General features: G+C 67.3%; 59 protein-coding genes and 1 tRNA gene (1 of these 60 only partly in view). 19 read left to right on the top strand and 41 right to left on the bottom strand.

All coding sequences use genetic code 11. The features are described from left to right. The 18 genes from der to RMN86_RS14155 all read right to left on the bottom strand — a co-directional run. On the bottom strand, positions 1-371 hold the 5' end (the start) of the coding sequence (gene der / locus RMN86_RS14240; RefSeq protein WP_309606516.1) for a ribosome biogenesis GTPase Der. 1,237 nt of this gene lie to the left of the window's left edge; 371 of the gene's 1,608 nt are visible here — the first part of the coding sequence; it begins with the start codon at positions 369-371; its stop codon lies off the left edge, out of view. A gap of 25 nt (positions 372-396) precedes the next feature. Then, the gene (locus tag RMN86_RS14235) at positions 397-1,785 is read right to left on the bottom strand and encodes a PQQ-binding-like beta-propeller repeat protein (protein ID WP_309606515.1); all 1,389 of its coding nucleotides are present in this window, start codon (positions 1,783-1,785) and stop codon (positions 397-399) included. Beyond that, positions 1,782-2,546 (bottom strand): tetratricopeptide repeat protein, encoded by a 765-nt coding sequence (locus RMN86_RS14230; RefSeq protein WP_309606514.1) that lies wholly within the window; start codon positions 2,544-2,546, stop codon positions 1,782-1,784. Before RMN86_RS14230 ends, RMN86_RS14235 begins: the two co-directional genes overlap by 4 nt. Before the next feature lie 110 nt (positions 2,547-2,656). Next, positions 2,657-3,034 carry a hypothetical protein gene (locus RMN86_RS14225; RefSeq protein ID WP_309606513.1) on the bottom strand — a complete coding sequence of 126 codons (378 nt, stop codon included), beginning with the start codon at positions 3,032-3,034 and terminating at the stop codon, positions 2,657-2,659. Further along, complete coding sequence (locus RMN86_RS14220) at positions 3,027-3,611, bottom strand: sigma-70 family RNA polymerase sigma factor (protein ID WP_309606512.1); 585 nt, start codon at positions 3,609-3,611, stop codon at positions 3,027-3,029. The genes RMN86_RS14225 and RMN86_RS14220 overlap by 8 nt, the downstream gene beginning before the upstream one ends. A gap of 25 nt (positions 3,612-3,636) precedes the next feature. Continuing rightward, positions 3,637-4,029: a DUF6249 domain-containing protein gene (locus tag RMN86_RS14215; protein WP_309606511.1), complete on the bottom strand. Its 393-nt coding sequence runs from the start codon at positions 4,027-4,029 to the stop codon at positions 3,637-3,639. 106 nt (positions 4,030-4,135) lie between these two features. Continuing rightward, positions 4,136-4,444, bottom strand: a complete 309-nt coding sequence (locus tag RMN86_RS14210; protein ID WP_309606510.1) for a hypothetical protein — start codon at positions 4,442-4,444, stop codon at positions 4,136-4,138. Beyond that, positions 4,431-4,970 carry an RNA polymerase sigma factor gene (locus RMN86_RS14205; protein ID WP_309606509.1) on the bottom strand — a complete coding sequence of 180 codons (540 nt, stop codon included), beginning with the start codon at positions 4,968-4,970 and terminating at the stop codon, positions 4,431-4,433. The genes RMN86_RS14210 and RMN86_RS14205 overlap by 14 nt, the downstream gene beginning before the upstream one ends. Continuing rightward, entirely contained in the window at positions 4,967-5,452 is a 486-nt protein-coding gene (locus tag RMN86_RS14200) for a hypothetical protein (RefSeq protein WP_309606508.1), read from the bottom strand. The genes RMN86_RS14205 and RMN86_RS14200 overlap by 4 nt, the downstream gene beginning before the upstream one ends. A 101-nt stretch (positions 5,453-5,553) precedes the next feature. Beyond that, positions 5,554-5,919 carry a VOC family protein gene (locus RMN86_RS14195; protein ID WP_309606507.1) on the bottom strand — a complete coding sequence of 122 codons (366 nt, stop codon included), beginning with the start codon at positions 5,917-5,919 and terminating at the stop codon, positions 5,554-5,556. A gap of 2 nt (positions 5,920-5,921) precedes the next feature. Further along, positions 5,922-6,269, bottom strand: a complete 348-nt coding sequence (locus tag RMN86_RS14190) for an ArsC family reductase (protein ID WP_309606506.1) — start codon at positions 6,267-6,269, stop codon at positions 5,922-5,924. Between the two features lie 142 nt (positions 6,270-6,411). Beyond that, positions 6,412-6,795, bottom strand: coding sequence for a hypothetical protein (locus tag RMN86_RS14185; protein ID WP_309606505.1), 384 nt, complete (start codon positions 6,793-6,795; stop codon positions 6,412-6,414). 137 nt (positions 6,796-6,932) lie between these two features. Further along, complete coding sequence (gene guaA, locus RMN86_RS14180) at positions 6,933-8,507, bottom strand: glutamine-hydrolyzing GMP synthase (protein WP_309606504.1); 1,575 nt, start codon at positions 8,505-8,507, stop codon at positions 6,933-6,935. Between the two features lie 9 nt (positions 8,508-8,516). Further along, positions 8,517-9,794, bottom strand: coding sequence for an RsmB/NOP family class I SAM-dependent RNA methyltransferase (locus RMN86_RS14175; protein WP_309606503.1), 1,278 nt, complete (start codon positions 9,792-9,794; stop codon positions 8,517-8,519). A gap of 6 nt (positions 9,795-9,800) precedes the next feature. After that, complete coding sequence (locus RMN86_RS14170; RefSeq protein ID WP_309606502.1) at positions 9,801-10,202, bottom strand: MAPEG family protein; 402 nt, start codon at positions 10,200-10,202, stop codon at positions 9,801-9,803. 66 nt (positions 10,203-10,268) lie between these two features. After that, positions 10,269-11,732: an IMP dehydrogenase gene (guaB, locus tag RMN86_RS14165; protein WP_309606501.1), complete on the bottom strand. Its 1,464-nt coding sequence runs from the start codon at positions 11,730-11,732 to the stop codon at positions 10,269-10,271. Between the two features lie 49 nt (positions 11,733-11,781). Then, the gene (locus RMN86_RS14160) at positions 11,782-12,504 is read right to left on the bottom strand and encodes an RlmE family RNA methyltransferase (RefSeq protein ID WP_309606500.1); all 723 of its coding nucleotides are present in this window, start codon (positions 12,502-12,504) and stop codon (positions 11,782-11,784) included. Further along, complete coding sequence (locus RMN86_RS14155) at positions 12,501-13,586, bottom strand: Ppx/GppA phosphatase family protein (protein ID WP_309606499.1); 1,086 nt, start codon at positions 13,584-13,586, stop codon at positions 12,501-12,503. Before RMN86_RS14155 ends, RMN86_RS14160 begins: the two co-directional genes overlap by 4 nt. A gap of 160 nt (positions 13,587-13,746) precedes the next feature. Between RMN86_RS14155 and hspQ the strand changes: the two genes are divergently transcribed. Then, positions 13,747-14,076: a heat shock protein HspQ gene (gene hspQ, locus RMN86_RS14150; RefSeq protein WP_309606498.1), complete on the top strand. Its 330-nt coding sequence runs from the start codon at positions 13,747-13,749 to the stop codon at positions 14,074-14,076. An 81-nt stretch (positions 14,077-14,157) separates the two neighbouring features. Further along, positions 14,158-15,027 (top strand): phenylalanine 4-monooxygenase, encoded by an 870-nt coding sequence (phhA, locus tag RMN86_RS14145; RefSeq protein WP_309606497.1) that lies wholly within the window; start codon positions 14,158-14,160, stop codon positions 15,025-15,027. On the opposite strand, the gene RMN86_RS14140 is transcribed toward phhA, so the two are convergent. Beyond that, entirely contained in the window at positions 15,021-19,172 is a 4,152-nt protein-coding gene (locus RMN86_RS14140) for a translocation/assembly module TamB domain-containing protein (protein WP_309606496.1), read from the bottom strand. The genes phhA and RMN86_RS14140 overlap by 7 nt on opposite strands. Further along, a complete protein-coding gene (locus tag RMN86_RS14135) occupies positions 19,169-20,971 on the bottom strand; it encodes an autotransporter assembly complex family protein (protein ID WP_309606495.1) in 1,803 nt (600 codons plus the stop codon). The genes RMN86_RS14140 and RMN86_RS14135 overlap by 4 nt, the downstream gene beginning before the upstream one ends. Positions 20,972-21,233: 262 nt before the next feature. Between RMN86_RS14135 and RMN86_RS14130 the strand changes: the two genes are divergently transcribed. The 4 genes from RMN86_RS14130 to RMN86_RS14115 are packed head-to-tail and all read left to right on the top strand — an operon-like array spanning position 21,234 to position 24,588. After that, positions 21,234-22,643, top strand: a complete 1,410-nt coding sequence (locus RMN86_RS14130; protein ID WP_309606520.1) for a circularly permuted type 2 ATP-grasp protein — start codon at positions 21,234-21,236, stop codon at positions 22,641-22,643. A 10-nt stretch (positions 22,644-22,653) separates the two neighbouring features. Beyond that, positions 22,654-23,601: an alpha-E domain-containing protein gene (locus RMN86_RS14125; protein ID WP_309606494.1), complete on the top strand. Its 948-nt coding sequence runs from the start codon at positions 22,654-22,656 to the stop codon at positions 23,599-23,601. A 14-nt stretch (positions 23,602-23,615) separates the two neighbouring features. Then, positions 23,616-24,020, top strand: a complete 405-nt coding sequence (locus RMN86_RS14120; protein ID WP_309606493.1) for a transglutaminase N-terminal domain-containing protein — start codon at positions 23,616-23,618, stop codon at positions 24,018-24,020. Then, positions 23,926-24,588, top strand: a complete 663-nt coding sequence (locus RMN86_RS14115; protein WP_309606492.1) for a transglutaminase family protein — start codon at positions 23,926-23,928, stop codon at positions 24,586-24,588. The genes RMN86_RS14120 and RMN86_RS14115 overlap by 95 nt, the downstream gene beginning before the upstream one ends. A 5-nt stretch (positions 24,589-24,593) precedes the next feature. Here the strand turns inward: RMN86_RS14115 and RMN86_RS14110 are convergent, their stop codons facing one another. Beyond that, positions 24,594-25,211, bottom strand: a complete 618-nt coding sequence (locus RMN86_RS14110; protein ID WP_309606491.1) for a YiiX/YebB-like N1pC/P60 family cysteine hydrolase — start codon at positions 25,209-25,211, stop codon at positions 24,594-24,596. Between the two features lie 123 nt (positions 25,212-25,334). Here RMN86_RS14110 and RMN86_RS14105 point away from each other — a divergent pair, with 123 nt between their 5' ends. The 4 genes from RMN86_RS14105 to RMN86_RS14090 are packed head-to-tail and all read left to right on the top strand — an operon-like array spanning position 25,335 to position 28,299. Further along, positions 25,335-25,541 carry a hypothetical protein gene (locus RMN86_RS14105; protein WP_309606490.1) on the top strand — a complete coding sequence of 69 codons (207 nt, stop codon included), beginning with the start codon at positions 25,335-25,337 and terminating at the stop codon, positions 25,539-25,541. Continuing rightward, positions 25,538-25,765, top strand: coding sequence for a hypothetical protein (locus RMN86_RS14100; RefSeq protein WP_309606489.1), 228 nt, complete (start codon positions 25,538-25,540; stop codon positions 25,763-25,765). Before RMN86_RS14105 ends, RMN86_RS14100 begins: the two co-directional genes overlap by 4 nt. 2 nt (positions 25,766-25,767) lie before the next feature. Next, positions 25,768-27,426 (top strand): amidohydrolase family protein, encoded by a 1,659-nt coding sequence (locus RMN86_RS14095; RefSeq protein ID WP_309606488.1) that lies wholly within the window; start codon positions 25,768-25,770, stop codon positions 27,424-27,426. 18 nt (positions 27,427-27,444) lie between these two features. Then, positions 27,445-28,299: an enoyl-CoA hydratase-related protein gene (locus tag RMN86_RS14090; protein ID WP_309606487.1), complete on the top strand. Its 855-nt coding sequence runs from the start codon at positions 27,445-27,447 to the stop codon at positions 28,297-28,299. 46 nt (positions 28,300-28,345) lie between these two features. On the opposite strand, the gene RMN86_RS14085 is transcribed toward RMN86_RS14090, so the two are convergent. Continuing rightward, positions 28,346-28,420, bottom strand: a tRNA-Lys gene (locus RMN86_RS14085). Positions 28,421-28,549: 129 nt separating this feature from the next. On the opposite strand from RMN86_RS14085, the gene RMN86_RS14080 reads away from it, so the two are divergent. After that, positions 28,550-29,161, top strand: a complete 612-nt coding sequence (locus tag RMN86_RS14080) for a hypothetical protein (protein ID WP_309606486.1) — start codon at positions 28,550-28,552, stop codon at positions 29,159-29,161. On the opposite strand, the gene tgt is transcribed toward RMN86_RS14080, so the two are convergent. From tgt to gyrA, 6 genes are all read right to left on the bottom strand, one after another. Further along, a complete protein-coding gene (gene tgt / locus RMN86_RS14075) occupies positions 29,118-30,251 on the bottom strand; it encodes a tRNA guanosine(34) transglycosylase Tgt (RefSeq protein ID WP_309606485.1) in 1,134 nt (377 codons plus the stop codon). The genes RMN86_RS14080 and tgt overlap by 44 nt on opposite strands. After that, positions 30,251-31,327, bottom strand: a complete 1,077-nt coding sequence (gene queA / locus RMN86_RS14070) for a tRNA preQ1(34) S-adenosylmethionine ribosyltransferase-isomerase QueA (protein ID WP_309606484.1) — start codon at positions 31,325-31,327, stop codon at positions 30,251-30,253. The genes tgt and queA overlap by 1 nt, the downstream gene beginning before the upstream one ends. Positions 31,328-31,388: 61 nt before the next feature. Beyond that, on the bottom strand, positions 31,389-31,853 hold the full coding sequence (locus tag RMN86_RS14065) for a peptidylprolyl isomerase (RefSeq protein WP_309606483.1): 465 nt from the start codon (positions 31,851-31,853) through the stop codon (positions 31,389-31,391). Beyond that, positions 31,850-32,731, bottom strand: coding sequence for a peptidylprolyl isomerase (locus RMN86_RS14060; RefSeq protein WP_309606482.1), 882 nt, complete (start codon positions 32,729-32,731; stop codon positions 31,850-31,852). Before RMN86_RS14060 ends, RMN86_RS14065 begins: the two co-directional genes overlap by 4 nt. A 45-nt stretch (positions 32,732-32,776) precedes the next feature. Continuing rightward, a complete protein-coding gene (gene coaD / locus RMN86_RS14055; protein ID WP_309606481.1) occupies positions 32,777-33,268 on the bottom strand; it encodes a pantetheine-phosphate adenylyltransferase in 492 nt (163 codons plus the stop codon). A gap of 141 nt (positions 33,269-33,409) precedes the next feature. Next, positions 33,410-36,184 (bottom strand): DNA gyrase subunit A, encoded by a 2,775-nt coding sequence (gene gyrA, locus RMN86_RS14050; RefSeq protein ID WP_309606480.1) that lies wholly within the window; start codon positions 36,182-36,184, stop codon positions 33,410-33,412. A 199-nt stretch (positions 36,185-36,383) separates the two neighbouring features. Here gyrA and RMN86_RS14045 point away from each other — a divergent pair, with 199 nt between their 5' ends. The 3 genes from RMN86_RS14045 (at position 36,384) to RMN86_RS14035 (ending at position 39,004) form a co-directional block, all read left to right on the top strand. Continuing rightward, a complete protein-coding gene (locus RMN86_RS14045; RefSeq protein WP_309606479.1) occupies positions 36,384-37,445 on the top strand; it encodes a 2OG-Fe(II) oxygenase in 1,062 nt (353 codons plus the stop codon). After that, complete coding sequence (locus RMN86_RS14040) at positions 37,445-38,503, top strand: 2OG-Fe(II) oxygenase (RefSeq protein WP_309606478.1); 1,059 nt, start codon at positions 37,445-37,447, stop codon at positions 38,501-38,503. Before RMN86_RS14045 ends, RMN86_RS14040 begins: the two co-directional genes overlap by 1 nt. A gap of 69 nt (positions 38,504-38,572) precedes the next feature. Then, the gene (locus RMN86_RS14035) at positions 38,573-39,004 is read left to right on the top strand and encodes a DUF3617 family protein (protein ID WP_309606477.1); all 432 of its coding nucleotides are present in this window, start codon (positions 38,573-38,575) and stop codon (positions 39,002-39,004) included. Between the two features lie 7 nt (positions 39,005-39,011). On the opposite strand, the gene ssb is transcribed toward RMN86_RS14035, so the two are convergent. The 9 genes from ssb to flbT form a co-directional block, all read right to left on the bottom strand. Beyond that, the gene (ssb, locus tag RMN86_RS14030; RefSeq protein ID WP_309606476.1) at positions 39,012-39,488 is read right to left on the bottom strand and encodes a single-stranded DNA-binding protein; all 477 of its coding nucleotides are present in this window, start codon (positions 39,486-39,488) and stop codon (positions 39,012-39,014) included. Between the two features lie 135 nt (positions 39,489-39,623). After that, on the bottom strand, positions 39,624-40,007 hold the full coding sequence (locus tag RMN86_RS14025) for a hypothetical protein (RefSeq protein ID WP_309606475.1): 384 nt from the start codon (positions 40,005-40,007) through the stop codon (positions 39,624-39,626). A gap of 24 nt (positions 40,008-40,031) precedes the next feature. Then, a complete protein-coding gene (locus RMN86_RS14020) occupies positions 40,032-40,706 on the bottom strand; it encodes a hypothetical protein (RefSeq protein ID WP_309606474.1) in 675 nt (224 codons plus the stop codon). Positions 40,707-40,737: 31 nt separating this feature from the next. After that, the gene (locus RMN86_RS14015; protein WP_309606473.1) at positions 40,738-43,524 is read right to left on the bottom strand and encodes a hypothetical protein; all 2,787 of its coding nucleotides are present in this window, start codon (positions 43,522-43,524) and stop codon (positions 40,738-40,740) included. Between the two features lie 176 nt (positions 43,525-43,700). Beyond that, positions 43,701-44,528, bottom strand: a complete 828-nt coding sequence (locus RMN86_RS14010) for a flagellin (protein WP_309606472.1) — start codon at positions 44,526-44,528, stop codon at positions 43,701-43,703. 174 nt (positions 44,529-44,702) lie between these two features. Further along, positions 44,703-44,996: a hypothetical protein gene (locus tag RMN86_RS14005; RefSeq protein ID WP_309606471.1), complete on the bottom strand. Its 294-nt coding sequence runs from the start codon at positions 44,994-44,996 to the stop codon at positions 44,703-44,705. A 90-nt stretch (positions 44,997-45,086) separates the two neighbouring features. Then, positions 45,087-45,920 (bottom strand): flagellin, encoded by an 834-nt coding sequence (locus tag RMN86_RS14000; protein WP_309606470.1) that lies wholly within the window; start codon positions 45,918-45,920, stop codon positions 45,087-45,089. Between the two features lie 454 nt (positions 45,921-46,374). Next, positions 46,375-46,743: a flagellar biosynthesis regulator FlaF gene (gene flaF / locus RMN86_RS13995; RefSeq protein WP_309606469.1), complete on the bottom strand. Its 369-nt coding sequence runs from the start codon at positions 46,741-46,743 to the stop codon at positions 46,375-46,377. Continuing rightward, complete coding sequence (gene flbT / locus RMN86_RS13990; protein ID WP_309606468.1) at positions 46,703-47,128, bottom strand: flagellar biosynthesis repressor FlbT; 426 nt, start codon at positions 47,126-47,128, stop codon at positions 46,703-46,705. The genes flaF and flbT overlap by 41 nt, the downstream gene beginning before the upstream one ends. Positions 47,129-47,360: 232 nt before the next feature. On the opposite strand from flbT, the gene RMN86_RS13985 reads away from it, so the two are divergent. Next, positions 47,361-49,157 carry a tetratricopeptide repeat protein gene (locus tag RMN86_RS13985; protein ID WP_309606467.1) on the top strand — a complete coding sequence of 599 codons (1,797 nt, stop codon included), beginning with the start codon at positions 47,361-47,363 and terminating at the stop codon, positions 49,155-49,157. Here RMN86_RS13985 and pseH read toward each other — a convergent pair. Together pseH and RMN86_RS13975 are read right to left on the bottom strand one after the other, a co-directional pair. Continuing rightward, positions 49,154-49,726 (bottom strand): UDP-4-amino-4,6-dideoxy-N-acetyl-beta-L-altrosamine N-acetyltransferase, encoded by a 573-nt coding sequence (pseH, locus tag RMN86_RS13980; RefSeq protein WP_309606466.1) that lies wholly within the window; start codon positions 49,724-49,726, stop codon positions 49,154-49,156. The genes RMN86_RS13985 and pseH overlap by 4 nt on opposite strands. Further along, positions 49,723-50,421 (bottom strand): glycosyltransferase family protein, encoded by a 699-nt coding sequence (locus tag RMN86_RS13975; RefSeq protein WP_309606465.1) that lies wholly within the window; start codon positions 50,419-50,421, stop codon positions 49,723-49,725. The genes pseH and RMN86_RS13975 overlap by 4 nt, the downstream gene beginning before the upstream one ends. Positions 50,422-50,556: 135 nt before the next feature. Between RMN86_RS13975 and RMN86_RS13970 the strand changes: the two genes are divergently transcribed. Both RMN86_RS13970 and RMN86_RS13965 read left to right on the top strand, forming a co-directional pair. After that, the gene (locus RMN86_RS13970; RefSeq protein WP_309606464.1) at positions 50,557-51,426 is read left to right on the top strand and encodes a MoxR family ATPase; all 870 of its coding nucleotides are present in this window, start codon (positions 50,557-50,559) and stop codon (positions 51,424-51,426) included. A gap of 110 nt (positions 51,427-51,536) precedes the next feature. Beyond that, positions 51,537-52,364 (top strand): hypothetical protein, encoded by an 828-nt coding sequence (locus tag RMN86_RS13965; protein WP_309606463.1) that lies wholly within the window; start codon positions 51,537-51,539, stop codon positions 52,362-52,364. Here RMN86_RS13965 and RMN86_RS13960 read toward each other — a convergent pair. Next, the gene (locus RMN86_RS13960; RefSeq protein ID WP_309606462.1) at positions 52,361-52,732 is read right to left on the bottom strand and encodes a hypothetical protein; all 372 of its coding nucleotides are present in this window, start codon (positions 52,730-52,732) and stop codon (positions 52,361-52,363) included. The two genes, RMN86_RS13965 and RMN86_RS13960, sit on opposite strands and share 4 nt — an antisense overlap. An 18-nt stretch (positions 52,733-52,750) precedes the next feature. Continuing rightward, complete coding sequence (locus RMN86_RS13955) at positions 52,751-53,563, bottom strand: universal stress protein (protein WP_309606461.1); 813 nt, start codon at positions 53,561-53,563, stop codon at positions 52,751-52,753. Positions 53,564-53,673: 110 nt separating this feature from the next. Here RMN86_RS13955 and RMN86_RS13950 point away from each other — a divergent pair, with 110 nt between their 5' ends. Next, entirely contained in the window at positions 53,674-54,318 is a 645-nt protein-coding gene (locus RMN86_RS13950; RefSeq protein ID WP_405041351.1) for an HD family hydrolase, read from the top strand. Further along, positions 54,315-55,298, top strand: a complete 984-nt coding sequence (locus tag RMN86_RS13945; RefSeq protein ID WP_309606460.1) for an NrtR DNA-binding winged helix domain-containing protein — start codon at positions 54,315-54,317, stop codon at positions 55,296-55,298. The genes RMN86_RS13950 and RMN86_RS13945 overlap by 4 nt, the downstream gene beginning before the upstream one ends. Positions 55,299-55,392 lie beyond the last annotated feature (94 nt).

The following is a 55,392-nucleotide window of genomic DNA, read 5'->3' as shown; positions in this document are numbered from 1 at the left end:
CGACCCTCGGCCTTGTTGGCCACCACGACCACCGGCATGTCGCGCCGCCGCAGAATCTCGGCGAACACCTCGTCCATGGGCGTGACGCCCTCGCGGCTGTCGATCACGAACAGGGCGATGTCGGCATCGTCGATGGCCAGCTCGGTCTGGATGCGCATCCGCGCCTCCAGGCTGTCATCGGTGACGTCCTCGAAGCCGGCGGTGTCGATCAGTTCCAGGTCGAGGTCGCCGATGCGGCCTGTGCCGAAGCGCCGGTCGCGGGTCACCCCTGGCTGATCATCGACAATCGCCAGTTTGCGGCCAGCCAGCCGGTTGAACAGCGTGGACTTGCCCACGTTGGGTCGCCCGACGATCGCGAGTTTCAGCGCCATGGGGTCAGCATAGACCGAAAAGCGTTCAGCGCAGCGCGATCAGCTGGGCGTCATCGGTCACCACATAGATCATGCCGCCCACTGCGATTGGCCCGATCAGGGCCGGCGCCCCAAGCTCGACCCGTCGATCGACGACGCCGGTCTTTGCATTGACGTCCACGAGCTGGCCGCTGGATCCCACGATGATCAGCCGATTGTTGACCAGGATCGGGGTCGACCACAGGGGCTTGCCGATCTTGCGCCCGCCGATACCCCACAACCCGCCCTCGCGCTTGGCCACATAGCCGGCGTTGAGGTCGCGGATCCAGTAGATCTGGCCACTCTCGCGCGACGCGCAGATCACCTGGCCATCCTTGGCCACCACATAGACCACGTCCCCGGCCGGTAGCGGCGAGGTGATGCCCACCACGGGCAGGCTCCAGCGCGCCTGGCCCGTGCGCAGGTCGGTGGCGGCGAACACGCCGGAATGACTCACAGCGAACACATCGCCCTGATAGATCGCCGGACGTCCGGCGATATCGCGGATCTCGGAGAGCGCACTGTTGCGGCTCGCCCGCGAGAGGGCCTCGTTCCAAAGGTCGTTGCCGTTGGCCGCGCGCAGCGCCACCAATTCGCCGGACCCGAATGGGGCCACCACCGTATCGCCGGACACCGCGGGGCTGGAAGAAGACAGGATGCGCGCCGATTCCGACAGCCCCTGGTAGGTCCAGCCCGGCGCGCCGGTGGCCGCATCGAAGGTCATCAGCGTGTTGTCGATCGCCACCGCCATGACCCGGCCGCCAACGACTGTCGGCGCTCCATGGATCGGCTGCTCTGTCCGCGTCCGCCAACCCACCCGACCGGTTGCCGCGTCAAGCTCGGCGACCATCCGATAGCCGGAGGTCATGTAGAGTTTTCCGCCGGCCAGTGCGAGCCCGCCCCCGAAGGCTTCCCTGTCGCGCTTGTTGTCCGTTGGCCGCATGTTCACGCGCCAGACCTCCGCCCCGGTCTGGGCGTCGCGGGCCGAGATCGTCGCCTCGGCATCCATCACATATATCCGGCCGCCGGCGGCCACCGGCGGCGCCGTGACATTTGCTCCGCCCTTGGAGCCCTTGCCGAAGCTGCGGCGCCAGACGATGCTGAGATTTGGCGCCGCGTCTGCGTTGCCGACCACCTGCTCCGCGGTTCCGCCGGGCAGCGGCCAGTCGGCCACGACGCCCACGGGCGGCAGAGCGAAATCCACGCCCTTCAGAGCCTCAGCCGGCTCCAGTTTCTGGTCAGCGGCGACAATGGAAATCCGCTCGCCCTCGGCGGCGATCTCCTTGGGTCCGCCCTTTCCCTGGAACGGGTTGAGCCTGCTGATCATCGAACAACCGCTGGCGCTCAGCGCAGCGATCATCAGGACGGCGAGGACGCTTCGGCGGCGCGGCGTCATTGGGTGACAGGCGCCTGTTCTTGAGCCAGCGGCAGTCCGCCCGGCGCGACGAGCATCGGCGGCGGCAGGGTGGCCGCTGCCTTGACCGCGGCGGGAACGGCCTTGGCCGAGCCGGTATCGATCAGCTCTATGGCCGCCTTGGCCCGCTGGCGGGCGCCTTCCGGGGAGTCCAGCGAATTGGCGATCACCACGAAGTCGCGCCGTGCGCCGGCGCTGTCGCCCTTCATCAGCTTGGCGAACGCCAACGCTTCGCGCGCCTGCACCCGATAGGGCCGGCCCTCTTTCATCAGCGGCGACAAACGCCCCTCCAACTCTGCATAGGGAGCCGTGTCGAGGATCGCGAAGGCGGATTTGAGGCGCGCGGCGTCGCCCAGCACATCGTCAGGCGCGGCAGCCGCAGCCTGATCGAACAGGGCCACGGCGGCCTTGACCTCGTCCGGCTGGGCGGAGGCGATCTTCAGGCCGCCGAGCTGCATCAACGCCAGGGACGCATAGGCCTTTGCGGGCGATTTCGAGACCGCCGTAAACAGCTCAATGGCCTTGCCTGTGTCGCCCTGGGCCCGCGCCGACATGGCGAGCCCATACTGCACGGACGCCTTGTCTGTGGTCTGCTGACGATACTGCTGCCAACCCCAGGTCCCAAGCGCGATGAGCAGCGCCCCGGCCGCCAGAGCCAGGACCCACGGCGCAGCCTTGCGGGCGAGCGCCCGATAGCGGTCGGAGCGCAGCTGCTCCTCGACCTCTTCAAACAGATCGGTCAATCGGGGACTCCGGACAGAATTTGGCGCCGCGTTTCAGAGGCCGGGAACCTATAGCGCGCCGTCTCGCGCCGCAACCGATCCTCCCGTCCGCAAAATGCCGGGAAGCTGTGTCAGATCTCGCCGATAACCCGGGACAGCACGAAGCCCATCATCACCACGGCCGCAGCCGCGGCGACCCACACCACGCCGCCGCCGCTCGAAGCTGCGGCGACCCAGTCGGTCCCACTCGACAGATGGTTCAAGCTGGTCGAGATCAGGCGGGCGGAATCGCCCACCGCTTCGGCCCGCTGGAACAGGTTGGACACCATCAGCTGGCTGGCTCCGATCACGCCGCCGACCACGCCCGCGGCCCCGATCAGCCAGCGACGCGCTGTCCAGCCCGCATCAAGCCGCCGCGCTACGCGATCAGCGAACGCGCCGGCGTCCGACAACTCCGGGGTCGCTGCGAAGAGTCGCTCGAGCCTACGCTCGAATTCGATCTCAGCCATTGCCGCGCCTCCCCTCAAGATCTGCGTCGTCAGCCGGCGCCAGTCGCGTTCTGAGTTTATCCAGACCACGTTTGACATGCGATTTGACCGTTCCGAGGGGCAGGTTCAAGGCTTCAGCCACCTCACTGTGAGAATGTCCCGCGCCGAAGCATAGGGTCACGCAGAGCCGTTCGGCGGGACCCAGCGTCTTCAACGCCTCGTCAAGATCAATGGCTGCATCGGCGTCGCCGCCGCCGACTTCGGGCTCGTCCTCGATCGCATCGGTCGCAAACACCCCCAGTCGACGGTCACGCTGCAGGCGGCGAAGATAGAGCCTGGCGGCGATCTTGCGGACCCAGCCGGCGAAGGTTCCCTCGCCGCGAAACTCCGCGATCCGCTCGAAGGCGGTAAGAAAGGCGTCCTGCGCCACATCGTCAGCCTCGGCCGCCTGCGCCCCCATCCGACGCAGCAAGCCGCGGACGGCCGAGCTGTGCCGGCGCACCAGTTCCCCAAAGGCGCGCCGTTCCCCGGTCGCCGCTTGAGTGCACAGCTCCACATCGTGCAGGCTGGCGAACTTGGAATGTGATGCGCCCAGCATGGGCTGTTCCCCCAGCGAGACCCGCTTACTTTCGCTCGCGCGCGATCGCCCACATGATGATGAAGGCCACGCCGATGAAGCCTGGGAAGGCTGCGATGCCGATCATCGGGTAGAGGGTATCGGGATCCTCAAAGCTGAGGGCCAAGCCCATCGCGGCCAGGCCCACGGCGACGCCCATCCAGACCAGGCCGGTTCGAAGATCTCGGGATGGGGACGGTGGCGCGGCGGGCGTTCGCACATTGCTGGACATGGCGTCGATCACTTCTGTCGGCATGGGCTGGCCCTTTTCGATGGCCGCCCGCAGCGTCTCGGCCATCTTCTGCCGCTCCATGCTCCGGAAATATCTGGGTACGATCACGATGGCCGCGATCATTGCCATGAACCCGAACGGGATCAGGACTGCGATTGTGCCTTCCATGGCTCAACTCCTATCTAGAAATTTGGCGGGTCATTCGGGTCCGTCTTCGATGAGGAAGAGGCTGGAAGCGCTGCCGTTGGATGCAGGTTTGTCGGTGAATTCTTGGTCATGATTCCAGGCCGGTCGCCGAAACCGGACGGCCGTTCAGAATAATCTGGATGCAAAGCACGACGGCCAGCGCGCTCACGAGCGGCGCAAAGCCTTGGGACAGAGACACCAGCACGGGTTGCAGTACGGGCCACAGCACCCACAGGGCGCCCGCGCCCAGGACGCTCGCACCACTGAGCAACGCCACATCTTCCTGGAAACGCCGCCGCATGACCCTTTCCATCACCGCCGTTGAAAAGGTCAGGTCTCGTGCATCCGGCGCGTCCGAGGCGAACAACCCCCGGAGGTGATCGTCAGCTTGCGTCATCGCTTACTCCCAAGGCTAGCAGCAGCCGCGCGCGACCCCGCGCGACATGGCTCTTCACGGTCCCGAGCGGCAGGCAGAGCGCCTCGGCTGCCTCGGCATGGCTGAAGTCGGCCGCCAGACAGAGCGCCACGCAGGCGCGCTGATCCGTCGGCAGGTCCGCCATCGCCCGGTCAAGGGCCACCCGGTCCTCCGCCGACGCCCGCGATCCGGCGGGTCGCTCGGCCTCATAGATCGCCTCGCGAGTCCGGGCGCGGGCCCGGGACCGCAGGGTGGTGAGGTGTTTGTTGTAGCCGATCCCGCACAGCCAGGCCCGCACGCTCGCGCCGGCTTTCAGGCGTCCGATCCGCGACCACGCCGCCAGAAAGGTCTCCTGCGCCAGGTCGTCGGCCAGAGCCCAGTCCCCGCAGGCGCGGCGCAGAAACGCGCGCAACGCCTGCTGATGCCGTTCCACAAGCCGCGAGAAGGCTTCCGTCGACCCGCCCTGGGCGGCGGCGACCAGCGCCTCGTCGAGGCTCGCCGGGCTCATTTGTCCCGGAAGGTGCTCGAGAAGACCGCGCCGAGCATGTTCCCCACGGCCACGATTGTCATGATGATCGCCACCAGGCGGAAGGGTTCATAGGTCCCCGGCCAGTCGGACCATTCCGACGCGGCCCAAAAGCCAGCGGCCACGGCGCCTGTCATGAAGGCGCTGCGCCACTGCCAGTACGGCCCCCAGCGGTAGTAGCGGCGCCAGGCCCGGTTGCCGGACCAGTAGTAGGGATGCGGAAATGGCGGCGGCGCATTGCCGTAGCCCGGCGGATAGGCGCCGCGCGCCTCGCCGCCCGGCATTTCGCCGCTGACCGCGCGCACCAGCTCGGGCGGCGGTTCCTTGCCCTGCTCGGCATAGTGTCTCAATAGGTCGAGGTGATCGCGGCTGCGCTTGTAGGCGAGCCAGCGGTCCCAGGCCCCGAACACGAAGAACCCGATGGGAAAGAGCAACCACCAGTAACTGCTGAAAAAATAAACCATGAGCTTGAGCTCCCTCGATCCCGGCGGGCGGCATCGCGCCAATCGCCTTTGACCCTAGTCGCCACCGCCCCGCCGATCGGATGCAACGAAGGCGCGCGCGCTCACCGCGCCTCGAACAGCTCCACCCTATTGCCCGCCGCGTCTTCGCAAAGGATCTGCCGGCCGCCGGGCCCCTCGACGATCTGGTTGCGGAACCGCACCCCCTCCCCGCGCAGGCGTTCGACCAAGTCGGGCAGATCCTCGACACTAAGCACGAAACGCCCCCAGCCGCCCGGCGCCGGTTGCGCGCCATCCGGCATTGGCCGCGACGCCGAGGCCAGCGGCCCAGCCACCCACAGGCGCAGGTCGTCGCGCCGCAGGATCGCCATCGCCGGCCCGAATTGCTGCTCAAGGGCGAACCCGAGCTTGCCCGTGTAGAACGCGACCGCCGCGTCCACGTCGTCGACGATGTAGCGCACCTGGGCCATGGTTAGCCGAACATCGCGGCATAGATGTCAGGCTTGAAGCCCACCATCAGAACACCGCCCGCGTCGAGCACCGGGCGCTTGACCATCGAGGGCTGGGCCAGCATCAGGTCGATGGCTTTGCCTGCGTCGAGGCCGCTCTTTTCGGCGTCGGGCAGCTTGCGGAACGTCGTGCCGGCCCGGTTGAGCAGGATCTCCCAGCCTACCCGCCGCACCCAGTCCTCCAGCACGCCACGATCCAGGCCCAGGGTCTTGTAGTCATGGAACCGGTAGCCGACGCCGCGCCCGTCCAGCCAGGCGCGAGCCTTCTGCATCGTATCGCAGGCCTTGATCCCGTAGAGCGTCACCGTCATGCGGCCATCAAGGCGCGGTTTGGACCGATGTTCAAGCTCCGGGCGTCTCTGGCGGGTGGCCGGCCGCGCGTCGCATGGTTCTACCTATGGTTTCCACTCGAGTTCCACTTGCGGGCGAAGCAACCCGGCAGACCAGCGTTGGTCACAGCGGCCAAAGCAGCCCTTCGCTCTTGATCAGGCTCAAGGCCTCATCAAGCGTAACCGAGGCATGGAGGCGGAACCATTGACCGGTATGACGATGCCACATGACGTGGAAACGGACATCGCCCACGTGTTCCTCCACGTGGTCGAGGCGGGTGTAGGCGGTGTCGAATTCCTCGCCGGCGTTCTCTGGAAACCCCGAGCGATAGCGTGTGATAAAGCTGAATTTGTTCCCGCGCCACTTGCCAAAGATGTCGATCGGATAGTTGAACGAAGTCGGCCGGATTTCAGGAAGGAATTGGGGTTTCAAGGTCTCGGCGATGAAGCGCTCGCAGACGGCTCCGACGCCGGCACGCTCCTGAGCCGTGAGCGCCTTGACCCGCACCCATCTGCCTCTGGACCCAGCCATTCGCCTCCTCCTGACGCCGGTGGTTAGCTCGCGGCCGGAGCACGACCTTCGGCCGGACATCCTCATTCGCTATCGAAAGCGCGCGCCATCGACGGCAACGCTACCCCCGGCCCTCACTCCCACTCAATCGTCCCCGGCGGCTTGGACGTTACGTCATAGACCACCCGGTTGACGCCGCGGACCTCATTGATGATCCGGGTGGCGCAGCGGCCGAGGACCTCCCAGGGGAATTCGAAGAAGTCGGCGGTCATGCCGTCGGTGGAGGTGACGGCGCGCAGGGCCAGCACGTCTTCGTAGGTGCGGGCGTCCCCCATCACTCCGACCGTTTTCACGGGAAGGAGTACGGCGAAGGCCTGCCAGATCGAGTCGTAGAGGCCGGCCTTGCGGATCTCGTCCAGGTAGATGGCGTCGGCCTGTTGCAGCACGGCGACCTTTTCCCGGGTGATTTCGCCCGGGATGCGGATGGCAAGGCCCGGGCCGGGAAACGGATGGCGGCCGACAAAGGCGGGGGCGAGGCCCAGTTCCACACCCAACGCCCGAACCTCATCCTTGAAGAGTTCACGCAACGGCTCGACCAGCTTGAGCTTCATATAGTCCGGCAGGCCGCCGACATTGTGGTGGCTCTTGATCACCGCCGAGGGGCCGCCGCTGGCCGACACACTCTCGATCACGTCGGGATAGAGCGTGCCCTGGGCCAGGAACGCCGCGCCTTCGACCTTGGCCGCCTCGCGGTCGAAAATCTCCACGAACACCCGGCCGATGATCTTGCGCTTGGTCTCCGGGTCGCTGACGCCGGCCAGCTGGCCCAGGAACTGGTCGCCCGCGTCCACATGGACCAGCGGGATGTTGTAGTGGTCGCGGAACAGGGTCACGACCTGCTCGGCCTCGTTATGGCGCAGTAGGCCGGTGTCGACGAACACGCAGGTGAGCTGCGCGCCGATCGCCTCGTGGATCAGCACCGCGGCCACCGAGGAATCCACCCCACCGGAAAGCCCGCAGATCACCCGATCCGGGCCCACCTGAGCGCGGATCCTCGCCACCATCTCCTGGCGGAACGCGGCCATGGTCCAGTCGCCGCTGAACCCGGCAATACCGTGGGTGAAGTTGCGCAGCATCCGTGCGCCGTGCGGTGTGTGCGCCACCTCCGGGTGGAACTGGATGCCGTAGAAGCGGCGGGCCTCGTCGGCGATCACCGCATAGGGACTGCCGTCGGAGGACGCCACCACCTCGAAACCGGGCGGAATGGCGGTGATCTTGTCGCCGTGGCTCATCCAGACAGTTTCGGGGGCGCCGCCTTCGCCAAGGCCCGCAAGCAGGGGCGACGGCCGTTCGATGCGGATCTCGGCGCGGCCGAACTCGCGGGCGTGGCCGCCTTCCACCGCGCCGCCCAGCTGGGCGCACATGGTCATCTCGCCGTAACAGATGCCCAGCACCGGCACGCCAAGCTCGAAAATCCGCTGCGGCGCCGAGGGGCTCGCCGCCTCATGCACGCTGGCCGGCCCGCCCGACAGGATGACCGCCTTGGGCGCGTAGGCGTCCAGCATCGCGTCCACCTTGTCGTAAGGATGGATCTCGCAATAGACCCCGCTCTCCCGCAGCCGCCGGGCGATCAGCTGGGTCACCTGGCTGCCGAAATCGACGATCAGGACGCGCTCGTGTTCCGGGGGGGCGTGAGCAGGCTCGGTCATGGGGCTCCGTCAGCGAGGTTTCTCCAGCACGGCGACGAAGAACCCGTCGGTGCCGGACGTGCGGGGTGAGAGGCGAAGATACCCCTCGGAAGTGAGGTATCGGGCGAGCTTCGGGTCGTCGGTGGCGGGGCTCAGGACGAAGCCTTCGGTCCGCGCCAGGAAGGCCGTGACCCGATCCTCGTCTTCCTCCGGCAGCACCGAGCAGGTGACATAGACCATCCGACCGCCCGGCTTCACAAAGGCTGCGCCTGAGTCCAGCACGGAGTCCTGGTCGGCCATACGACGCTCCAGAGTCTCCGGGGTCAGCCGCCATTTGGTGTCGGGGTGCCGCCGCCACGAGCCCGCGCCCGAGCAGGGCGCGTCGATGAAGACCACGTCCATCTTGCCTTCCAGACCCTTGAGCGGGTCGGGATTCGCCGGCGAGCGGACCTGCAGGTTTCGGACTCCGGCCCGGTCGCCACGACGGATGGTGTCGGCCAGGCGTCGGGCGTCTGAGTCATAGGCGTAGATCTGACCGGTGTTGCCCATGGCCCCGGCGAGCGCCAGGGTCTTGCCGCCGCCGCCCGCGCAGAGGTCGAGCACCTGTTTGCCCTTCACCTCGCCGGCGCAGGTCGCGGCGATCTGCGACCCCAGGTCCTGCACCTCGAACCATCCCTTGGAAAACTGCGGGATGGTCTCCACCGCCCCGCTGCGCGCGCTCGCATCCAGAGCCGGCATGCGCAGCGCCGTCGCCAGCACGTCGGTCGGCTCGGCGTTGAGTGACGTCAGGGCTTTCAGCGTGCGCTCCGGGTCGGACTTCAGCAGATTGACCCGAAGGTCCACCGGCGCCCGCTCGGCGAGCGCCGCGCCCTCCGGCGCCCGCATGTCGCCGAAAGCCCGGGCCATGGAAGCGTCCAGCCAGTCCGGATAGTCCCCTCGAACCGCGTCGGAAGCGTCGGCTAGACTGCGCGGCCGCTCCAGCGTCGCCCGCTCGGCGTCGGTGAGCGGACCAACTCCATGCGGCTCTTCGCCGGCCGCCTCGGCGACTCGCTCCAGCGGCCAGTCCCACAGGAAGCGAATGGCAGCCAGCGCCACGGCGCGGGGAGCGTCCTCGCCCATCCGCCAGGCCAGCGACCGGCGGCGTCGCAACACGTCAAGCGCCAGGCCGGAGACGAAGGCGCGGTCCTTCGCCCCGGCATAGCGGGCGCTGTCCCCCCAGCTCTTCAGCGCGAGCCGGACGGGCCGGTGGCGGGTCTCGATCTCAGTCAGGACATCGATAGCCGCCGCGAGGCGTCCGGCGTCACGCAAGGAACATCACCTGAAGAAAGCTATGATCACCATGAAGATGCCGACCATGCTCGCCGTCCACACGAGCGTGCGCACAATGGATATCCCTGAAGCATAGATCGGCACAAAAAGCGCGCGCGATACGACATAGATGCCGGCGCCGTAGAAGGTCATCCCGCCGTACTTGTTGGCCATGCCGGCAGCGATGATCGCGGTGGCGAACAGCGGAAAGGTCTCGAGGAAATTCTTGAACGCCCGGTCGAGGCGGGCGGCGACGCCCACCACTGGGGCAGGCTCGTCGCGCGGCCCGAGCAGCCAGGCCATCTCTCTTTGTCCACCGCCCGCCGCCGCCGCCCAGACAAGCTGCACCAGGCCGATGATCACGGCCGCCATCAGCAGCTTCAACTCAATAGGACTGTCACCACCCATAGGTTGCCTCCCCCATTTCGCCGCCGGCTCAGGATCGGCCGGCTGGCCTCAGAGATATTGCCGGCCCTAGACGGGGCTGGGATAATTGGGCGCCTCGCGGCTGATCATCACGTCATGGACGTGGCTCTCCCGAAGGCCCGCGCCGGTAATGCGGATGAACCTAGCCCGTTTGCGGAATTCCGCCAGATTGGCCGCGCCGACATAGCCCATGGCCGCGCGCAGGCCACCGACCATCTGGTGCAGGATCGGCGCGATCGGCCCCTTGTAGGGCACCTGACCCTCGATCCCCTCCGGCACCAACTTGAGGGCGTCGGACACGTCCTTCTGGAAATAGCGGTCAGCGGAACCCCGCGACATAGCCCCCAGCGAGCCCATGCCGCGGTATGTCTTGTAGGAGCGGCCCTGGTAGAGGAACACCTCGCCTGGCCCCTCGTCGACACCGGCGAACACCGAGCCCATCATCGCCACCGTCGCCCCCATGGCCAGCGCCTTGGCCAAGTCGCCGGAATATTTGATCCCGCCGTCGGCGATCACCGGCACGTCCGTCCCCGCGGCGGCCCGAACCGCGTCCATGATCGCGGTCAGTTGCGGCACGCCGACCCCGGCGACGATCCGCGTGGTGCAGATCGAGCCCGGGCCGATGCCCACCTTCACCGCGTCCGCGCCGGAGTCGATCAGCGCCCTTGCGCCGTCGTAGGTCGCGACATTGCCGGCGACGATCTGCACCCGGTTAGTCTCGCGCTTGATACGCGCGACCGCCTTGGCGACGTCGATGTTGTGGCCATGAGCGGTGTCGATCACCACAACATCGACGCCGGCGTCGACGAGCGCCATCGACCGTTCCCAGCCCGTATCGCCGACCGTCGAGGCGGCGCCGACCAGCAGCCGCCCTTGAGCGTCCTTCGCGGCATGGGGGTGGGCCTCGGATTTCTCCATGTCCTTGACGGTGATCAGGCCCACGGCGCGGTAGTCGTCGTCGACGACGATCAGCCGCTCGATCTTGTGCCGGCGAAGCAGGTCGCGAGCTTCCGACTGACTGACGCCTTCCTTCACCGTGATCAGGTTCTCGTGCGTCATCAACGCCTTGGCAGGAACATCCGCGTCGCCCTCGAAGCGCATGTCCCGGTTGGTCAGAATGCCGCATAGCCGCCCCGTGACCGGATCGACCACCGGGAAGCCTGAAATCTTGCGGCGCGCCTTGATCTCGCGGATTTCGCTGAGCGGGGTTTCCGGGTTGATGGTCAGCGGATTGATCACCATGCCGCTCTCGTAGCGTTTCACCTCGCGGACCTGGTCGGCCTGCTCGTCGACGGTGAAATTGCGGTGCAGGATGCCGAGGCCGCCGTTCTGGGCCATGGCGATGGCCAGCCGGCTCTCGGTGACGGTGTCCATGGCGGCAGACACCAGCGGTATGTTCAAGTTGATCTCTCGCGTGAACCGGGTCGCGACATCCACCTGGGTGGGCATCACATCGGACGGGCCGGGTTCTAGCAAAACATCGTCGAAGGTAAGCCCTTCGCGAATCTCCATGGAGACACCTCGTTTTGCGAGGGTCGTATCCCTGCAAAGGTCGATGGTGTCAACGCGAGCCTTCGGTTCCGCGCCCCTTGAACCCCGTCGCCACGAGATAGAGTTCCGATGAGTCCGACCGGCTGGCCTTGGGCTTCACCGTCTTCACGCTGGCGAACTGCTGTTTAAGCTTGGCGATCACCTCAGCGGTTTCGCCCCCCTGGAAGGCCTTTGCGATGAACACGCCGCCGGGCTTCAGGACCTCGACGGCGAAATCGGCGCCGGCTTCGATCAGGCCGACGATGCGCAGGTGGTCGGTCTGGCGGTGCCCGACGGTGTTGGGGGCCATGTCGGAGAGCACCACATCGGGCGCGCCGCCCAGCAGTCGGATCAGTTCCGGTCCACAGGCCGGGTCGGTGAAATCCATCTGCAGGATGTGCGCCGGCGGTAGCGGATCGACGGCCAGCAGGTCCACCCCGACGATACTGGTCACGCCGCGCTCGATCGCCACCTGGGTCCAGCCGCCGGGGGCAAGGCCCAGGTCCACGACGCGCGCCCCGCTCTTCAGCACGCGGAACCTGTCATCGAGCTCGATCAGCTTGTAGGCCGCGCGGCTGCGATAGCCGTGGGCCCGGGCCTTGGCCGCGAACGGGTCATTGATCTGGCGCGACAGCCAGGCCTGCTGCGACGGCGTTCGCTTCCAGGCGGTCTTCAACCGCTCCGGCACGGTGCGGCCGGACTCCGTGCCGCCGGTGGGCGGCCGGACCATGCGCTTGCGGGGTGGCTCCGTCATTGGGCGGCCATCGGCGCGACAGCGGAACGACCTCCGCGGCGGCGGCGCTTGCGGCCGCCGCGGTCGGACATCAGCGACAGCAATATCCCTTCACGAAGCCCCCGATCGGCGACGCGGACGCGGGAACAGGGCCAGAGTTCCTGCACGGCCTGCAGGATCGCCGCGCCGGCCAGCACCAAGTCGGCGCGGTCGGGACCGATGCAGGGCTGGTTGGCGCGCTCGCGGGCATTGAGCACCAGCAGCCGGCCGGCCGCGGCGTCGCATTCGTCGCGCGTCATCCAGATGCCATCGACCCGTGCCCGGTCATAGCGGGGCAGGTTCAGGTGCAGCCCGGCCAGGCTGGTGATCGCGCCGGAGGTGCCGATCAAGTGGGCGCGGTCGGCATCGAACACCGGCCGCAGACTGTCGGCGCGCCGGAAGGCCCCGATCTCTGCCTTCACAGTATCGACCATCGCGCGGAACCAGACTCCCGTCGCTGTCTCGCCCTCCGGAAATCGCTCAGCCAGCGAGACGACGCCGATGGGGATCGAAAGCCAAGCCTTCAGCGGCGGCATGCCGGAGGACGGCGCGCCGCGCAATTCCACCCAGGACAACTCCGTCGAACCGCCACCGACATCCAGCACCAGGGCCGCATCGGCTGCGCGGTCGATCAGATTCAGGCAGCCCGCGACCGAGAGACGGGCCTCTTCCTGCGGCGCGATGATCTGCAGCCGCAACCCGGTTTCGGCGAATACCCGCTCGAGGAACTCCGGCCCGTTCTGCGCCATGCGGCAGGCCTGGGTGGCGATGGCGCGCAAGCGGACCACACGGCGACGACGGACCTTCTCCGCGCTGATCTTCAGGGCGGCCATCGCGCGCTCCATGGCGGCCTCGGACAGCCGACCGGACTGACCCAATCCCTCGCCGAGACGCACGATGCGTGAATAGGCTTCCACCACACGAAAGCCGGCGCCCTGCGGCGTGGCGATCAACAGGCGGCAATTATTGGTGCCCAGATCAAGCGCGGCATAGCAGACCGGCTCGCTGTTGGATCTCTCCGGGCCAGGCGTTGGAACGCCGGGCGCGCTCGGCGCCTCTGTCATGGACCGCTTTCGTCCTTCGCAGGCCGGGCCGCACCGGCCCGCCTCACTTCGGGGTTGAGCTTAGCAAGCTCACTCGCCTCTCGGAAGGCTTAGCCTTGTAACCAGGATATTGAGCGCTACGTTCACCTCCCGGTCAGGAGAAGGCAGTTAGATTCGGATCATGGACACGCAGCTCGCCAAATTCGCGATCGGCCAGGTTGTGCGCCATCGCGTCTATGCCTTTCGTGGCGTGATCTTCGACGTCGATCCCAGCTTCTCCAACACCGAGGAATACTGGCTGTCGATCCCCGAGAACATACGGCCGCACAAGGACCAGCCGTTCTACCATCTGCTCGCCGAGAACGACGAGAGCTCCTACGTCGCCTATGTCTCCGAGCAGAACCTGTTGCCGGACGACACCGGCCAGCCCGTGGGTCACCCACAGGCGGCGATGCTGTTCGAGTCTTTCCGCGAGGGCCAGTACACGCTGCGGCCCCGGATCAGCCATTAGGCGCAAGCATTTGCCGCCGAGACGTGCGGTCGGCGCGAACTCAGAACGGAAATTCCGCCAGGGATAGGCCAGTCTGCGGCCATGAGCGCAGACGGCCAAACTCGACTGACTCCCGGCGCCGGGACGGACTGGACGATCGATCAGGCCTGGGCGCGCTACACGCCGGCCGAACATCAGGTCTGGGTGACGCTTTACGAACGCCAGTCCGCGTTGCTCACCGACCGGGCCTGCGATCCGTTCCTGAGGGGTCTGGAGGCGCTCGATCTGCACCGCGCCGGAATTCCCGACTTCGCCCGTGTCAACGCCGAACTGAACCGCCTCACCGGCTGGAGCGTGGTGGCCGTCCCCGGCCTAGTCCCTGACGTGGTATTCTTCGACCATCTGGCGAACCGCCGCTTCCCGGCCGGACGGTTCATCCGCAAGGCCAATGAGCTCGATTATCTGGAGGAACCCGACATCTTCCACGACGTCTTCGGCCACGTGCCGATGCTCACCGATCCGGAGTTCGCCGACTACATGGCCGCCTACGGACGCGGTGGATTGCGGGCCATGCAGCGCGGCCAGTTGCATCAACTGGCCCGGCTCTACTGGTACACCGTGGAATTCGGCCTCCTGCAAACGCCTGCGGGGGTGCGGATCTATGGCGCAGGCATCGTCTCGAGCCGCACGGAGACCATCTTCGCGCTCGATGATCCCTCGCCCAATCGCCTGGGCTTCGACCTGGAGCGGATCATGCGCACGCCGTACAGGATCGATGATTTCCAGCAGGTCTATTTCGTGGCGCCGTCGCTGGGCGCTCTGCTGGAGGCGACGCTGCGCGATTTCGGGCCGATCTACGACCGTCTGGCGCGTGCTGCGGACATTCCCATCGCCGCGCTCGAGCCTACCGACCGCGTCATCACGCTCGGCTCACAGGCCTACGCTCGCGCCCGGGCGCCAGCGGCTCAATAGTCGCGGCGCCAGCGAATCGCCAGGCGACCGGCGCCCTGACCCCCGAGCCGGGAGATGATCGACAGGTTCTTTTTGACCCGCCACTCCACCTGGGCCGCGCCGCCATCGCGCCCGCCGCCGGTGAGTTCCAAATAGACATTGTCGGTCAGATATTTGCCGCCCGACACAGTGACGCCCGAGGCATTGCCGCCGCCCAGCGCCAGTCGGTCAAGGCCGGCGAAGGTACGCAGATTGCCGATCACATCGAACCCGCCGCCGCCGGCCAGGGCGGCGAGCGCCGAGGCCAATTGAGCGGCTTCGAGCGGCGCGAGTTGTGAGGCGGTGCGGCCAAACAGCACCTGCGAAAGGATCTCGTCGTCCGGCAGACTGGGCGTCGACGTAACGGTGATCTCCGGTCGTGCTGCCGTCCCCCGGATCCGTACATCCGCCGTCAGCGCAGGATCGTCGCGGGTCGCCGTCAGGTCGAGGCGCACAGCTTCTGCACGGGTCGAAAGATAGACAACGCTTCTGGGATCAAATGCGAATCGCTTTCCGGCAAAATCATAGTCACCGCGCACCACGTGAGCCTGGCCAGTGAGGTCCGGGTGCGCGGTGGTTCCGCCGACATGGGCGTCGAGCGAAAGCTCCACATCCAGGCCGCGCCCCCGCAGGAAGACGCCGCGCGGCGTCTTCAGGGTGACATCCAACGCCCAGCCTTCCCCGCCGGTGGCGACCGACGGCAGGGCGGCTGCGAGCTCCGGCGGGCGGTTCTTTTCGGTCACCGGCATGGTTACGACCCCAGACGGAGTCGGCAGCCGCGCCGCCACATCGGCGCGGTCGATCGCCAGTGTCCCGCTTAGCCGCACCTTGCCGTCGGCGGCGCGGTCAATACTGGCCTGGCCCGTCGCCGAGGCGCTGGCCAGTTCATTGTCGATCAGCCGGAACCGTTTCAGATCGAGCTTCAGGCTGGAGGCGCCGTCGCGCGCCAGGCTGATTCGACCCATGCCCGCCAGCGTCCCGCCGCGTCCATCGAGCGCACTTGCCCGGGCGATCGTCACAGTGTCCTGCGTGAAGTCCGCGGCGAGCGCCACATTGCGCAAAGACAGCCCCGTGGCGCCGTCGTCGAACCGGCCGCTATCAACCGCGATCTGACCGGCGGCGCTCGGTTTGGCCAACGTGCCGCCGAGCGTACCGTGCGAACGCACCATGCCGGCGAGACTGCGCTCTCCCCCCACAAGCAGGTCCCACAGCGGTCGAACCTCGCCCTGCGCCGAGAACCGTCCGCGCATCGGTTGCTGGCGCGCGATCGCCACGCGGAAAGGCGCCGCGGAGACCTCCGTTGGCAAGACAACGGTGGCGCTGGCGTTCAGGCCCTGTGCGTTGGTGGCGCTGAGGTCGAGCGCCAGGCTGCTGTCAGCCAACCGGCCGTGGATCACCCCATCGATGCCCGAAGCCACCGGCGCGCCACGGCCGCGCGCGCCGACAAGCTTTGCCTCCAAGGCGCCATCGAGGCGGCCTCCGCGACCCTGCAAGGTCAGCGTCGCGTCCGTCTTTCCGGAAAGGTCCTCATCCAGCATGCCCAGTCCAAGACCGCTGACGGCGGCTCGAATGTTTGCGGCGGTATCCGTCAACGCTGCATCGAGGTCGATCCGTCCACCATCCGATGCCCTGAGCCTCAAGCGCGCGCCACGCTCGGGCCCACCAAATCCCAGCCGCGCTGTCTCAACGGTGCGCAGGTCGCGCCCGCCCAGACGGCCGGCCCCATCGAAGGTCGCCAGCACGCCTGGCCTCGCATCGGACAGCGCACCTCGACCCTCAAGGCTCCACCGCCCGGCCTGCGAAGCACCTTGGGCCTGGAGCAGATAGGGTAAGCGGTCCGCTGGCCCCTCCGCGGAAAATCGCGCCGTCTGGATCGCCGCGGTCGAGCCAATTGGCCTGGCGTTTTCGGCCACCAAGCTGACAGTGGCGCGGGCCGGACCCGCGGACGCGATGATGCGCACTGCGCCCGCCACCCGTCCCGCATCGAGGAAGGCCCCGCGCGTCACCGCCAAGTCCAGGTTCGCGGCGGATGCGGCGCTGCCACGCAGCGAGAGGGAGCCCGACGCCTTTATCCCGCCGGCGTCCACCGACAGGCCGGTCAGATCGACCCCGTCGCCGGGAAACCGAAAATCCGAGCGCGCCCGGGCGGGGCCGTAGGCGCTGGTCGCCGTCGCTGCGATCATCCCGCCGAAACCGTCGGACCCGCGCAGGAAACTCAGCGTCACGTGTGCGGCCTTGAGGGGCAGCCCTGGCAGGTCGATAGCATCTACGTCCGCCAATATGTCCGCGCGCGGGGCGCCAAGCGAGCCGGTGACCGCCCCCGCGCCCATGGTCCGACCGGATATCTCGACGGGTCCCGCGCGGAACGGGCCATCGGCGCTCCAGTCCAGCTTGAAGGCAAGACCCCCATCCGCTGCGAGCACGCCGGCGGCGGAGGCCCGCGCCGCCGCGCCGACCAGGCTGGCCGACCCGACCGCCAGGCGTCGCTGCTGAAGACTGGCCTGGACTTTCAACTCTGGCCGGGCGCCCAGCAGGCGATCAATCTCGGCGTAGCCGGAGGCCAGTTTGTCGCCCCTAGCCTCCAGGTTCAGAATCCAGGGTTGGCCCGCCCTGCCCTGCGTTGCGGCCCAGCTGGCCTGCGCTGAGCCCGCCGCGCCGACGCGCGCAGCCGCCAGATTCGAGACCGCGGCCGTACCCTTGAACGTCAGACCGCCCAACAGCCCGCGCTCGCCCGTCGCCGCGAGCTTCAGCCCCGCACCCGTCAGTTTCAGATCGCGAAGCAACAGGCGCCCATCGGCTAGGCGCGCGCCGTCGAGACTCATCCTGGGAGCCCCGCCGAGCACCGCGGCCAAATAGCCGGGCCCACCGCCCCCGGCCCCGGTCAGTGTCGCCTTGAGGTCCCATTGCCTGTCGCGGACGCGCGCCTCGATCGGACCCGTCGCCTGGGCCAGTGCATAGCCGCCCAGGCCGAGCCGCGAAACGGCCCCAGACCCCGCGAAGCGCCACCCTGAAATCACCTGCGTCAGTCGCCCAACGATCCGCGCAAGTCCCATGTCGGGTCCGTTTGTGATCCGCGACAGAGCGGTGGTCTCGGCGGTGATCGCCAAGCCCAGGGGCCCGATCCGACGCGCGCCTATATCGCCGAGACCGGTCGCGCGCAGGGTCAGATTCGCCGCCGCGAGACGTCCGTCCAGGGCAAAGAGATCCGCGCCCGCCCTTCGCCCCGCCAGGACGAAACGCAGATCCGGACCGAACCGCCCTGCATAGGGCGCGGTGAGAGTCGAGGCGGTGAGCGACAGCCGCCCGTAGGTCTCGCCGCCAGCCTTGGTCCAGTCGCCCTGAGCGCGCAGCGGCTCGGTGCGCCCCGACCCGACGACCGCTCCAAACCGGCCATCAGACATCTTGCCGCCGGCCACCACTTTCAAGGTGAAAGCCTGGTTGGCCGCCAGACCCAGCGCGCCGGCAAGCGCCCCGCCCCGCGTTTCCTCAGCATCCAGAAGGAAGGCCAGCGGCCGGGCGCGGGCGACATCATAGTCAAGATAGAGGTGATCGCCGGTCCGCAGCACGCTGGCGGCCCGTACCTTGCCGCGCACATCCCCGCCGCGCTCGGCGTCAAGATTGAGGGTCAGGTCGTAGACGCCACGTTCAAGACTGAACGCCGGCAGCAGTTCGACGCGGGCGTGGGCCCTGTCGATGTGGAACGAAAGCGGCAAACCGCTGTCCTTGCCCTTGGCTGTCAAGGTCGGTCGGCGCAGCACCTTCAGCGTCTCCACCTCCAGGCTGTCGGCGTGGAAATTTCGCGTCAGCAGTTCGACGTAGCGCCACCGCATTCGGATATTGTCGGCCTCCAGCCAGACGCCGCCCTCGTCGCGAATAGTGAGCTTCTTGACGCCGACGTCGCGCCAGATGTCGCCGGAGAGGCCCTCGATCTGCAGCCGCCCCAGCCGCCCGACCTTCAATCCGTTGGCTCCCGCCTCGATCAGCACCCTCGCCTGAGGCAGCAGAACCCCATAGCGAGCGCCCAGCAAGAGCACCGCCGCGCCTCCCAGGATGGCCAGGACCACCAGGACGATGACCTCGATCAGGACCAGGCGCCTGACGGCGCGGCTATCTCCAGAGGCGTTCAAAAGCTCTGCCCGATGCTGACATAGATCTGGAATGGCGCCTGGCCCCGGCGGCTGGTGACTGGAGACGCCACATCAACCCGGATCGGCCCGAAGCCCAGGTTGTAGCGAACGCCGACGCCAGCCCCTACACTGAGCGCGCCAAAATCCGGAACCTGCGCGCCGCCAACTGAGCCGGCGTCAACGAACACGACCACGCCCCAGCGTTCCGTCAGGTCGTGCCGAAGTTCGACCGCAGCCTCCACCAAAGACAGCCCCCCCTGCGGCGTATTGTCCGCCAGCCTCGGGCCGACCTCCTGATAGCCGAATCCCCGCACCGAGCCGCCGCCCGCATAGAACCGTTGCGGCGCCGGAATATCTGCGAGACTGGCATTGATCAGGCTGCCAACCTTCAGGCGGCCCGCGAGCACGGTCTTCGCCTGCGGCCCGAACGGCAGGTAGGCTGCGACCTGGCCCTGGACCTTCAGGTACGGAACCAGCCCCTGGCCAGCCAGCAGCGTGGGTTCTGCCCGCCCGCTGATCCGCCAGCCATGGCGCGGGTTGAGTGGATCGTCCGAACGGTCAAGCGCCAGATCGGCTAGGCCGGCGAGCGTTGCGACATCGCGGCCCAGCGGCGTCAGCGAGCCAATCCGCACCCCGCTCGTGCGGCTCAAATCCAGGGAACCGCCCACCGTGAAAAAGGTGCCGGTCAAGCCAAAGGTTGCGTTGGGCCCGAACCGGCGGGTCACATCGGCGCTGGCCATGACGCCTTCCTGATCATAGGCCGGCGTTCGCGTGCGGTAGAGTGCGGTTCGCGCGACCAGGGTCTGGCGCGGCGCACGCCAGTGCGGCAACGACAGATTCAGCTCCACCCGGCTGTCGATGGTCGAGAGACGCGCCAGCAGCGCGGCGGTGTCCGCGCGGCCGAGCAGGTTGTAGCGGGTCAGCTTGGCATCGAGGCCCACGCCCTCAGTCGTGCCGTAGCTGGCACCGAGTTCGAGCGTTCGCCGCTTTCGCTCCGCGAGGCTGACGATCACGGGCCGCAGGCCGTCAGGCGTCGTCGCGGCCGCCGGCGCCAGAGCCACCGTCACCGAATCATAGACCCCCGTGTCGAGCAGCCGGCGCTCAAGTTCGGCCACGTCTTCCGGATTGTAGGGCGCGCCGCCGCGCCAGGGGGCCAGGTGCTGGATCCACGCGGAGCCGGTGCGCCCGTTGGTGGTCATGCGGATGCCGCCCAGCCGTGCGATTTGACCCGCGGAAATGCGGTAGAACGGACGGACAGAGGCGTCGGCGTGATCGACCAGAACCTCGCGGGGCTCCGCCATCACGTCAGCATAGCCGCGCTTCTGGACCGCTGCGACGGCGCGACCCTCTGCGCTGACCACGTCGGCCGAGCGGCCAGGCTGGCCGGGGGTCAGGTGGAGCGCCCGGACGGCCGCGTTCACCGCCGCGGCATCCGGCGGGGTCCCGACCCAGGTGATCCGGGGTTCGCCAAGCTTGAACCGCGGCCCGGCGGTGACCCTGACCCGGGCCCTTGGCAGGTCGCCATCGCCGACGTCCGGCGCCACGTCATAGGCATAGTAGCCCTCCGAGCGAAGGACGGCGATGGCGTCTTCGGCGGCGGCCTGGGCGCGGCGGCGAGCCTCGAAGCGATTTTCGATGGGCCGGTCGGTCTCACCCACGGCGCGCGCGATGGCGCCGCGCAGGTCGGGGTCAAGAGACCCCTCTATCGAAGCCTTAGGCTCAGCGGCGCCGGCGGGCGCGCTCAGGCCCTGGATCGCCAGGGCCGCTCCGGCGACGACGGCGTAGACAAGACGAGCCAAGCTCTCGAATCCTCCGGCCCCTGATGTCGGGTGTAGCCGTGCCCTTCGGCACTGTCACCTGCGTCGGCGCGGCGCCCAATGCCTGGGCAGTCCCGACGGCGCGCCCGAGGCCGGCGGGAAAGCTCGCGGTCGTTTTCAGGTGCTGCCATATGGAACTTATGGACCTAGGGTGTTGGCGAGGCCTGCAAGCGTGGAGTCGAGTGTGGCGAAGACGAATCTAGTCAGAGGGGAAGCGCAGACGATCCTGCTCCCCTATGACGAGATGCGCGGCGCAAAGGGTAAGGTCCGACCGCACTACGCCGCCCTTGAGGCGCGGCTGGCGACACTATCGTCGGACGAACTCGCCGATCGACAGCGGACCCTGGAACGCTTCTTCCTGCTGCAGGGTATCACCTTCACCGTCTATGGCGCGGAGAGCTCCACCGAGCGGATCATTCCGACAGACGTCTTGCCCCGGATCATCGCCGCGGAGGAATGGAAGACCATCGAGGCCGGCCTGACACAGCGTCTCAGGGCGCTCAACATGTTCCTTGCGGACATTTATTCCGCCCAGCGGATCCTGATGGACGGCGTCGTCCCGCGCGACCTGATACTGGGGGCTCCCTCCTTTCAGCGCGAGATGCAGAATCTCTATGTGCCGCATGGCGCTTACGCCAACGTCTGCGGTTCCGACCTGATCCGCCAGCCCGACGGCGCGTTTGCGGTGCTTGAAGACAATCTGCGGGTACCCTCCGGCGTATCCTATATGCTGGCCAACCGGGAAGCCTCGAAGCGGGTCTTTCCTGGCACGTTCCGGGGCGCCGGCGTCCGCGCCATCGAACGATATCCCGACCTGCTGCTGACCACTTTGAAGAGCATGGCGGCGGATTGGCGGCCAAATCCACAGGTCGTGGTGCTGACGCCTGGAGTCTATAATTCCGCCTACTACGAACACGCCTATCTCGCGCGGCTGATGGGTGCGCCGCTGGTCGAGGGCCGCGACCTCGTTGTGCATGACAATATGGTCTACATGCGGACCACCACGGGGCTGCGGCGGATCGACGTGATCTATCGCCGGGTGGACGACGACTTCATCGACCCCCTGACCTTCCGCAGCGACAGCGGGCTTGGCTCGGCCGGTCTGTTCAATGCCTATCGCGCCGGTAACGTGGTGATCTGCAACGCCCCCGGCACCGGAGTCGCCGATGACAAGGCGGTCTATGCCTATGTGCCGGAGATCATCCGCTACTATCTGGGTGAGGACGCCATCCTGCCCAACATCGAGACTTTTCTGTGCCGCGACCCGGCGCATCTCAGCCATGTCCTGGCCAACCTCGACAAGTTCGTGGTCAAGGCGGTGGGCGCCTCGGGGGGCTATGGGATGCTGGTGGGACCCCACTCCACCAAGGCCCAGCAGGACGAGTTCGCCGTGGCCCTGAAAGCCGACCCGGAGAACTACATCGCCCAGCCGACGATCCAGCTGTCAACGGCGCCGTGTCTGATCGGTGAAGCCATTGAGCCTCGCCATGTGGACCTTCGGCCGTTCATCCTGTGTGGGGAGAAGATCGTGGTCACCCCCGGCGCACTCACCCGCGTCGCCCTGCGCAAGGGCTCGCTGGTGGTCAATTCCAGCCAGGGCGGAGGTTCAAAGGACACCTGGGTGCTCACCGACCGCAAGGACCTGCAGCCATGAGCCAAGCCCGATGATGCTCGCCCGCGTTGCCGACAGTCTCTACTGGATCGGCCGCTATGTGGAGCGGGCCGAGCACCTTTGCCGGCTCTCCGACGTCATGCTCACGGCCACGCTGGATCGTACGGAATCAGCCACCCAGATCGCCCGCATCGCCCTGGCCGCGGTGGGCGACCCGGAAGGCGCGGTGAAGGCGAGGAACCCCTATGAGGCGGCGCTGTCCCTGGTGCTCGACCGCCAGGACGGGGGCTCGGTGGCGAGTTCGCTCGGCCTGGCGCGCGAGAATGCCCGTCAGGTGCGCGACCAGATCACCACGGAAACCTGGGAGCGGCTCAATCTAATTCATCTGCGGATGAACGACCCCCACGCCGCACGCGCCTTCGCCGAGGGCAGCCAGGATTTCCTGCACGACACGATTGCCGATCTGCACCTGTTCAAGGGCGCCGCCGACGCGACCATGAGCCATGGCGAGGGGTGGCGGTTCCTGCTGCTTGGCGTCTATCTGGAGCGCGCCCAGCTGATCGGCGCGCTGCTGGAGGTTTGTTTCGGAGACAAACGCGGGCGCCCCATCACCGATCACTCCGCCCTGACCAGCCTGCTACGTATGGGTTGCGCCCTGGAGCCCTATCTGCGGGTCTACACAGCCGATATGCAGCCGCGCTACATCCTGGAATTCCTGCTTCTGGACGAGGATTTTCCGCGCTCGGTGCGCTTTTGCACGGCACGTATCGAGGAGCATCTGGCCTCGATCAGCCGCCCGGTGGAAACCCATGGCCTGGCCGGCCCAGACCGCTTGGCCGGGCGGCTGCGCGCGCGCCTGCAGTATGCCGACATCGGCGAGGTCCAGGCTGGCGGCGCCAGCGCCTTCCTGGGCGCGGTGCTCGACGAGTGCGCGGGCGTTCACCGCTCGATCTACGAAGCCTTCGTGTCCTATCCTCTCGAACAGCGCTTGCCGGCCTAAGGACCGACCCGCCCTTGCTTCTTACCGTCCGTCACGCCACGCGCTATCAGTACGATGAGACCGTGCGCGAGAGCGTCATGGAAGTCTGGATGCAGCCGCAGAAGCGCGCCGGCCAGCGGCTGATCAGCTTTGAACTGGAGCTGGATCCGGCCGCCCAGCTGTTCTCCTATGCCGACACCTTCGGCAACGCTGTCTACCACTTCGACATCCCCCAACCGCACGAGCGCCTGAACATCGTCGCGCGATCCGCCGTCGAGACCGAGGAACCGGCCGCCCTGCCGCAGGCTCTGGACCGTGGCGAGTGGGACCGGCTGAAATCTGACTTTGTGCGAGGCGAGCACTTCGACTTCCTGCACGCACACGGCTTTACCGGACCGACCGACGCTCGCAGCCTTTGTCGCGGAGACGAAACTCGATGACCTGCGGTCCTGCGATCCGCTCACCGCCCTGCGTGAGCTGTCGAAGATCGTCTACGAGGCCTTCGCCTATGAGGCCGGCGTCACCCGCGCCGACAGTCCAATCGACCACGTGCTGGAGACCCGCAAAGGGGTCTGCCAGGATTTTGCGCACGTTATGCTGGCGATCTGCCGCAGCTGGGGCCTGCCAGCACGCTATGTCTCCGGCTATCTGTTCACCGACCGCAAGAGCGGCGACCGCTCGGACCCCGACGCCACCCACGCCTGGGTCGAGGTGTTCCTGCCCAGCCTGCGCTGGGTAGGGTTCGACCCGACCAACAACATTGCGGCGGGAGAACGCCATATCACCTGCGCCGTCGGACGTGACTATTCCGACGTGCCGCCATCGCGCGGGGTCTACAAAGGAGAGGCCGAAAGCGAGCTTTCGGTTGGCGTTACGGTGCGCCGGGCGCGTGCGGCCGTCAGCGAACCGGAGTTCCTGCGCACCTCCCAGACCGCCCCGCGCGCCGGTCAGCGACGCGGCCAGTTCAGCGGCCTGGCCTACGACCAGCAACGCCAACAGCAGCAGTAGCCGGGTCAGGTCTGGATCTGGGCGACCGCATCGACCCGCGGGTCGCTGGCGAAGTCCGCCGGCGCGATGAAGCCAAGGCCGTCCCAGGGGATCTTCACCCCGACGGCTTCAAAGCAGCGCGCAAGATACTCCGAGCAGATGAATTCGTTCCTTGGCCCAAGGCTCGGGTGCAGGCGCTTGCGAAACCGACCAAGCACGATGCGCAGAGCAATCCTGAGGGTCTCGACGTGCGAGAAACGGTCGCCCAGCCGGTCGAAGGCGAACCCGGCCATCTTCTTCATGGGCTTGCGGCGGGCTTTCGCGCCCATGCCTCGATGGCGCGCGAGCAGTATTTTCCCGGGATAGGGCTCGGTCCCATTGCTTGTCCTGGCGATGAAGCTGGAAAGCGGCACGGCCCGCACGCCGAGTTTCTCGACACACTCCAGCACCATCACGCGGTCGATGTCGTCCATGCGAAAGGCGATCGCCACGTGGCTCCACGGACTCTTCGTCGCCCACCGGATGAGCCGCGAAAACATGTCCGTCGCCGAGCAAAGCAATATGTCGCCGTCGCGCACCGCCGCACGGATCGCTGCATAGGGCTGCGGGCGAAGGGTGATCAGAACCGCGGGATCGATTGTCATGGGAAACCTAACGTTCAGCCGGGCTGAAGGCTCAAGGCGGCGGGCGGGGTCGGCGATGTTTCGTCTGGACTGACCCTAGGTCGCCCGCGCACCGTCTCAACAACTCATGCCTCGAGGCGTCCGATGCCGTTATCGCCACAGCGCCGCTTCCTCACTCCCGCGCCGGAGGAAACCCTTGAGGCGCTTGCCGCGCGCGCCCTTCCCGACACCCCGCTGGATGGGGCGATGGACGCCATCCGCAGCTGGAATCTGCACATCTTTGCGATGCGGCGCCCGCCTGGGCTGTTGCTCGGCAGCGATGTGGTGTTCGTTGAGGCGCCGCGCGGATGATCTCGAATGCGGTCTCGGCCGAGCCAGTGATCGTCGGGGCAGAGATCGCGGCGGGCCATGATGGCGCGGCGGATCTGGTCCTGCGGCTGCGACACCCCAACGGCGTCGAGGAGACTGTGACGCTGGACGGCGAACATGGCCTGGCGCTCATGAACCGCTGCGGCATCGCCTCGCTTGACGACCTGCCCGGCCACTCGTGGCGCAAGATCCTGGAGGCAAGCTGACCATGTTCGATGTCATTGTCAGGAACGGTCGCATCGTGGACGGCTCGGGCGAGCCGGGCTTCATGGGCGATGTCGCGGTCAAGGACGGACGGATTGCCGCCCTCGGTCGCGTCGTGGGCGAGGCGCGCGAGATCGTCGAAGCCGCAGGGCGGGTGGTGGCCCCAGGTTTCATCGATCCGCACACGCATTTTGATGTCCAGTTGCTGTGGGACGGCGCCGCCCGCCCGGCCCTGGAGCACGGGATCACCTGCGTCGTTCCGGGCAACTGCTCGCTGTCGCTGGCGCCGTTGAGAGCCGCCGACCGCGCCCGTCTCGTGGGCATGTTCCAGCAGATCGAAGAGCTTCCCCCCGAGGCTTTCACCCAGGCGTTCGACTGGACCTGGGAGGACTTCGCCGGCTACCGCGAGGCGATCGAGCAGGACCTGTCGATCAACGTGGCGCCGCTGGTCGGGCACAGCGTCATCCGCCTGTGGGTCATGGGTCCAGCCGCCCAGGAGCGCGCCGCCACCGCTGACGAAATCGTCGGCATGCAGGACCTGCTGCGCGAATGCCTCCGGGCCGGCGCGGTCGGCCTCTCCACCAGCTTCGTCGATGTCGACGAGCATGGCCGTCCGGTGCCCAGCCGCTTCGCCCAGTTCGAAGAGCTGGAGGCGCTGTCGGCCGTGCTGGGCGAATTCGGCCGGATGCTGCAATGCGTTCCCGAATTCTACGATACCGACCTGACCATCGCGCGCATCGACCAGCTGGCGGAGCTGTCGCTGAAGTATGCCATTCCGACCACCTTTTCCCCGGTGTTCGACAACTCAGCGACGCCTGAAAATGTGCCGCGCACTCTGGCCCGCGTCGAGGAGCAGTTCGCTCGGGGCGCGCGGGTCTGGCCGCAGATGCAGACCCGGCCCATAGACATCAGCTTCAGCCTCCTGCGGCCCAGCCTGTTCTTCGCGCGCCTGCCGCGTTGGGTTCGGGTGCTGCGCCAGCCGCTGGAGGCGCGCCTCGCCGCCCTGCGCGATCCGGAGACCGTCGCCAAGATGGTGGCCGACCTGGGTCCGGACGGCGGGGAACGGATGATGGGCCGCCTGACGGTCCGTGGCGGCGACGCCGCGCCGGCCGAGCTGGTGGGCCGGACGCTCCGCGACATCGCCCGCGAACGCGGCGAGGCGCCGGCCCTGGCGCTGATCACCCTGTCGCTGGAGCATGGCCTGGACGTCGCCTTCCTGGCGGCGGGCATGGGACACCAGGAGACCGACCGGATCGGGCCGATGCTGGCCCATCCGCTGGTGCATATCGGGGCCAGCGACGGTGGCGCCCACATCGCCTCGTTCTCGACCTACGGCGACACCGGCTATCTGTTCAGCGAGTTCGTGCGCAAGTCGGGGCGCCTGACCCTGGAGCAGGCCGTCCGCAAGATCACCGCCGACACGGCCGACATCTGGGGCCTCACCGGTCGCGGGCGGCTGCAACCGGGCCAGGCGGCCGACATCGTGATCTTTGACCCGGACAGTATCGGGCGGGGCGAGGAGCGGCCGGTGTTCGACATGCCGGGCGAGGGCATGCGCTATGTCCGGGGCGCGACGGGGATCGACGCCGTGCTGGTCAATGGCCAGATCGCGTGGCGCGACGGGGCTTACACCGACGCCCGCGCCGGAATGGTCTGCAGCTGATCGGAGGGAGAGGCGGCGATGCGCTACGAGACCCTGCTCTACGACCTCGACGGGCCGGTCCTGACGGTGACCTTGAACCGCCCGGACAAGCTCAACGCCTATACCGCGGTGATGGGCGCCGAGATCGAGGACGCCTTCCGGCGCGCCGATACGGACGACGCGGTCCGGGTGGTGATCGTCACCGGGGCCGGGCGGGGATTTTGCGCCGGTGCGGACATCTCCGGCGGCGCTGGCGCTTTCGACGCCAAGGCGGAGGGCTCGGTAGCGTTCGCCGCGCAGGAACGACCGCGTGGGTCGGGCGCGGGCTTCATCGGCGCGATTTTCAATTGCCGTAAGCCCTCCATCGCCGCGATCAACGGGGCGGCCGTAGGGGTGGGCGCGACCCTGACCCTGCCCATGGACATCCGCATCGCCGCCTCCACGGCCCGGCTTGGCTTTGTCTTCGCCCGGCGCGGGCTGGTGCCGGAGGCCGGCAGCGCCTGGTTCCTGCCCAAACTCGTCGGCCTGCCCCAGGCGCTGCGCTGGTGCCTGTCCGGGGGACTCATATCGGCGCAGGAGGCGCTCGCGGGCGGATTGGTGTCGGAGACCGTCGAACCTCAGGACCTGCTCGTCCGCGCCCGCGCCATCGCCATGGAGATCGCCGAGAACACCGCTCCCGTCTCAATCGCCCTCACCCGCCAGATGCTCTGGCGCTACGCCGGCGCGCCGGACCCGTTCGACCTGCTGGCCGTGGACGGACGGCTGTCCATGGAACTGGGCGCCGGCCCGGACGTCCGCGAAGGCGTCAGCGCCTTCCTCGAGAAACGCACCCCCAACTTCCCCGGCAAGGCGTCCAGCGACCTGCCGAGCCTCTATCCGTGGTGGGAAACTTGAGAAGACGCGGCGTGGCGCACCCGATCCAGGATGGCGACGGCGGCGTTGGTAGGCCGGGTGAGGTTCGAACTCACGACCATTCGATTAAAAGTCGAATGCTCTACCACTGAGCTACCGGCCCCCTCGACGCGATTCCCCTTGATCGAAGGGGTCGGGCGAAGCGGCGCGGACCTTAGGCGCCGGGGTCCGCTCGCGCAAGGGCATCCAGACGCGGTTGGCGAAACCGATGGGTAGGCTAGGATCGCGGGCGATGCACACTCTTTCCCGCCTCGTCGTCGTAACGACGGCGCTCGCGCTCGCCGGCTGCGCCACCGCCGGACGGTCGGACGGCTCGCGCCGGGTGGAGACCACGTCCCAGGCCAGCCGCGAGAGCCTAGGGGGCGCCGCCGCCTCACCGCTGCGCGACCTCAATGTCCTGCAGACCAAGATACCCGACATCCTGCTGCGCGCGGTAGCCGACCCCTATGCGCGGACCTTGCCCGAGCGTTGTGACCAGCTGGGGGCGAAGATCAAAGCCCTGGACGAGGTGCTGGGCGCGGACCTCGATGCCCCCTCGGTGGATCAGGACGACCTGTTGGACAAGGGTCGCGAGACCGTACTCGGCGCGGTGGCCGGGGTGGCGTCCGGCGTGATCCCCTACCGCGGATGGGTCCGCCGACTGACCGGTGCGGAACGGCATGATCGTCTGGTGCAGGCCGCGATCACCGCCGGCGCGGTGCGCCGGGGCTATCTCAAGGGATTGGGCGAGGCGCGGGGCTGCCCGCGACCCGCCAGGCCGTCGCATGTCCTAGCGGAAAGGTCCGCGGACACCCAGGATTTCAAGCCACGCTTTCCGATCCGCCCACCCGCTGGCGGGCCATGAAGTCCGCGCGGAAGGCATCCAGCCGACGCCCGGCGATGGCCGCGCGCAGGGCCGCCATCAGGGCCTGAAAAAACGCCAGGTTGTGCCAGGAGAGCAGCACCTGCCCCAGGATCTCCTCGGACTTCACCAGGTGGTGCAGATAGGCCTTCGAATAGTCGCGCGACGCCGGACAGGCGATGCCGGCGTCGAGGGGCGCGTCATCCTCGGCGAAGCGGGCGTTCTTCAGATTGACCGAGCCATCCCAGGTCCAGGCCTGGCCGTGGCGGCCGGACCGCGTGGGCAGCACGCAGTCGAACATGTCCACGCCGCGCGCCACCGCCTCGACGATGTCGATCGGCTTGCCGACCCCCATCAGGTAGCGGGGCCGCTCGGGCGGCAACATCGCGGGCGCATAGTCCAGCACCTCGACCATGCCGGCATGCCCCTCGCCCACCGCCAGGCCGCCGATGGCGTAGCCGTCGAAGCCGATCTCGATCAGCCGCTCGGCGGACTCGCCGCGCAGGGCCCGCGACTGCCCCCCCTGCTGGATGCCGAACAGCGCTTGGCTGTCGCGCGCGCCGAACGCGGCCTTCGACCGCTGCCCCCATCGCGCGGAGCGACGCATGGCCTCGGCCACTCGCTCTTCGCTGCTCGGCAAGGACACCAGTTCATCCAGCTGCATGACGATATCCGACCCCAGCAGGTCAGCCTGAATCGCGATTGATCGCTCGGGCGTCAGCACGTGTCTGGAGCCGTCGATGTGGCTTTGGAAGGTGACGGACTCCTCGGTGACCTTAGAGATCTTCGAAAGCGACATCACCTGGAAACCGCCCGAGTCGGTCAGGATCGGCTTTTCCCAGCGCATGAACCGGTGCAGCCCGCCCAGGCGCGCCACACGCTCGGCCGTCGGCCGCAGCATCAGGTGGTACGTGTTGCCCAGCAGGATGTCGGCGCCGCTGGCCGCCACCTGATCGACGGTCAGCGCCTTGACCGTGCCCGCCGTGCCCACGGGCATGAAGGCGGGCGTTCGAATCTTACCGCGTGAGGTCGCCAGCACCCCGGTCCGGGCCGCGCCGTCGGTGGCCGAGATCGTGAACGGGAACGCCCCCATCAGCCGGCCCTCCAGAGCAGGCTTGTGTCGCCATAGGAGTAGAACCGGTAGCCCGTCGCGACGGCGTGCGCGTACGCCGCGCGCATGGCAGCCTGCCCCGCCAGAGCGCAGACCAGCATGAACAGGGTCGACTTCGGCAGGTGGAAGTTGGTCATCAGGCCGTCGGCGGCGCGGAATCGGTAGCCTGGCGTAATGAAGATCGCCGTCTCGCCCTCGAAGGGTCTGACGAGACCATCCTCGCCGGTCGCGGATTCCAGCAGGCGCAATGAGGTTGTGCCGACGCAGACGATGCGCCCGCCGGCCGCCCGGGCTGCATTGATCCGCTCAGCTGTCTCGGCGTCCACCTCGCCCCATTCGGCATGCATGTGGTGATCGTCGAGCGCCTCGGTCTTCACCGGCAGGAATGTGCCGGCGCCGACGTGCAGGGTGACGAACTCGGTGGCGATGCCCGCTTGCGCCAACCGGGCGAACAGATCCGGCGTGAAGTGCAGGCCCGCGGTCGGCGCGGCGACCGATCCATCCTCACGGGCATAGACCGTCTGGTAGTCCGTCCGGTCGCGGTCGTCCTCCCCCCGCTTTGCGGCGATATAGGGCGGCAGCGGCATCGCGCCCCGCTCGGCGATCGCGGCGTCGAGGTCGGGTCCGGACAGATCGAAACCCAGCGTCACCTCCCCGCCCTCGCCCTTGGCCCGCACTGTGGCGGCGAGCGCGCCCAGCAGGCAGGCGCGGTCAGAGGTTTCGCCGAACGCCACCCGGTCACCCACGGCCAGTTTCTTGCCGGGCCGCATCAGCGCCGTCCAGTCATGTGCCGACAGGCGCTTGAGCAGGGTCGCCTCGACGGCCACCCGGCTCTCCCCGCGCTGGCGGACGCCCTTCAGCCGGGCCGCGATCACCCGGGTGTCGTTGAGCACCAGAAGGTCGCCCGCGCGCAGCAGGTCCGGCAGGTCGTCAACCCTAAGATCGCGCAGCGGCTCGCCCGGCGCGACCAGCAGCAGGCGCGCCGCGTCCCGCGGGCTGGCGGGCCGCAACGCAATGCGATCCTCAGGAAGGTCAAAATCGAAATCGGCGAGCTGCATGGAAGGCGGTTGAGGCGCACGCACCGGACCGCCCGTCAAGCCGACAACGGCCGATGTGGCTTCAGGCGTCGGCGACGACCTTCATCGAGACGATCGCGCCGGGCGCGCGCGGCGGCTCGCCCTTTGGCAAGGCGTCAACGTGATCCATACCCTCGGTGACCTCGCCCCAGACGGTATATTGGCTGTCCAGGAACCGGGCGTCGTCGAGACAGATGAAAAACTGACTGTTGGCCGAGTTCGGGTTGGCCGTCCTGGCCATCGAACAGACCCCGCGAACGTGCGGCTCCTTGGAGAATTCCGCCGGCAGGTCCGGCTTCGGCGAACCGCCCGATCCGGTGCCCGTCGGGTCACCGCCCTGGGCCATGAAGCCCGGGATCACCCGATGGAAGACCACGCCATCGTAGAAGCCTTCGCGCGCCAGTTCCTTGATCCGCGCCACATGCTGCGGGGCCAGGTCGGGGCGCAGCTTGATCGTCACAGGCCCGCCGGACAGGTGCAGGATCAGGGTGTTTTCGGAGTCCATCATTTCACCTCAGAAGGAATGTCGATATCGCAAGCTGTGAAGTCCGCGCCCTTGGCGGCGCGAACGCGGACGATCTCGGCCCGGAACCACGGGCCCTTGGGGTCGATGACCCGGATCTTCGGGCGGCTCGCTTCGGGGATGTCAGCCAGCAGGCGCACGTGATCCATTCGATCCTGTGGATCGGCGACCGGCTCACCCACCTTGATGTCACGAACCACCTCCAGGCCGGCGATCACGCGCCCCCAGGCCGTGTAGTTCTTGTCCAGGGATGGATAGGGATAGCGCATCAGGAAGAACTGGCTGTTGGCGGAGTCGGGGGTGCTGTCGCGCGCCATGCCCATCACACCCTGACAATAGAGTCCCCAGGCGGTGACCTTCTGATCCCTGGTCATGGCGGCGAGCATCATCGACTGGCTCATCACCGGCAGGGATTTGATGAACCCGACCTCGGCCACGGTCTGGTCAGCGGCCATCACGAACGGCAGATCGGAGCCCCGGCGGAAGGTGAACTCGCCGGGCAGGTTGGGCTTCGATGACCCGCCCTGGCCGTTGTTCTGCGGGTCGCCGGTCTGGTCCATGAACTTGTCGATGACCCGGAAGAAGCGCAGGCCATCATAGAAGCCCTCATGCGCCAGGGCGCGCACCTGGGCCACGTGCTTCGGCGCGACCTCGGGCAGCATCTCGACCACGATACGGCCCTTGTTGGTGTCGATCACCAGCACGTCGTCGGGATCTGGACGGCGCCAGTCCGCAGGGCCGGGCGCGGCGGGATCGATGGTCTTGGCCGGCGCGGCGGCTGCAGGGAGCGGCGCCTTTTTCGGGGCCGCGAAGGCCGTGACGGCAACAGCCGTTATGGCGGCGGCAAGCAGGACTGATCTCATGGTTTCACTCGTAACCGGACGAAGGCCGCGACGCCAGCCAGCCGATCAGCGGCCGGCCTTGGCCATCAGGCGATCCCTCACGTCGGCGCTGACGAATTTGGTCACGTCGCCGCCCAGCAGGACGATCTCCTTCACCAGCCGAGAGGCGATCGCCAGGTGACGTGGATCAGCCATCAGGAAGACCGTCTCGACCTCGCGGTCGAGTTGCTGGTTCATGGCGGTGAGCGCGAACTCAAACTCGAAATCCGTCACGGCGCGCAGGCCCCGCACCATGACGCTGGCGCCAATCTGGTGTGCGAAGTGCGTGGTCAGGCCCTGGTAGGGTTGCACGACGATCTCGGTCGCACCTCGAAATGGCGCGACCGCCTCCTCGACAATCGCCACCCGCTCCTCGATATTGAACATGGGACTCTTGCCGGTATCGATGGCGACGCCAATGACCAGCTTGTCCAATAGCTTCACGGCGCGACTGATGATGTCGACGTGACCGTTGTGGATGGGATCGAAGGCGCCCGGATAGAGCCCGACACGGGTCATGCTGCTTCGTTCCTCAACAACAGATCTTCGCCTTTCGCCGTGCGGAGACGTTCTGGCAAGGGAAAATCGTCGGCAACGCCATGACCACAGCCCCAGGTGCTGCAGGTCTGCAGGACCTTTCCCGCAAGTCTGGTCAGTCGCCTAAGCTTCAGGAGCGGCGCCGCCGTCCCCTGGGGCCTCGTCCTCGACCGCCTCGTCGTCCTCGCCGGTGTCGGCCAGCCGTTCCACCGAGACCACGTGCTCGTTCTCCGCGGTTCGGAAGACGATGACGCCTTGGGTATTGCGACTGGCGAGGCGGACCTTGCGGACCGGGGTGCGGATCAGCTGGCCCTGGTCGGTGACCATGAGGATCTGGTCGCTCTCCTCAACCGGGAACGACGCGGCGAGCTTGCCACCCTTCTTGGTGAGGTCCTGGGCCAGGAGGCCCTGCCCGCCGCGCCCAGTGCGCCGGAATTCATAGGCCGAGGTCCGCTTGCCAAAGCCTTCGGTGGAGACCGTCAGGATGATTTCCTCCGCCCCTCCGAGTTCAGCGATCCGGTCCGGCGTCAGGCTGACCTGATCTTCGCCGTCGGCTTCATCGTCGTCGATGGTGGGCGCTTCGTCGCCATCCTCGCCTTCGGCCGCCGTCCGCATCAGCCGGGCGTGCTTGAGATAGGCTGTGCGCTCGGCCGGCGTGGCGGCGACGGCGCGCAGGATCGCCATGGAGATCACGCTGTCGCCCTGAGCCAGGCGGACGCCACGCACGCCGGTGGAGTCGCGGCCGGCGAACACCCGGACGTCTTCTGTCGGAAAGCGGATGCAGCGGCCGAGCGCCGTGGTCAGCAGGATATCGTTGACCCGGGCGTTGCAGACGCCGACCCCGACAATCGCATCACCGTCGTCGAGCTTCATGGCGATCTTGCCGTTGCGGCGGATGTCGATGAAGTCGGAAAGCTTGTTGCGCCGAACCCCGCCGGACCGGGTGGCGAACATCACGTCGAACTGATCCCAGCTCGCCTCGTCCTCGGGCAGCGGCAGGATCGAGGTGATGCTCTCGCCGGGTTCGATGGGCAGCAGGTTGACGAAGGCCTTGCCGCGCGAGGTCGGCGTACCGACCGGCAGGCGCCAGACCTTCAACTTGTACGCCTTGCCGCCGCTGGAGAAGAACAGCATCGGCGTGTGGGTGTTGGCGGAGAAGACGCGGGTCACCGCATCCTCGTCCTTGGTGGCCATTCCCGAGCGGCCTTTGCCGCCGTGTTTCTGGGTCCGGTAGATCGACAGTGGCGTGCGCTTCACATAGCCGCCGTGGGTGACGGTGATGACCATGTCCTCGCGGACGATTAGGTCCTCGTCCTCGACGTCGGCATCGCCATCGACGATCTCGGTGCGGCGTGGCACGGCGAAGGCGGCGCGCACCTCGACCAGTTCCTCGCGTACGATGGCCATGATCGCCTCGCGCGAGGCCAGCAACGCCAGATAGGCCTGGATGGCGTCGGCCAAAGTCTGGGCTTCGCCGAAGATCTCGTCACGGCCAAGCCCGGTCAGGCGCGAGAGCGTGAGCGCCAGAATGGCGCGGGCCTGTTCATCCGACAGCCGGATCAGGGCGCCGTCGATCACCAGGGTGCGGGGATCGGCAATCAGCTCGACCAGCGGCAGCATATCGCCCGCCGGCCAGTCCTTGGCGACCAGGCGCTCGCGGGCCTCCGCCGGATCCTTGGACGAGCGGATGATCTGGATGAACTCGTCGATGTTGGCCACGGCGATGGCCAGGCCGACCAGCACATGGCCGCGGTCGCGGGATTTCGACAGTTCGAACTTGGTGCGCCGGACCACCACTTCCTCGCGGAAATCCACGAAGGCGGTGACCATGTCGCGCAGGCCCATCTGCACCGGCCGCCCGCGATTAAGCGCCAGCATATTGACCGGGAACGACGACTGCAGGGGCGTGTAGCGATAGAGCTGGTTGAGGATGACGTCGGCGGACGCATCGCGTTTCATCTCGATAACGATGCGCATGCCCTGGCGATCGCTCTCGTCGCGCAGGTCGGAGATGCCCTCGATCCGTTTCTCGCGCACCAGCTCGGCGATGCGCTCGACCAGGCCAGCCTTGTTCAGCTGGTAGGGGATCGAATGGATGATGATCGCTTCACGGTCCTTGCGGATTTCCTCGATCGAGGCCTGGCCGCGCATGATCACCGAACCCCGGCCGGTCATCAGCGCCAGCCGCGCGCCGGTCCGGCCGATGATCTCGCCGCCGGTGGGGAAGTCGGGTCCGGGCACGATATCGAGCAACGCCTCGAGGGTGACCTCCGGATCATCGATATAGGCCAGGCAGGCGTCGACGATCTCACCCAGGTTATGCGGCGGGATGTTGGTGGCCATGCCCACGGCGATGCCACCCGCGCCATTGACCAGAAGGTTGGGAATTCGCGACGGCAGCACCACCGGCTCGTGTTCGGAACCGTCGTAGTTGTCCTTGAAATCGACCGTGTCCTTGTCGAGATCGGCCAAGATCGCCATCGCCGCCTTGGTCATGCGGCTTTCCGTGTAGCGCATGGCCGCCGGCGGATCGTTGTCCACGGAGCCGAAGTTCCCCTGCCCGTCGATCAGCAGCAGGCTCATTGAGAACGGCTGGGCCATGCGGACCAGGGTGTCGTAGATCGCCTGGTCGCCGTGCGGGTGATACTTGCCCATGACGTCGCCGACGACGCGGGCCGATTTTACATAGGAGCGGTCGGGCGTGTGTCCTTGCTCGCCCATCGAGAACAGGATGCGACGATGCACTGGCTTCAAGCCATCGCGGACGTCGGGCAGCGCGCGGCTGACGATCACGCTCATGGCGTAATCGAGGTACGAGCGCTTCAACTCGTCTTCGATGGCGATAGGGGCGATGCCCCCGTGCCGGTCAGCCGGCGGAGTGGTGTTTTCGTCGGTCAAGGCGGGGATTTAGCCGTTGGAATCGGGCGGGTTACGTGGAGATCACAATTAGCATTTCGAAGCCGCTGACGCCAACCCTCTCCCGCCTGCGCGCGCGCCACGCGGCGAAGTCTGGAAGCACGGTTTCGGGCAGGTCACAATCGACGGTGACCGGGCGGGCGCGGCGTCCTAAGAAGCCGGATGAAAGGACTTCGCTTCCATGCCGCTGCAGCCCGGTGAACCCGCGCCCTGGTTCACGGCGCCGACGCCGTCCAACCCGGAGTATGTGTTCGACACCGCCGCGGGCCGCTACATCCTTCTGGTGTTCCTGCCGCACGACGACGCCCCGGCCAGCGCCGCGGCGCTGCGGGTCCTTGCCACACATCGCGCCCTGCTCGACGACGTCAAGCTGAGCGCCTTCGTGGTGGTGCGCGATCCGACGACAGCCGCCACGGCGACCGACATGACCGGCCTGCGCTGGGTGCTGGACATCGACGGCGCGGTGAGCCGGCTCTACGGCGCATTGAACAACGATGGCTCGGACTCTCCGATGTGGCTCATCCTCGACCCGGCGCTGCGCGTGATGGGCCGGGTGCAGCTGGGCAACCCGCAGATGGTCTTCGCCGCGCTTTCGCGGCTGGGCGCGCCCAGCGACCACGCCGGGGTTCCGTTGCATGCTCCGATCCTGATCGCCCCGCGCATTTTTGAGCCCGAATTGTGCGCTCGACTCATCGCCCTGCATGATGCCCATGGCGGGCGCTTTACCGGCGTCATGCGCGACCAGGGCGACCGTACCGTTGCGGTGATGGACGAACTGAAGAAGCGCCGTGACGTGCTTGTTGCCGACGAGGATCTGCAGGCGACCCTGCGGGACCGCCTTGAGCGACGGTTGTTCCCGCTGATCGCCCGCGGCCTGGGCTTCGCCGCGACGCGCATCGAACGCTTTGTGGTGAGTTGTTATGACGCCGCCGACGGGGCGGTGTTCCACGCCCACCGCGACTCCACCACGTTCGGCACGGCGCACCGCAAATTCGCGTGCTCGATCAATCTCAACGACGGCTTCGAGGGCGGCGACCTGCGTTTCGCTGAATACGGCCAGAAGACCTATCGCCCACCGCTGGGCGGGGCGGTGGTGTTTTCCTGCGCCCTGCTGCACGAGGCCACGCGGGTGTCCGCGGGGCGGCGCTATGCCTTTTTGCCGTTCCTCTACGACGAGGCCGGGGCAGAGGTGCTGGCAGCCTATGAACGGCGGGTCGGCGCTCGCGCCGAGCCCACGCTCTGATGCATTCGCCGGCCTGGACGCCCCCCTTTCAGCTCGGTGAGCCCGCGCCGTGGTTCGAGGCGGCCGCGCCGGGCAACGCGCACTATCATGTGAGCACCAGCGCCGGGCGCTATGTCCTGTTGGCTTTCCTGCCCGATCCCGGGGCCCGGCGCGAGGCCGCCCTTGCCGCGCTGGCGGCGCACCGCACCCTTTTCGATGACCATCGGCTCAGCGCCTTCCTGGTGGCGAGGGACGCGGCCACCATGGGCTCAGCCCGCCAGGAACCGGGGGTGCGCTGGTTCTTCGACGCCGACGGTCGCGTCAGCCGGCTCTACGGCGCCATCGAAAGCGAGGAGGCCCGCCCCTACTGGCTGCTGCTCGACCCCATGCTGCGGGTGATCGTCGCGGCGCCGATGGGCGGGACGGCAGATCTGTTCGACCGCATTGCTGCCTTGCCGTCCGTCGCCGAGCACGCCGGCGTGGAACTCTATGCGCCGGCCTTGATCGTGCCTCGGGTGTTCGAGGCGGATATCTGCAAGCGACTAATCGCGCTCTACGCGGCGCACGGCGGGAGCCCCTCGGGCGTGATGCGCGACGTGGGCGGTCGAACGGTCGGCGTGCTCGACGGGTTCAAGCGCCGGCGCGATGTGACCATCGACGACGAAGGCTTGCGCGCCGAGCTCGTATCGCGTCTCAGCCGGCGCCTCGCGCCGGAGATCGCCAGGGCCTATCAGTTCCAGGCCACGCGTATCGAGCGCTACATCGTGGCCTGCTACGACGCCGCCGACGGGGGGTTCTTTCGCCCCCACCGCGATAACGAGACCTTGGCGACCCAGCACCGAAAGTTCGCGGTCTCGATCAACCTCAATGCCGAGGAATTCGAAGGCGGTGACCTGCGCTTTCCCGAGTTTGGACCTCGCACCTATCGCCCTCCCACCGGCGGCGCCGTGGTCTTCGCCTGCGGCCTCCTGCACGAGGCGACGCCGGTGACCCGGGGGCGCCGCTACGCCTTCCTGCCGTTCCTCTACGACGAAGCGGGCCAGGTGTTGCGTGACGCCAACGCTGCCGCCCTGGCCTGAGCACCGGGCCTTGAGCTTCGGCGGTCCGGCCCCAAACTCCGCCGCATTTCCATGATGTCCTGCAGGCCGATGAAGCGAGTTGTCCCCGTCCTGACCGTTCCGCTCCTGATGATCTCGGCCGTGGCCACGGCCCAGACCGGTGTCACGCCAGGCTATTGGGAGACCACCAATCAGGTGCTGTCGCCGTTCCCGACCCGCAAGGTCGAGAAGCGTTGCATCAAGCCCGCCGATGTCGCCAAGTTCATGCAGGGGCCAAGCAACCACATCTACACCTGCACCTATCCGACGCGGGACATCGCCGGCGGCAAAATCCGTCTCGTTGGCAGCTGCAAGACCCGCGACGGCAAGCCGGTGCCGATCACTGGAGAGGGCGCCTATACCGGCGACACCTTCCGCGTCGATGCGAATATCCAGACCCAGATCGGCGGTTTCACCTTGCCGGTGCACGCACGCACGACGGCGCGGCGCCTCGGAGACGACTGCCCGTCGGACGGGGGTTGAGTCGCGCCTAGAACGGGATCTCGTCGTCGAGGTCGGCGGAGAACTCCTCGCGCGGCGCTGCGTTCTGCGACCGAGGCGCGGAGGAAAAACCACCACCGTGACTCCCGGATTCCCCCTGCTCGGCATTGTCGCCACGGCCGTCCAGCATGGTCAGTTCGCCGCGGAATTTCTGCAGGACGATCTCGGTGGAGAACTTCTCGACCCCCGACTGATCGGCCCATTTTCGGGTCTGGATTGCGCCCTCGATATAGACCTTGGCGCCCTTGCGCAGATATTGCTCGCAGACCTTGACGATGTTCTCGTTGAACACCACGACCCGGTGCCACTCGGTCTTTTCCTTGCGCTCACCGGAGTTGCGGTCGCGCCACGTCTCGGAGGTCGCCACCCGAAGGTTCGCGACCCGGTCGCCCGAAGTAAGTGAGCGGATCTCGGGGTCGGCCCCCAGGTTGCCGATGAGAATGACCTTGTTGACGCTGCCCGCCATGATGATGTCCTGAGCTTCCGGGGTTGCGGGCTGTCAGCCCGACGCAACGCTAGCCGTGCGCCGCCGCTTGGGCAAGGACTTTGTTCTCTTTTTGTTCATGTCTGAGCTGAACCATCCACAGGCATCTGCACCGAACTACTGAGTCGGCATGGCACCTGGGATCGCGAGCCTGCCATCGCCGGTACGCACCAGGGCCACATAGCGCGGGCCTTCCAGGCTTGTGGAGGTCATCACCCCCTGTTGCTCGAGAAACAGGAAATTGGCCTGGTAGGCACCGTAGATGTCGGTCGACGTGCCGCCCATTCGGAGAAATTTCAGGCGCATGGCCTCAAGATTCGCTGCGCAGGTCTCCAGGTTGGGGGCGTTGACCAGCCTGTTGTATTTCAGCTTTCCGCCTTTTTGCGGGACCACATGATAGCAAACGCCCGCATCCCCCGGTGGCTCGGTGCGCTGGGCGCATGCGGACAGGACAATGCCAAGGCCTGTGACAAGGGCGATGACGCGGATGGTGCTGGGCATGGGCTGGATCCTCGACCTTGACCGTCAACCGGCCGGAACGGCGCAGGCCGGCTGATCGACCAGCGGGCGAAAGCTGCGGTTGTCGGCGGATATCTCGACGCGGCCCGGGACCAGACGCAAGGTCTGCTGCATCCACCGGCCGTAGGCGGCGGCGCCCGGACGCTCACACCGCCCGGCGAACAGGGCCTGAACACAGGGCGTCAGCGGCATCTCGCCCGGCAACCGCCGCCACTGACCTTCGGCGTAGCGAAGGCAGGCGCCCGCGGGGCTGGCGGCGGGCCCAACCGCCGGTGTTGTCGCCGCCTCTGCGGAGACATCTTGCGGCGCCCTCTGCTCGGAAGGCGGCAGGGGCGTCAGCACGGTCCCGGCCTGGCCAGCCGCGGCCAGCGCGCCGGTCCGATCGATCCCCACGTCGAGCGCGTCGGTGGAGACTCCATTGCGCCGCGCGCATTGCGCCAGCGTCAACTCACCCACTGATCGACCCGCGACGAAACAGCGCAGAGGCTTCGCCGGGTCCAGGCGCTGATCCGGCACGCCGCCAGAGTCGATCACCAGTCCGCCGCTGGAGGCCGGTGGCGGGCGCGAGGTCTCGCCCCGATGCGCGGCCACCAAGATCCAGGCGGCCAGCGCCCCGGCGATCAGCGCCACGGCGCCGCCGGCCAGCACCAGCACCGTCCGGCGTTCCTTCAGCAAGTCCATGGGTTCTGGCTAGACCCCGACGCGCCGGGGATCAACCTCCACCGGTCAGGCGCGCCAGGGCGGCCTGGTAGTTGGCGATCTGATTGATCAGATATTGCGGCACCGGACCGCTGGCCTTGTTGGCCTGGGCTGCTGGCAGCGCACTCTTGGGCGTGGCCGCGGCCACCAGATCGCGATACGCGGACCGCACGATTCCCATGGCCGAAGATACTTGCGACAGCGCGTGTTGCGTCTGCACGGCGTCGGAGAAATTCAACGGGGCCGCCAGCCCCAGGCCATAGAGCATGCCCTTGCCGTCGGCCGGGGCGCTGAGCCCATTGATCAGGGTTGTCTCGCGGATAACTCCGGCCTTCAGGCCCAGCGGCTCCAACGCATCCTGGCCCGCCTTGCCGGCGTCCAGTTGGATAGTCATGCGCGAATTGAGCGGCGCGATGCTCAACTGCCTCTCGCCGTTCAGATCGGTGGTCACGGTGACCTTCGCCTCGAAGCCGCTGGCGCGGCGGATCTTCTGCGCCAAGGTGTCATAGGTCTCGGCCTCGTCGATGGTGATCGTCTTCGCTACGCCATCGCTGGCCTTAACGCTGAATTGATCTCCGGCACGAAGCGAGCTTTGCGCGGTTAGCCTTTGTGAATCCGCAAGATTCAAGGTTCCGGACGGCAAGCCGATCCGATCCAGAACACTGGCCCCGACGGGGTCGACAGCGATCGCGGTGGGCGACGCCATGCCATCCTTTCCGGTGAACCGGCGCGACCAGCCGATCGTGCCGGCCGCAACATCCAGACTGGCCAGGAAGCCGTCCTTCTTACCCACAGGCGCCTGCCCCGGCAGATCGGAACCCGCCTGGCCGCCAATCCAGACCTGGCCGCCGCTGACCGCAAGCGATGTGGCCCGGTCGTTTCCCGCCCCGCCGTAGTAGGCGACCGCGTCGCCAGCGCTGACGCTCAGGCTGGCGTCGATGCGCGCGGCGAACGCATCGACGCCGCCGGACTTGGCGCGGGTGACAGTCCCTGCGGACAGCGATCCGTTCGCGGTCGAGCCCGCCACAACCACCTGGCCCGCGTCGAGCGCAAGGCCGACGATATCGCCGCCTTGCAGGTCGCCAAGGTCGCGCACTGAGGACTGCACGGGCACGCCCGAGGAAATGTCGAAGCGGCGCAGCACCGCGTGGCCGCTCTCCACGCCAGCGGTCACCAGGGAGGTCCCATCAACCACAAGCCCGGCAGGCTTGTCGTCGCCGGCGGACCCGAAAGTGTTGGTGAACAGGCTTGTGGGCTTGCCTGTTGTGGCATTGGTCTTGAACGCCTCGATATAGCTGTCGTAGCCCCCCGCCAGCGCCCCGGCCCCCGGCATCACGGAACGCGCCCGCCCGGCGACATAGACCGTGCCGTCCGCGCCGAACGCCACCTGGCTCGCCTCGTCGTCGAGCTTCGCACCCCGCCGCTCGGTCCATTGCTCCTGGCCATTCGCGTCGTAAAGCGTGACGAAGCTGTCGGAATAGGCTGCGTATGACCCGGTCGCGCCGGAGTTCAGCGCACCCTCGGCCGCCCCGCTCAGCGCACCCTTGAGAGCGCCCGCAACGGCGACTTGTCCGTCGGCTGAGACCGCCAGGCCGAGTCCCGTCGCCGTATTCGACGCCCCAAGGGTGCGGGAATAGATCAGCTTGCCGGCGGTGTCGTACTTCAGCAGAGCCACGTCCTGAGCGCCCTTGATGCTCTGCCCAGCCGTGGCCCCGGTGATGTCCGCGAGCACATAGACCGAGCCGTCGGCGCCCACCTTGGTGGCGCGAATCGTCTTCACCTCCGGCCCGAGCGTGTGGGCGAACACCCGGCCGTCCACGAAGTTCGCCTGTCCCGGGATCTGTGGCGGAGCGTCCACAGCGACCGTGTCCGTCTGGAATTTCACCAGTTGGTTCTGTGTCCGCCCATCTGCGGTCAGCGGATTGTGATCCGGGTCAGGATCACCGATGCCTTGAGCGACGTAGACCGCGCCGGCCGACGCCGGCGCCGAAAAGCCCACAGTCTCGCTGGTGCCGACGGCGACCTTCAGCGCCCACTCGTCGGCGCTGGGCGGCAGGGTGATGGACTTGCCGCCGCTCTGGAAGGAGCGAGGCTGGCCTGGAATGCGTTGCGCCACGAGGCGGGTTTCGACCCCGGTCGCCGCCAACTGGCTGTTCGCATAGGCGATGACGTTGCTGAGCGTTCGCGGTTGCGCGCCCAGCGCCGACAGGTCGATCGGGACATTAAATGTCGTCCCTACCCGCTTGACTGAAATGATGAATTTCACATTTCCTAGAAAGGCAGGGACCTCACTTCCGATGGCGCTGGTCAAGGGCGGGGTCACGTAGCTGGTGGACGGCTTGGGCACGGAAACCTGCGTCTTCTCGAGGCCGCTGACGACGCCGTCCGACACGCGCAGCTTGTCGAATCCGGCCGACGCCACATAGGCCGCGACCTCGGACAACCCGGCGGCGAACGTCGCGTCGAGGCGGGTTTTGTCGATCGGCAGGATGGATTTGGCGCTCGCTTGGCCGGCGATGGCCGTCAGCGTACCGAGTCCCTGATAGAGCGCGAACAGCTTCCTGTAGTCGGCGCTGGCGCCTGCCAGGTCGAGCTTGGCGGCGTTTTCGTCAATCAGTTTGTGGCCAGCCAGGGCCGCGGTCACCGCAGCGCTGGTTTGCGCCGCTGTCGTGGGCGCGTTCCAGGGTGGGGTGGGCGCGACGGGTTTGGCCGGGACGGACATCCCGCCACCGAGACCGCCGGATCCGCTGATGTCGAAGAGGCCCAGCAGGTAGGCCTGGTTTTGGCTGGTGATCTCCATGGCGCGCCCTGTGCGGATCAAGCTCCGCAGCGACAACCTATCAGCGACAGACCTTAGCGTTTGTTAAGATGCCAGGAAAAAACCCTGAATAACCGTGAGAAATATGCCCGCACGGCTTGGAGCGCGGGAAATCCAAGAGCTGCGGCCCGGACCCTACCCAGGCCCGACGGAACAGGCTATTTGAACAACGCCAGGATCACCTGAGGCGCCTGGTTGGCGATCGACAGCGCCTGGGTGCCCAGTTGCTGTTGCACCTGCAGCGCCTGAAGGCGCGCGCTTTCCTTGGCCAGATCGGCATCCACGAGGTTGCCGACGCCCGCCGTAAGCTGGTCCGTCAGCTTGGAAACGAAATCGGCGTGGTTGGCGAGCTGCTTGGACTGCGATCCGAGGTTGCCCAGCGCCTGGTTGGTATTGGCGATCGACGTGGAAACTTCGGCCAGAACGGCCGTCGCGAATGTGATCGTCCCCAGAGATGCTGTCGCCGGGATCGTGATGATGGCGCCGCCGAGCGATAGATTCTGACTCGACAGGGTGATGAAGCCGCTGGCGTCGGCGTTGGCGATGAACTTGATCTGGCTGACGCTGCCATTGATCATGTTGGCGCCGTCGAAGTTGGCGTTCGATACGACTTGGGTGATCTGGCGCAGGATCGACTTGAAATCAGAGTTCAGAGCGGTGCGTGAGGCCGCGTCGATGGATGGGTCCATGGCGGCGACCACCTTCTCCTTAATCTGCACCAGCAGGTCGGAGATGGTGGAGCCGGCGGTCGCCGAGACGTCGGCGATGGACTTGGCCCGGTCCAGGCTCATCTTCACGGCGCCAAGCGAACCGATATCGGCCCTCTGGCCCTGGGCGATGGCCCATACGGCGGCGTTGTCGCGCGCGTTGTTGATCTTCAGGCCGGTGGAAATCCGGTTCTGAACCTCGCCCAGATCCATGTGCGTCTTGTTGAGGTTCTGCAACGCAATGAGGGCGGCCTCATTGGTGTGTACGCTCAGCGCCATCGAACCGATCTCCTCGTCGTCCACCCGCCGCCCGCGTCGAGCGAGTCGGGCTGGATCGAGGAACAAGCTAGAAGTTCGCGGTGAGCAGAAGGTTAACGCAAGACGCCCAGCGCCGCCGCCGGCGGACCGGGGCGGGACGGAAGATCGATCGCCGCGGCCAGGGAGCCGGCGGGGTCAGGCCTTGGTGCGGACCACGTCTCCGGCCGAATAGGCGACCCGCTCGCGCAGCTTCAGGAGTTGCTCCCTTGGCAGCTGCAGGATCACCTCGCCGGTCAGGCGGTTGATGGTCTTGTAGATGTAGGTGCCGCCGGCGTTGGCGTCCTCTTCGATGACCAGCCGCATATCCACCGGATCCTTGCCCGGCGTGGCGCGTCCCGCGGGCAACTCCGTGGTGGAGCGCGATGCGGCAGGCGCCTGGGCAGATGTCGGATCGGGCGTGGCTGCGGCGGGCGCAACCTTGTTTTCCATCTCTCCTCTCGAAGGCGCTTTTGGCGCCTACGCTCCATTGGGAAGAAGGCGGTGGCGAGAGGGCGAACCCTCCCGCCACCGTCAGGCGGCCTAGCGGAAGAGGCCGAGGAGGATCGACGACGACTGGTTGGCGATGGAGAGCGCCTGGATGCCCAGCTGCTGCTTGGTCTGCAGCGCCTGGAGATTTGCGCTTTCCTTGGCCAGGTCGGCGTCCACCAGATTGCCGATACCCGCGTTCACAGTGTCCTGCAGCTTGTGGATGAAGGTCATGTGAGAGGCGAGCGATTTCGAGCCGGTGCCGAGCTTGGACAGGGCGCTCGAGACGTTGGCGATCGCGGTATTGACGAAGGCGATCATCGCCGTGGCCGTGGTCACCGTGCCGATCGAGGCCGAGGCGCCGATATTGGTGGTCAGAGCCGCGCCGCCCAGCGACAGATCCTGGGTGGCGACCGTGATCACCGAGGTGGCGTCGGCATTGGCCAGCGCCTGGATCGTCGTACCGCCCGACTTGATCATGTTGCCGCCGTTGAACACGGCGTTGGTCACGACCTTCGAGATCTGGTCCCGCAGCGACTTGAACTCGTCGTTGAGCGCGGTGCGGCTGTTGGCGTCCAGCGTGACGTCCGAGGACGCCAGGGCCTTTTCCTTCATCTGAAGAAGCAGGTCGGAAACGGAGGAGCCGGCCGACAACGCCACGTCGACGGTCGATTGACCGCGGTTCAGGGAGTCGATGACCGAGTTCAACGAGGTGGAGGTGGCGCGCTGGTTCTGGGCGATGGCCCAGATCGCGCCGTTGTCCTTCGCGGTAGCCACCTTCAGGCCCGTGTTGACCCGGTTCTGGGTCGTCATCAGGTCCGCTTGCGTCTTGCTCAGGTTCTGCAGCGCGATCATAGCGCCGACGTTGGTATTGACGCTGAACGTCATGGGGTCGTCCTTTTTTCAAGGTCGGCAGCCGTCATTTTGACAGCCGTGGGCGTTTTGCCCGCTCCCTAGGCAGCAAGCATCGGGCCATTTGACCGGTCCCGGTCTCGCCGCGCAACTAACTGAATTCACGGAGTTATAGGTCTGTTATCCACGCCTCTCGCCGGCAATTTCTGCAGGGCGAAACGCTCAATCGGCAGAATCTGCCGAGTGACCCGGCAGAAAGCGCACGTCGGCGGCGGCGGGAACGCGGACCCTGGAGCCTGGACCGCCCGGTTTCACGGATCGCGGCGCGCCACTGCATGGCTTGCGCATTTGGATTCACCGCCGCGGCAACGCACCATGAGAACCTCCGTGGCCCCCAGGGCGTCGGAAGCGCGGCGCGACCTCGATGCCGGACGCGCGCCGAAGATAGAGTCTGCGTTCCCTCAATCCCCGCCAGGAGGCGGAGGCGCCGTCAGGCCGCCGCGGCCGCCGCATTCGGGGCCAGGCCCTGCATGATCAGGCGATTGACCTCGATCAGGGGCTCGATCTCTTCCTGGCGCCGGATCACGGCGCTGGTGTGCCGGCCGACCCAGTGGGCGAGCGAAATGATGGACGCGCGCAGAGGCGGCGGGAGGCGGTTGGCGGGATTGGCGCAGTCGTCACTGAGCGCCGACCAGACGCGCCGGTTCCAGTCCAGCGCGTCGACACGGCGATGGATCTCGGTCGGGTCGATCTTGGTGGCGTCGATCAGCGCGAGCGTCACCTGCGCGAACAGACGGTACTCCATCTCGCGCGGGCTTTCAGCCCGCGTCGCGGCCTGTTGATACGCCTGAAGGGACATGCCCCAGCCTTTCGTCTTCGTAGTCGATGAGTTTCCGGCACTGCATGAGGGCGCGATAGTACTCCCGCGCCATGCAGTTCTTGGAAATGGCCACACAGTCGGCCAGGATGTCGGTGTTGGCGATGACGCCCATGAACTCCGTCAACCGGCGGACGAATTCGTCGTAGTAGCGATCCGCCCCCGCCTCATCCAGGTACATCATCATCACCGGCAGATAGATGCGGCGGGCCGGCGTGGTGGCCTCGTCCTCCTGCATGATATCTTTCTCGCGCAGGACCGAGGCCTTGTTCTGCAGGACCAGCACGCCGCGGCGATCGCCGTTCTGCACGACGGCTCCGTTGAGGACGAACTTCTCACCCGGCTTCAGCGACAATTTAAGCGGCAAGCCCCGCCTCCCGATCCCGATCGCCCACGAACCTCTCGTCCGGTTCGAATGACCCATTGTCGCGTTTTGCGGGGCCCAGCGCACGTCAGAGTTAAGCGCGCGGGGTTAACGGCGCCTTGCTGCGCAAAGAAACGGCGGCAAAGCGCCTTGGGCGGGGTCGCGAGCGCTCATCTTAAGGTTCCGTTAGCCATGCTCCGGCACCACTGGCCTCAATCCTCGGAGCCCGAATCCCATGTCGCGTCAGGCCCAGCCCAACGCCCCCTCCGGCATCGCCCTGGCCCTTCAGACCGCGGGGCGCACGGCGCCGAAGATGGCCGGCGACTCGCTCGGTGTGTCAGGCTCGAAGGACGCGCTGGCGCGACTGAACGAGGCCGTCGCGGAACTGAAGTCCCTGCAGGCCGCCCCGATGCTGCAGCGGGCGCTCGACGCCATCCGCGCGGAGGATGCCAAGAGCGCCTGTGAATGGGCGCTGAAGGCGTTGGAACAGGATGAACGCAGCGGCCTGGGCTGGTATCTGCTGGCGATCGCCCTCGAACGCAGCGGTGACTTCGCGAATTCGATCGCCGCCTATGAGTCCGCCCTGAAACTGCTGCCCGACCACGCCGAGGTCGCCAACGATCTGGGTCGTCTGGCTTTTCGGCTGGGCATGACGTCGCAGGCCGAACAGCTGTTCCGCCACTTCCTGGATCGCCATCCTGACCATCCGGAAGGATCCAACAACCTGGCCTGCGCGATCCGGGATCAGGGCCGCGCGGACGAAGCCATCGAAATCCTCCGGCCTGCCATTTTGCGGACGCCGGACGTGGCCATGCTGTGGAACACCATGGGCACGGTGATGTCCGACCGCGGCGACTATGCCAACGCCCAGGTGTTCTTCGAAGAAGCCATTCGTCTGGACCCGGCCTTCCCCAAGGCGCGCTACAACCTGGGCAACACCAAGCTGATCCTCGGCGACGCGCCGGGCGCGCTGGCGGACTGCGACGCCGCCCTGGCCGGGGTGATCGCCGAGGACGAACGCCAGATGATGCGGCTGTCGCGATCGACGATCCTGATGGATCTGGGCCGCGTCGGCGAGGGGTGGGACGACTACGAGGCGCGCCTTCACCCCCAGTTCAATGGCCGCACCCAGTTCATGATCGATCGACCCCGATGGGCGCCCGGTTGCGACCTGAAGGGCAAGACCCTGCTGGTGGTCGGTGAACAGGGCCTCGGCGATGAGATCCTGTTCGCCAACACCTTGCCGCAAGTGATCGAGCGCCTGGGCCCGATGGGCCGGCTGATCCTGGCTGTGGAGCCGCGGCTCGTCCCACTGTTCCAGCGCGCCTTTCCCGGCGCTGAGGTCGAGGGCCACGCCACCTACGTCGTGGGCGGCTGCCTGGCGCGTGTCGCTCCATCCCTTGAGGCCCGCGGCCCAACCGTCGATCTATGGACGCCGATCGCCTCCCTGCTCCGCGAGTTCCGGCGCTCGGCGGACAGCTTCCCGACCACCCCCGGCTACCTTGCCGCCGACCCGGTTCGCGTGGCCCATTGGCGCGCGGCGCTGAACGCGGCGCCGCCCGGACCGAGGGTCGGCCTGCTCTGGAAGAGCTTGGTCAGCAAGGATGCCCGCCACCGGCACTTCTCGGCCTTCGAAGCCTGGGCGCCGGTGCTGGCGCACAAGGGAGTGACCTTCGTCAACCTGCAGTACGGGGACTGCGAGGCGGAACTGACCCTGGCCCGGTCGCGCTTCGGCGTGGACATCTGGTCACCGCCGGGGATCGATCTGAAGCAGGATCTCGACGACGTCGCCGCCCTCGCCGGCGCCATGGACCTGGTCGTCGGCTTTTCCAACGCCACCCTGAACATCGCCGCGGCCTGTGGCGTGCCGGCCTTCCTGATTTCCACGCCTGGCGCCTGGCCAAGGCTCGGAACGGCAAGCTACCCCTGGTATCCGAGGACTCGCGTCTTTCTGCCGCCCGGCGTCGGCCAGTGGGACGCGGTGATGAACGAGGTCGCCGGCGCGCTCGGCGCCTACGCCGCGGAGTTTTAGCCCCCCAGGTCGAACCCGCGGGCGGCCAGCCGGGTCCGGCTCGCCTGGCGATGGGCCGACCAATCGGTAGCCAGCAGGCCAAGTCCGACCACGTCAGCGGGTACGCCCGCCTTTTTGACGTGCCGGCGGAACAGCGCCTCGCGCCGAAAGCCGAAGCCCTCGTGCAGCCGCCACACCGCCTCGTTACCGATCAGCACCTCGCACCAGAGCTTGCCCAGACCCCGCGCGCCGAAGACGTGCTCGATCACCCAGTATTCGACGAAGGCCCCGATCCCCTGCCCGCGCGTCGAGGGGTCGGCGAGATAGTAGGCCCAGGCGCAGCGCCCGTGCTCAGGGGCGATGTCGTAGAGGTTGGCCAGACCCACCGGCCGGCCATCGGCCTGGATTACCCAGTAGCAACGGTTCGCGTCGACGAGGGCGGCGGCGAACCAGCGCGCATGCTCGTCCGGCGAAATCACATGGTCGCTATACATCCAGGCCGCGATTTCGGGCTGATTGCGCCAGGCCAGCACCCGAGCGCTGTCTACTGCGTCCAGCGGGCGCATGGCGACGACGGGCGCGCGGGTCATGCCTGCCACGTCGAGCTGTTGGGATCGAGCGCGACGACCGCCTCGCTGGTGAACGCCGGGTCGCCCGGATAGAGGCTGGCGTAGACCCCGCGCACAAAGGCCAGGTCGTCGGCGACATCGACAGTCCAGCGAAGCTGCGCCAGCGACGGGCGCCGCGTCACCCCCGCCAGGCGGAAGACCTCGGGACGCCGGTAGATGTAGGGCGTGACGTGCTCGCGCTCATGGGGGTCTTCGGAAAGGCGCGCGGCCTGCATCAGAACCTCCGCGCGGACCACCTCGGCGTCAAGGCCGTGGGGATAGGTCCGGGTTCCCAGGGTGTTGGACGTGTAGTCGGCCCCGGTCGCATGGTGGCGCGCGATCACCGCGTCGATCAGGGCCGGGTCGGCCAGTGGGCAATCCGCGGTCAGCCGCACCACGACATCGGCGTCTGGGTGGTCGGCCAGCGCGGCCGCGAACCGGCCCAGCACGTCGTCCAGGGCGCCGCGGACCACGTCCAGGCCCAGGCCCTGGCAATAGGCGGCGAGCGGGTCATCGCTGGGCTCGTGGCTGGTGGCGACGATCAGCCGGTCTATCCGGGCGGACCGGCGCAGGCGCTCGATCTGGCGGCCGATCATCGGCTCGCCCAGCACCGAAGCCATGACCTTGCCGGGCAGCCGGCTGGAGGTCATTCGGGCCTGAAGGATGGCAAGGTTCACCGCCAACCTCTACCGCCGAATCGCCGACCCAGACAGCGCGACCTCATGCCGCTTGCATGGCGCGTGTTGGCCTTTAGGCTGGCGGCAGGTAAACAACTGTTCGAACGCGGGTCAGGCCCGCCCTGGGGACCCCGAATGAGACAGCGTTTTGAAGGCACGGACGACTATGTCGCCACGGAAGACCTGAAGGTCGCGGTCAACGCCGCCATCGCGCTCGAGCGGCCGCTGCTGATCAAGGGCGAACCCGGCACCGGCAAGACCGTGCTGGCCTATGAAATCGCCAAGGCGCTCGATGCCCCGCTGATTACCTGGCACATCAAATCGACCACCAAGGCCCACCAGGGTCTCTACGAATATGACGCCGTCACCCGCCTGCGCGACAGCCAGCTGGGCGAGATCGGGGTCAAGGACGTCAAGAACTACATCAAGAAGGGCAAGCTCTGGGAGGCGTTCGAAAGCCCCGTGCGCCCGGTTCTGCTGATCGACGAGATCGACAAGGCCGACATCGAATTCCCCAACGACCTCCTCCAGGAGCTCGATCGGATGGAATTCTACGTCTACGAGACCAATGAGACGATCAAGGCCGCTGTCCGGCCGATCGTGCTGATCACCTCGAACAACGAAAAGGAGCTGCCGGACGCTTTCCTGCGCCGCTGCTTCTTCCACTACATCCGTTTCCCCGAGGCTGAGACGATGAACGAGATCGTCGAGGTGCACTATCCCAACATCAAGCAAAAGCTGGTCGCCGAAGCGCTGCGCATCTTCTACGACATGAGGACGGTGCCAGGCCTGAAGAAGAAACCCTCGACCTCGGAACTGCTCGACTGGCTGAAGCTGCTGATGGTCGAAGACATCGACGCCGAGACCCTGGCGGAGCGCGATCCCACCAAGCTGATCCCGCCGCTGCACGGCGCCCTCTTGAAGAACGAGCAGGATGTCCACCTGTTCGAACGCCTGGCCTTCCTGGCGCGGCGCGAGGGCGCCGGATCGCGCCCCGGACAGTAGCCGCCGGCCATCACGGCGCGCCTGGCCGCTGGTGGCGTTACGTCGAATTCACTCGCCTTTTGAAGGGGCTCCGGTCAGGTTCCTGGTGAATGGACCGGAGCCCTTTCGCCATGAAGCCGCTAGTTCTGCTCGCCGCATCCGCGCTCGCCCTAGCGAGCGCGGCTTGCGCGCCCGGTGTCGCTCCAACGGCGCGAACGACCCTGGAGTGCCCAGCGACCGAGGGCGATCTGACCCGCACCAGCGTCTCGGCGGACCAGCGAACCTGCCTCTATACGACCCGCGGCGGGAATGAGGTGTCGCTGCGCCTGATCGCGGCGCCCGCGGGCTACGAGACGGTCCTGGCGCCGATCGAGGCGGAGCTTCAGACCGAAATCGCAGCCGACGCGGCGGGCGCCGGCGCGAAGACCACCGGCGACAAGGCCGAGGCCGCCCCCCTCAAGGTCGCCTCCGCGGATGCCAAGGGCCCGGGGGCCGACGCCGCGAAGGCCGCACAAGAAGCCGCCGAAGACGCCGGACGCGATGCCAAGGAGACCGACGGGGACGACGCCGCCGGGCTCCGCATCGACGCCAGCCGTGGCAAGGGCGAGCACGCCCACATCGACCTGCCCGGCATACACATCAACGCCGACGACAACGGCAAGGCTGACGTCAATGTCGGGATGATCCACGTCAACGCCGGCGAGAACGGCGCGGTGGTGAGGATCGCCCGCGACGTGCGCCTGCGTGGCGAGGCGTTCTCCCGCGAACGCCGCGGCTTTCGCGCCACCTACATCCTGGCGCAGGACAACCTCAAGGACGGTTGGACGGCCGTGGGCTACGAGGCCGGCGGGCCAAAAACGGGACCGGTTACGGTCGCCGTGGTGAAGGTCAAGGCGCGCGACCACCATGACGTCTTCGACCACGTGAAGCGTCTGGTGCGCAGGAACGGCGGGGTTTAGGTCCGCTGTACTTCGACAACCTTGTAGGTCAAGGGGCGGCCATCCTCGTCGGTGACGGTGACGTACTCGCCCACGGCGAACCGGTGCTCGCCCAGACGGTGCAGGGGTTCGTCATCGGCGGCGTCGGAGTCGTCGTAATCGAAGAACCAGCGCGATCCTCTGCGTGACAGCCGGCCATCCGCGGGATCCTCGTCAGGCGCGAAGCGGCGCACGGTGCAGGCGTCCCGGGCCTTGGCGTAGGCCGCCGCGTCCAGGTGGCCGTCGTCGGTCAGCGGCGCGGTCAGGGCATAGCCACGATGGTCATCGCCGCCGGCGAACTCGGTGCCAGGATTGCGCGCCAGGCGCATGACGATACGCGACAGGGTCATTTGGGGGTCCTCAAGGCGCTAGTGAGACAGGAATAGCGATGGATGCTCAGAACTCAGCAGCGTCCGCGTCGTTCCGCCGAAGATGAATTCCTGCAGGCGCGGATGGCCGAAGGCGCCAGCCACCAGAATGTCCGCCCCCGCTTTGCGCGCCGCATACAGCAGCACCGGGGCCGCATCGCCGGTGTCCGGCAGCAGGTCCACCTCGGCGTCCACGCCGCGTGCGGCGTAGTAGGATTTCAGGCGGGCGGCGTCGAAACTTCGCGAGCTGGCCTTCGGCGCGGCCAGAATCACCACCCTGGCGGCTTTTTCCAGCAAGGGCAGCGCCAGCCGCGCGGCGCGCGAAGCTTCCTTGCCGCCGTCCCACGCCACCGCCACCGTGCCGCCGACCCGCAAGCCCTCGCGGGCGATCAGCACCGGTCGCTGCTCGTCGGCCACCATCTGCTGGAAGGCCTCGGCCAGGGGTCCGCGCCCCCGCGCCGGGTCGGACGTGAACACCACCACATCGGAAAGCCGGCTCTCCGCCGACAGCCCCGCCCAGACCGGCGTCTGCAGTGCGATGAACCGGCTCTTGGGGTAGGTCGAGGCGGCCATGGCCGCGCGCGCGTTCTTCTCGCCCGCCTCCGCCGCCTCTTTCAGCGAGTCCAGCGCCGCGGTCTGCACGCCGCCCAGGAACCCCTCGCCCATCCAGGGCATGACGTCGGCCACGTCGGCGGGGGTATAGACGCCCGCCATCTCGGCCTCGAACGGTTCGGCCAGCATGACCGCCGCGACCACCGCCGCCGCATCTCCCCTGCCGCCGGACAGGGGCGCCATAATTCGAGCCCAGCTCATCGGTTCGGCTCCTCCTTACGTGAACTTACGGCCAATAGGCCCTATGCTCGCATTGATATTTGGCATGGCGTGCGCCAGTTCACGACCTTGACTGTGGAGGGAATGCTTTCGTGAGGAAAGGGCTGCGTCGTCCCGCGAAAGAGCCGCGCGCCTGGCAACGCATGCTGTCGGGGCGCCGCCTCGACCTGCTCGACCCTTCGCCGATGGACATCGAGATCGAGGACATCGCCCACGGCCTGGCCCGTGTCGCCCGCTGGAACGGCCAGACCACCGGCGAGCACCCGTTCTCGGTGGCCCAGCATTCCGTGGTCGTCGAGGAGATCGTCGCCCACATCCGGCCCGGGGTGGAACCGCGGTGGCGGCTGGCGGCCCTGCTGCACGATGCCTCGGAATATGTGATCGGCGACATGATCTCGCCCTTCAAGGCCGCGCTCGGGGTCGACTATCGCACGTTCGAGGCGCGGCTGGAGAGCGCAATTCACACGCGCTTTGGCCTGCCGGCCAAGACGCCGGCGACGATCAAGACGCTGATCAAGCGCGCCGACCGAGCCTGCGCCTTCTTCGAGGCGACCCAGCTGGCCGGATTCAGTCACGCGGAATCGCTCGCCTTCTTCGATGCGCCGCCCGCGGGATACGCCCTGAAGATCGACCCCCTGGCCCCCGCCCAGGCCCAGGCGCGCTATCTCCAGCGCTACCAGGTGCTGTCGGAGGCCGCAGGCTATCACGCCACCCCCTCGGCCTTTGACACTGAATGAGCGACCGGTCCGCTCAGGCCCCGCAAGGCACGCCGGTGGTGATTGGTCTTTCCGCCGTGGTCGTCGCCATCCACGGCGGCGACGCCGCCGTGCTGAGCGTGCGTCCGCCCGGCGCCAGCCTGGAGGGCCTGCCGTTCGGCCCGTTCGACCCCCTGGGACACCGCACATTCGAGCTGGCCATGCGGGCGTTCGTCACCGAGCAGACCCGGTTCAACCTGGGCTATGTGGAGCAGCTCTACACCTTTGGCGACAAGGGCCGTGACGCGCCCCTGGCCGATATGGGCGCCCGCTCCGACCACGCCCGCGTGATCTCCGTCGGTTACCTGGCGTTGGCGCAGACCGCCGTTCAGACCCATGCCCCCGGCTCGGAGTGGCGACCCTGGTCGCGGTTCTTCCCCTACGAGGATTGGCGCGAGGGTCGGCCGGCCGCCCTTCCGCTGATCGAGACCGCCTTGCGCCGCTGGGCCGACGGCGACTCCCAGCGCCTCGGCCGCGCCCGGCTGCTCTTCGCCCTGGACGGCGCGCCCTGGAACGAGGAGCGGGTGCTGGAGCGCTATGAGCTGCTCTACGAGGCCGGGCTGGCGCGTGAGGCCGGCCGCGATCGCGGCGAGCCCACCGCGCCCCTGCCCCCGCCGCTGGCCGCGGCCCTGGGCGAGCCGATGCTCTCCGACCACCGCCGCATCCTGGCCACCGCCGTCAGCCGCCTGCGCGGCAAGCTGAAATACCGCCCCGTGGTCTTCGAACTGATGGCCGAGGCGTTCACGCTCTCGGCCCTGCAGCGCGCCGTGGAGGCGATCGCCGGCGTGCCGCTGCACAAGCAGAACTTCCGCCGCGCCCTGGACCGCGCCGAGCTGGTCGAGGGTCTCGGCCGCATGGACGCCGACACTGGAGGGCGCCCCGCCGAACTCTACCGCTTCAGACGCGAGATCCTGGGCGCCCGGCCGGTGTCGGGGCTGTCTTTGCCGCTGTTGCGGGAATAGACGCCGCCCACTGCGCCTTCAACGAGGCGCTGGTGTCGCGGCTGTCGTCGGGGCTCCAGCCGGGCGGGCCGAACACCCAACCCAGGACGTGGCG

The sequence above is a fragment of the Phenylobacterium sp. genome, assembly GCF_031360265.1.
GTDB lineage: Bacteria > Pseudomonadota > Alphaproteobacteria > Caulobacterales > Caulobacteraceae > Phenylobacterium.
This window is presented reverse-complemented; position numbering and strand designations above follow the sequence as displayed.

Coding starts and splice junctions, on each gene's coding strand:
- RMN86_RS14235 (WP_309606515.1), bottom strand. CDS start 1,785: ATGACGCCGCGCCGCCGAAGCGTCCTCGCCGTCCTGATGATCGCTGCG.
- RMN86_RS14225 (WP_309606513.1), bottom strand. CDS start 3,034: ATGGCTGAGATCGAATTCGAGCGTAGGCTCGAGCGACTCTTCGCAGCG.
- RMN86_RS14220 (WP_309606512.1), bottom strand. CDS start 3,611: ATGCTGGGCGCATCACATTCCAAGTTCGCCAGCCTGCACGATGTGGAG.
- RMN86_RS14215 (WP_309606511.1), bottom strand. CDS start 4,029: ATGGAAGGCACAATCGCAGTCCTGATCCCGTTCGGGTTCATGGCAATG.
- RMN86_RS14210 (WP_309606510.1), bottom strand. CDS start 4,444: ATGACGCAAGCTGACGATCACCTCCGGGGGTTGTTCGCCTCGGACGCG.
- RMN86_RS14205 (WP_309606509.1), bottom strand. CDS start 4,970: ATGAGCCCGGCGAGCCTCGACGAGGCGCTGGTCGCCGCCGCCCAGGGC.
- RMN86_RS14200 (WP_309606508.1), bottom strand. CDS start 5,452: ATGGTTTATTTTTTCAGCAGTTACTGGTGGTTGCTCTTTCCCATCGGG.
- RMN86_RS14195 (WP_309606507.1), bottom strand. CDS start 5,919: ATGGCCCAGGTGCGCTACATCGTCGACGACGTGGACGCGGCGGTCGCG.
- RMN86_RS14190 (WP_309606506.1), bottom strand. CDS start 6,269: ATGACGGTGACGCTCTACGGGATCAAGGCCTGCGATACGATGCAGAAG.
- guaA (WP_309606504.1), bottom strand. CDS start 8,507: ATGACCGAGCCTGCTCACGCCCCCCCGGAACACGAGCGCGTCCTGATC.
- RMN86_RS14170 (WP_309606502.1), bottom strand. CDS start 10,202: ATGGGTGGTGACAGTCCTATTGAGTTGAAGCTGCTGATGGCGGCCGTG.
- guaB (WP_309606501.1), bottom strand. CDS start 11,732: ATGGAGATTCGCGAAGGGCTTACCTTCGACGATGTTTTGCTAGAACCC.
- RMN86_RS14160 (WP_309606500.1), bottom strand. CDS start 12,504: ATGACGGAGCCACCCCGCAAGCGCATGGTCCGGCCGCCCACCGGCGGC.
- RMN86_RS14155 (WP_309606499.1), bottom strand. CDS start 13,586: ATGACAGAGGCGCCGAGCGCGCCCGGCGTTCCAACGCCTGGCCCGGAG.
- hspQ (WP_309606498.1), top strand. CDS start 13,747: ATGGACACGCAGCTCGCCAAATTCGCGATCGGCCAGGTTGTGCGCCAT.
- phhA (WP_309606497.1), top strand. CDS start 14,158: ATGAGCGCAGACGGCCAAACTCGACTGACTCCCGGCGCCGGGACGGAC.
- RMN86_RS14130 (WP_309606520.1), top strand. CDS start 21,234: ATGCGCGGCGCAAAGGGTAAGGTCCGACCGCACTACGCCGCCCTTGAG.
- RMN86_RS14125 (WP_309606494.1), top strand. CDS start 22,654: ATGATGCTCGCCCGCGTTGCCGACAGTCTCTACTGGATCGGCCGCTAT.
- RMN86_RS14110 (WP_309606491.1), bottom strand. CDS start 25,211: ATGACAATCGATCCCGCGGTTCTGATCACCCTTCGCCCGCAGCCCTAT.
- RMN86_RS14105 (WP_309606490.1), top strand. CDS start 25,335: ATGCCGTTATCGCCACAGCGCCGCTTCCTCACTCCCGCGCCGGAGGAA.
- RMN86_RS14100 (WP_309606489.1), top strand. CDS start 25,538: ATGATCTCGAATGCGGTCTCGGCCGAGCCAGTGATCGTCGGGGCAGAG.
- RMN86_RS14095 (WP_309606488.1), top strand. CDS start 25,768: ATGTTCGATGTCATTGTCAGGAACGGTCGCATCGTGGACGGCTCGGGC.
- RMN86_RS14090 (WP_309606487.1), top strand. CDS start 27,445: ATGCGCTACGAGACCCTGCTCTACGACCTCGACGGGCCGGTCCTGACG.
- RMN86_RS14080 (WP_309606486.1), top strand. CDS start 28,550: ATGCACACTCTTTCCCGCCTCGTCGTCGTAACGACGGCGCTCGCGCTC.
- tgt (WP_309606485.1), bottom strand. CDS start 30,251: ATGGGGGCGTTCCCGTTCACGATCTCGGCCACCGACGGCGCGGCCCGG.
- queA (WP_309606484.1), bottom strand. CDS start 31,327: ATGCAGCTCGCCGATTTCGATTTTGACCTTCCTGAGGATCGCATTGCG.
- RMN86_RS14065 (WP_309606483.1), bottom strand. CDS start 31,853: ATGATGGACTCCGAAAACACCCTGATCCTGCACCTGTCCGGCGGGCCT.
- RMN86_RS14060 (WP_309606482.1), bottom strand. CDS start 32,731: ATGAGATCAGTCCTGCTTGCCGCCGCCATAACGGCTGTTGCCGTCACG.
- coaD (WP_309606481.1), bottom strand. CDS start 33,268: ATGACCCGTGTCGGGCTCTATCCGGGCGCCTTCGATCCCATCCACAAC.
- RMN86_RS14045 (WP_309606479.1), top strand. CDS start 36,384: ATGCCGCTGCAGCCCGGTGAACCCGCGCCCTGGTTCACGGCGCCGACG.
- RMN86_RS14040 (WP_309606478.1), top strand. CDS start 37,445: ATGCATTCGCCGGCCTGGACGCCCCCCTTTCAGCTCGGTGAGCCCGCG.
- RMN86_RS14035 (WP_309606477.1), top strand. CDS start 38,573: ATGAAGCGAGTTGTCCCCGTCCTGACCGTTCCGCTCCTGATGATCTCG.
- ssb (WP_309606476.1), bottom strand. CDS start 39,488: ATGGCGGGCAGCGTCAACAAGGTCATTCTCATCGGCAACCTGGGGGCC.
- RMN86_RS14025 (WP_309606475.1), bottom strand. CDS start 40,007: ATGCCCAGCACCATCCGCGTCATCGCCCTTGTCACAGGCCTTGGCATT.
- RMN86_RS14020 (WP_309606474.1), bottom strand. CDS start 40,706: ATGGACTTGCTGAAGGAACGCCGGACGGTGCTGGTGCTGGCCGGCGGC.
- RMN86_RS14015 (WP_309606473.1), bottom strand. CDS start 43,524: ATGGAGATCACCAGCCAAAACCAGGCCTACCTGCTGGGCCTCTTCGAC.
- RMN86_RS14010 (WP_309606472.1), bottom strand. CDS start 44,528: ATGGCGCTGAGCGTACACACCAATGAGGCCGCCCTCATTGCGTTGCAG.
- RMN86_RS14005 (WP_309606471.1), bottom strand. CDS start 44,996: ATGGAAAACAAGGTTGCGCCCGCCGCAGCCACGCCCGATCCGACATCT.
- RMN86_RS14000 (WP_309606470.1), bottom strand. CDS start 45,920: ATGACGTTCAGCGTCAATACCAACGTCGGCGCTATGATCGCGCTGCAG.
- flaF (WP_309606469.1), bottom strand. CDS start 46,743: ATGTCCCTTCAGGCGTATCAACAGGCCGCGACGCGGGCTGAAAGCCCG.
- RMN86_RS13985 (WP_309606467.1), top strand. CDS start 47,361: ATGTCGCGTCAGGCCCAGCCCAACGCCCCCTCCGGCATCGCCCTGGCC.
- pseH (WP_309606466.1), bottom strand. CDS start 49,726: ATGACCCGCGCGCCCGTCGTCGCCATGCGCCCGCTGGACGCAGTAGAC.
- RMN86_RS13970 (WP_309606464.1), top strand. CDS start 50,557: ATGAGACAGCGTTTTGAAGGCACGGACGACTATGTCGCCACGGAAGAC.
- RMN86_RS13965 (WP_309606463.1), top strand. CDS start 51,537: ATGAAGCCGCTAGTTCTGCTCGCCGCATCCGCGCTCGCCCTAGCGAGC.
- RMN86_RS13960 (WP_309606462.1), bottom strand. CDS start 52,732: ATGACCCTGTCGCGTATCGTCATGCGCCTGGCGCGCAATCCTGGCACC.
- RMN86_RS13955 (WP_309606461.1), bottom strand. CDS start 53,563: ATGAGCTGGGCTCGAATTATGGCGCCCCTGTCCGGCGGCAGGGGAGAT.
- RMN86_RS13945 (WP_309606460.1), top strand. CDS start 54,315: ATGAGCGACCGGTCCGCTCAGGCCCCGCAAGGCACGCCGGTGGTGATT.